The sequence below is a fragment of the Sorangium sp. So ce176 genome (assembly GCF_051519835.1).
GTDB lineage: Bacteria > Myxococcota_A > Polyangia > Polyangiales > Polyangiaceae > Sorangium > Sorangium cellulosum_G.
The window spans coordinates 4,952,648-5,008,049 of sequence record NZ_CP150371.1; the positions used below are offsets into that span (position 1 = coordinate 4,952,648).

A 55,402-nucleotide genomic window follows, 5' to 3' on the forward strand; every position below is an offset into this window, starting at 1 on the left:
GAACACTGTGGAGAGCGACGGCAGCGCCTCGAGGAGCCGGCCCCACTCGTCGACCCGGCGCATGCCCTCCATCAGCAGGCCCTGGGTCGACGTCTCGATCACGTCGGGGTTGTCGACCTTGCAGAACTCGACCTCGAACGTCCCCTCGTTCCACAGGAGCGCGCGGTAGACGGCCTCCTCGCCGCAGAGCCGGCCGAGCGTCGCGTCGACGACCTTGCCCTCGCGGAAGTAGACCTGCGCCTCGTTGTCCCCGTGCGAGAGGTGCACGATCCCGCTCTTCCGGCTCACCTCGAACGTCTGCAGGAGATCGACGACGTTCATGTCGAGGATCGAGCCCGAGAACCGGGTCCGCCCGGTGGTCGAGAAGTGGCGCGTCGTGATCCCCTCGCGCGTCCGCCGCGCGAGGAGCAGCGTCACCCGCGCGATGAGCTCGCGCACGAAGATCGGCTTCGTCAGGTAGTCCTCGACGCCGAGCTCGAGGCCGCGGATCTTGTCCTCGATGGACCGCTGGCTCGTGAGGAAGACGACCGGGATCGCGGCCCAGTCGGCGTGCTCCTTCATCTTGCGGACGAGCGCGTAGCCGTCCACGTGCGGCAGGCGCGTGTCGCTGAGGACCAGGTCCGGCGTGGAGACCTCCAGCTTCGCGAGGGCGTCCGCTCCGTCCTTCGCGGTGGTCACGCTGTAACCGGCCTTCTTCAGGCTGACCTCGAGGACCCGAACGCTGCGTGGATCCGCGTCGACCAGGAGGAGCTGTTGCTTGGCCACTAGAGGTTTCCGCCCTCGCGAAGGATGGCGAGCCCGAGCGGACGCTGTCAAGCGTCAGCCCCGAGCGTCGCCGCTGCCGTCGATCGCATTGTCCCGCGGCCGTGGGCCCGGTGATCGGCGGCGCCCATCGTGAGCACATCACGCCTGGGAAGGCCAGGTTTCGTCGAGCGCCGCGCCCGCGATCAGCGCTTCCAGGGATCGATGATATCGCCGGCCGAAGGCGACCTCACGGTCGGCGCGCTGGGCGCCCCGGTCGCCGCCGGACGGGCCGTCGCCACGGGCGGCCTCGCCGGGCTCACGCCCGGTGTCCCGTGCAGGCGGGGCGGGTCCTGCGCGAGCGGCGCGGCCGCGGCGCTCCCGGGCGGAGGCGCGTCGCGCGGGGGCTCGCCGCGCGCGTCGCGTGGGGGCTCGCCGCGCACGTCGCGCGCGCCGCGTGGGAGCTCGTCGGGCGCCCGCTCGAGCGCCGCCGGCGCCTGGAGCGCGCCGGGGGCGGCGGCCTCGGGCGTCGCCTCGCGCGCCGAGGCGCGCAGGGCGCGGAAGCCGAGGGCGATGGCGATGGGCACGAGGACCGCCGCGAGCGCGATGGCGACGCGCGCGCCCATCGAGAGCGCGTCGGCCGGCTCTCGGGGCACCTGGACCGGGCCGAGCATCTCGTCGCGCTCGCGCAGCTTCAGCGGATCGCGGCGCGGGTGCTCGTCCTGGAGCATGGAGGCGGCCGAGCGGCCCGGCGCGTCGAGGGCGAGCTCGATGGCGGCCGCGAGATCGGCCATCGAGGCGAAGCGCTCCTCGGGGCTCTTCGCGAGGCAGCGCATCACGATCGGGCCGAACGCGCCGAGCGCGGAGGCGTCGGGCATCACCTGCTCGAGCGGCTCGGGCGACATGTACATGTGCTTGGTCAGCACGCCCATGTACGTGTCGGCCTCGAAGGGGACGCGCCCCGCGAAGCACTCGTACATGAGGACGCCGAGCGCGTAGAGGTCGGCGCGGCCGTCGATGCGCTTCCCCTCGGCCTGCTCCGGGCTCATGTAATGCGGCGTCCCGAACACCATGCCGATGCGGGTGAGCCGCTTGCCGCCGGCGACCTTCGCGACGCCGAAATCGAGCAGCTTGACGAACTCCTGGTCGCCGTTGCGGACGAGGTACACGTTGTCGGGCTTGAGGTCGCGGTGGATGACGCCCGCGGCGTGCGCGGCCCCGAGCGCCGCCGCGCACTGGAGCATGATCTGCCCGACCCGGTCGGACGGCAGCGTCTTCTCGGTGCGCAGGAGCGCCGCGAGCGAGGTCCCGGTGAGGAACTCCATGACGAAGAACGGCAGCTCCGGCTGCCCCGGCTCGACCTCGATCGCACCGAAGTCGCTCACCGCGACGATGTTGGGGTGGCCGATCGCCGCGGCCGCCTTGGCCTCCTGGATGAAGCGGGCGACGAGCTCGGCGTCCTGCGCGATGTCGCGCCGCAGCACCTTCAGGGCGAAGAGGCGGCCGAGGGATTTGTGGCGCACCTCGTACACCGTCCCCATGCCCCCCTCGCCGACGACCGCCTGGACCTCGTAGCGGCCGTCGATGGTGCGCCCGAGCAGCGGATCGGCGGCCGGGTTCCAGTCGGGCGCGTCGATGAGCGGATCGCCGTCGAACGGGCAGAACCTGGAGTCGCCCGAGAAGGTCAGCTTGCAGGTCGGGCAGCGCCGCGCGCGCGGGATCTGCTTCACCTTCCCCCGGCGCGCCTGGAACATGTCGCCGCGCGTCGGGAGCGCCTGCATCACCGGCAGCCCGTGGCCGCTCATCGGCGGCGCGTCCTCGTGATCGCCCGGCGCGTCGCCGCGCGGGGGCGCGTCGCTGCGGGCCGGCGGCGGCGTGGTCCCGAGGTCCCCGTGCGGCCGCGGGATGTCGTCCCGACGGAACAGCTCGGCAGTCTCGGAGTCGCCGGCGGTCATCTCGGGCTGAGCATCCCCGGCCATGCGGAGCGTTACTGGCACCCCGGCGAGTCTAGCCGAAAGCGCGCGCTGTGTTTCGGATCAGATGGCGGCGTGGGGCAACGGAGGGCGAGCGCCCGCCTCGACGGAGCGCCCGGCGCGGCGGGCAGGGCCATCAGATCTCCTCCAGGATCTTCGCCTTGCGGGCCTGGAACTCCTCGTCCGTGATGAGGCCCTTGTTCTTGAGGTCCGCGAGGCGCTCGAGGCGCTGCTCGATCGACGGCCCCGCGGCCGGGGCGGCCTGCGGCGCGCCCGGGTAGCCCTGCTGCGGCGCGCCCGGGTAGCCCTGCTGCGGCGCGCCCGGGTAGCCCTGCTGCGGCGCGCCAGGATGCTGCATGTGCGGCGGCACGAACTGGGGCTGGCCCTGCGCCGCCATGGCGGGGTTCATCGCCTGCGCCAGGCCGGCGCCGATCGCCACCTGCGCGCCGAGGCCCGCGACGCCGCCGCCGTCGCCGCCCTGCGCCATGCCCTGGCCGGCCCCCATCATCGCCTGGCCGGCGGCGTAGTTCTGCCAGTTGCCCGCGAGCTGCTGGACGTACCGCGCGTCCTGCTGGAACCGCTGATCGAGCTCGAACTGCTTCGCGCGGGCGGAGTCCTGCGCGACGCCGATGCCGCGGCGCGCCTCGCCGCGCGCCTTGTTCGCCTCGCGGAGGAGCCTCTGGTCCTCGGCCGAGAAGTTGATGTTGAAGTTGCCGATCTCGAGGATCTTGCAGCCGATCTCCTCGAGGTTCGGCGCGGACTGCACGATGCGGGCGCCGAGCTCCATGCTCATGCCGCCGAGGTTGAGGAGGCTCTTCTGCTGCTGCGCGCAGACCTGGCCGATCACGGTCTTCACGCTCATGAAGAACTTGCCCTTGATCCAGCTCAGGACGACGTCGTTGTCGCCGCTGCCGCCGCACTGCCCGTGGTAGCCGACGACGAACCGCACCGGGTCGACCACGACAAGCGAGAACTCGCCGAAGATGCGCGGCGTCACGAACTCGTAGAGGATCGGGTCCTCCATCGACTCGAGCGGCCCGCCGAAGGGCACGCCGCGGACCGGCTGCGTCTTGACGAAGAAGATCTCGGCGATGAAGACGTCCCCGCCCGTGAACTTGTTGACCAGGTTGTTCAGGAACGGGATGTTCTGGGTCTGCAGGGTGTGGCGCCCCGTCGGCAGGTAACCGACGTACCTGCCGTCCTTGAAGAAGAGGGCACACTCATCGCTGTCGACCGTGAGCTGGGACCAGAAGGGGACGTTCTGGTCCGGGTGCTTGTAGACGATGAGATGCTTCGCCGCGTCCGGGCGCGCGATCATCATCTCGCGGACGCCGCTCTTCACGAAATCGAAAATCCCCATGTCGCGCTCCTCTGCCTGTGCTGGATTGACGAGCGTGCCCGCGCCGTGCCCCCACCTCGAGCTCCTCTCGGCACGCGGCGCGCTCCACCTGCGCTGTCGGTTATCCGTTGACGATCGCCGCGCGCTTCAGGCACACAGCGAGCTCAAGATAATCCGCAGATCGCGGGGCAGCAATGCCCCCGCCGGGGAGGATCGCATGCCCGTCGCCTCGCTCGCGCCACCTCTGCCACCCTCGCAGGCTCCGCGTCGACCGCCCGCGGGCTCCGTCGCTCGGCGAGCGACGCGCTTGTCTTCCCGGGATTCCTGGCGCGGGGCCGCGCCGAGAGGGCGCCGATGATCGCGCCGATCGACGTCGGCGCCCTCTCGGCGCCCGCGCAGAAGCTGGCGCAGCCGGGAGCGCCGCAGAAGATGCGGGAGATGGCGGCGCGCGGCATCGCCCCCGGCCTCAAGCCGGGCGAGGTGGTGACGCTGCTCGTGCTGCTCGCGTCGCGCGAGGACGAACCCGCCCGCGAGACGGCGGAGAAGACGCTGTCCGCGCTCCCCGAGCCGCTGCTCCAGGGCGCGCTCGGGGGGGAGCTGCAGCCCGCGGTCGTCGATCGGCTGGCCCGCCTCCACGCGGACCGGGTCCCGGTGGTCGAGCGGCTCTGCGCGCTGCCGACGATCGCCGCGGAGACGCTCGAGGAGCTCGCGCGGACCGGGACCGAGGCGGTGACCGAGCTCATCTCCGTCAACGAGGAGCGGCTGCTCAAGAACCCGCGCATCATCGAGAAGCTCTACCTCAACAAGCACACGCGCATGTCGACGGCCGACCGGCTCGTCGACCTCGCGTCGCGCAACGGGGTCGAGCTCGCGGGCATCCCGGCGTGGCGCGAGGTCAGCCTCGCGATCAAGGACGAGCTCATCGCCGAGCCGTCGCCGGAGCCCACGCCCGACGACGTGCTGTTCAGCGAGACGCAGGCGCTCGCGGAGGCCCTCGCGGCCGACGTGCCGGTCGACACCCACGTCGAGGACGAGGAGGGCAAGGAGGAGATCAAGGAGCAGTACGTGCCGCTCTACAAGCGCCTGGCCGACATGACCATGTCGCAGCGGATCCGGCGGGCGATGCTCGGCTCGCGCGAGGAGCGCATGCTGCTCGTGCGCGACTCGAACCGCCTCGTGGCCAGCGCCGCCGTGCGCAGCCCGCAGATGCAGGAGGAGGAGGTCGTCCTCATCACCCGCAACCGGAACATCACCGACGAGGTGCTGCGGATCATCGCGACCACGCCGGAGTGGCTGAAGAGCTACACGGTGAAGCGGAACCTCGTGGAGAACCCGAGGACGCCGGTGCTCGTCGCGACGCGGCTGGTCCAGCACCTGCGCGAGTCGGATCTCCGGGGCATCGCGAAGAGCAAGAACGTCACGTCGCCGGTGAAGGACGCCGCGAGGCGTCACCTCGAGCGGCGCAAGAGCTGACGGCGCGGGCCGCGAGCGGCCGGCGCGAGCGCCGAGCAGGCGGGCGAGCGGCTCGCCTGCGCCGACGCACGCGCGGCGCGCCCGGGGGTGACGCCGGCGAAGCGCGCGCCGGGCGGCGAGCCCCCTTCCCGCCTGGACCCGTGCGCCGCTAGCCTGCGCCCACGATGAGCGACCTGGTCCGCTTCGGTGTGGCGATGGATCGAGCGCTGCTGGCCGAGTTCGATCGGCGCATCGCCGCGCAGGGCTACGAGAACCGCTCCGAGGCGCTGCGGGATCTGGTCCGCGCGGATCTGACGCGCGCCGCCTGGGACGAGGGGGCCGAGGTGGCGGCGACGCTGACCGTCGTCTACGCGCCCGAGGTGCGGGAGCTCGTGCAGCGGATCTCCGCGCTGGAGGAGCAGCACGCGCGCGCGGTCGTCTCCAGCCTGCTGGTCCGCCTCGACGAGGGCCGGCTGCTCCAGGTCATGGCGCTCAAGGGCCGCGGCGCGGCGCTGTCCGAGCTCGCGGGGCAGCTCGCCGGGGCCAAGGGCGTGCTGTCCTGCGCGCTCACGCCGGCCGCGGCGCTCCCGGGCGCGGCGCCCGAGGAGCCGCGCCGGCAGCGGGGCTGACGCGGCCCGTCACCCGGGCGGCTTCAGGATCGTGCCGCTGCCCTCGTTCGCCCAGTAGACACGGGTCTCGTCCACGGCGATCCCGGTCGGCGCGTCCACCGCGATGCCGAGCTGCCTGGTCAGCCCGACGGCCATCCCCACGGGACCGCAGACGCCCTCCGGACAGCCGCCGCCAGCGCCACCCGAGCCGCCCGCGCCGCCCAGGCCACCGGAGCCACCGGCTCCCCCGGAGCCGCCCGAGCCCCCTCGAACCGGAGCTCGCTCAGACCCGAGAGCGCGGTGCACCCGGGCAGCGACACGAGGCTCACGATGAGGAGCGTGACAGTTCGCCGCGACACGAGGTGCCGCACCGTTCGCACATGCATCAGATCGCAGCTCTCCTGAGCTCCTGATCTACGCGTCGTCGCCGGGAATTTCAGCGACTTTCACGGTCGTCTTGGGCGGATCGACGATGAATGTGACAAGGCGCTCCTTGGCCTCGAACTCCTGCCGGTAGATGACGGCCGAGCGCTTGTACTTGAAGGGGCCGATCCGCACGCGGTGCCAGAGGCCGCGGCCCTTGACGTAGGCCGGCTCGACGTACGCCTTGTGACCACGGCGGCGCAGGGCCGCCGCGAAGCCCTCGGCGTCGGCGGGCTCCTTGAACGAGCTCACCTGGAGCTGGTAGCTACCGGGACCGCCCCGCTCGGTCTCGGGCCCCTCCTCGCGCGACACGTGGCGGGCCATCGCCGTGAGCGTGTCGTTCGGAGCCGCCTCGCCCGCCGCAGGCCCGAGGACGTGCTGCGCCGGCAGCGGCACCACGGGGAGCCGGTCCGCGGGGAACGGCGGCCCGGCGTCGGCGACGGGGGGCTGGGCGGAGGCCGCCACCTTCGCGGCCCGCGGATCGCGCACGGCCTCGAGAGCGGTCGTCGGGTGCTCCGCGTCGGAGAGGACCGCCGGGAAGGTCACGTCTTCGCCGATCGTGGCCGGGCGCGGCGCCGGCTTCACGCCGGCCGGGTGGGTGCGCGCGACAAGATCGCCGAGCGGATCGGCGCTGACCGGCCGCTCGCGCTGCGGAGCGCGCAGGAGCGCCACGGCCGCGAAGACGATGCACGCCCCGCCGAGCGAGGCCAGCACCAGCGCGCCTGCGCGCGACGGGCGAGCCCCGGGATCCTCCTCCTGGATCTCCTCGAGGTTACGCACCGCCCCGGTGTCCATGCTCTCGCCTTTGCTGCGCCTCATGCTTCCTCCTCGGCCCGTCTACCCTGCCCGTCCGAGACGCGACAACTTTCGTGTCTCACTTTATCCTACATCCACCGGAGGGGCCTCGACGGAGAGCGCTCGGCGGTGAGCCCGCGCTTCCGCTGGGCCGGGTAGCCTCGCATGCGGGGCGCGCGCGGGGAAAGTTCTCGGCTGCGGGCGCCGGGGCGTGCTGGCGTGCCGGTGATGGCCGCGCACGAGGCGCTCCGCCGAGCGCCTCGCGTCCGCTCACCTCGACCTTGATGGGGCCGAGCAGGTACTGCGTGGCCCCGCCGCCGGCCGCTCCGCGCGTTCGCTGGGCTTTCGCGCGCGCGAGGCGCTATGACTCCGCCCCCATGAAGACCCAGTCTCCGGGGCGCGCCCTCCCTGCGCTCGGCCTGCTGCTGCTCGGTTGCGTCGGTTGCGCCTCCGAACCGCGGACCATCACGGTCGAGGTCGTGCCGGGGCACGAGACGGGCGCCTTCCAGGAAGACCCGCCCGTCGCCCGGGTCGAGGTGACCGCCGCGGCGATCGAGGGCGACGTCACCGTGTCCGCGTCGGCCGCGCCGGGCGGCGCGCTCGACTTCGGCGAGATCCCGGCGGACCGCGCGTACACGTTCGAGGTGCGCGGCCTCGACGCGGGCGGCGCGACCGTGGCGCGCGGGCGCTCCGCGTCGGGCATCCACCTCGCCGCGCTGTCGGGCGAGGTGCTGTCGCTCTTCGCCCAGCGGACCGGCCGGTGGTCGCGGCCGCCGGGCGGGCTCGCGGCGTCCCGCGTCGGCGCGCCCGGCGCGGCGCTCGCGGAGCGCTACCTGATCCTCACCGGCGGCGGCGCCGCCGCCGTCAGCGCCGCGGCGGGCGAGGTGGATCCGGCGCGGATCGACGCGTACGACATCGCCGGGTGGGGCGGGAGCGCCTCCAGCGGCGCGCTCCCGCGGGCGGCGCTGTCGCTCGTCGTCCGTGGGGACCTGCTGCTCGCGATCGACGACGAGGGCGCGACCTGGACCGACCTGGTGGCCGGGCAGAGCGCCGAGGCGGCGCTGCCGATGGGGCTCGGCTCGTTCGCGGAGGTGGCGGGCGGCCGGACGATCGAGGCCACGGACGGGCGCTCGTTCGTTGTCGGCGCCGCGCGCGCGGGCGAGCCCGCGGAGGCGCCCGGCCAGCCGTCGGACGCGGTGCTCGTCGTCGGCGTGGACCTGACGCTCTCGGTGGCGCGGCTCCGGCACGCGCGGGCCGGCGCCGCGGCCGTGTGGGTGGAGGGCGTGGGCCTCGTCGTCGCCGGCGGGAGCGCGGAGGGCGCGGGGGTGGAGGTGCTCGGCGACGGCGCGACCGCGTTCCTGCCGCGGGCGTTCCCGCCGGACGCCGCGCGCGGGGCGGGCGCCGCGGTGACCGGGCCCGGGGAGATCGCGCTCGTCGGCGGGGTCCAGGGCGGCGCGCCGGCGCCGACGCGGCGGCTCGCGCCGGGGTGCGCGGCGAGCTGCGCCGCCGTGGAGGTCGCGGGCGCCGCGCTGCCCGCGGCTGTCGTGGACGTCGCCGCGTTCGCGCTGCCGGGCGGGCGCGTCCTCGCTGTGGGCTCCGAGGCGGGCGACGGGGGGCTGACGAGGAGCTTCGCTGTCGACGTCGCCGCGGCGCAGATCGAGGAGCTGCCGCTGCGGGAGCCGCGGCGCGGCGCGACAGCCGTGCCCGCGCCGAACGGGACCCTCGCGCTGCTCGGCGGGGTCCACCCGGACGGGGCGCCGGCGCTCGCGATCGAGACGTTCTTCCCGGAGTGACCGGCCGACAGGCAGGCTCGTGAAGCGCGCGCCGCGGGCCGCGAGACGTGATAGGCGACCGGCATGTCCACAGATGTCGAGCTCCAGTGTCGTTGCGGAGAGATTCATGGATGGCTGCGCGATGCGTCGCCGAGCACGTCGAACCGCGTCGTCTGCTATTGCGACGACTGTCAGGCTTTCCTGCACCACCTCGGCCGCGCGGAGCTGCTCGACGAGCGCGGCGGCTCGGACATCGTGCAGGTCGCTCCTTCGATGATCTCGTTCGACCGCGGCAGCGAGCTCGTCGCCGCATTGCGCCTCACGCCGAAGGGCCTCTATCGCTGGTACGCGAGCTGCTGCAAGACGCCGCTCGGCAACTCGTTGACGCCGAGCGTGCCGTTCATCGGCATCGTCACCGAGCTGCTCCAGCAGGCGCCGAGCGCGCGCCCGTGCGATGAGGTCTTCGGCGCGCCGCGCGGGCGCATCCTGGGCAAGTTCGCCATCGGCGAGCCGCCGCCCGGGTCGTTGAAGCCGAACGTGCGTCTCCTCGCGCACACGATCCGTAAGTTGATCCGCTGGAAGCTGCGCGGCAACGCGTGGCCACATCCGTTCTTCGATCGCGCGAGCGGCAATCCAAAGTATGCTGTCACGGTGCTGTCCACGGCCGAGCGCGACGCGCTACGCCCGCTGTGCGGCCCGCGCCCCGCGCGCGCATGACGGCGGTCGTCGTACCGCGATCGTCGCTGGCCGACGATCGCGGTACGCTGCGCGGAGAAGAGGGCCATTCCAGCGGATCTCGGCCGAGGAGCGGCCGAGTGGTCCGCTGTGTGGCCCGACGACTCGCCCTACTGGCGAGCGACGCGCTTCAGCGGGTAGGGCGGAGCCTCGCTCTCGGTCATCGTGAAATACCCGGAGCCGTCCGTGTCGTACTCGATGGACTCGCCCTGCCCCTCCACCGTGTTCGTGAGCGCGACGGGCGACGCCGCGAAGGCTGACTCGAAGCTCCCTCCGGCAGGCGCTCGGTACTCGTAGACGGCCCGGTAGGTGCGCAGCAGGAAGCGGTTGGCGCACGGATGGATGGTCCCGGCGGTGACCGACCGGGCGTTCTCGTCCGCGCCCAGGGGGATCTGGAGGTCTGCCACGTGAATCAGCGTGGACATGGTGTTGGGCGCCGGAAGCGGCTTGGGGAACTTGTACACCTTGCTGAGCCCCGTGACGCCGTTCTTCGTGACGACGTAGATGTCCCCCGTCGTCGGGTGCACCATGAGCGCCTCCGCGTTCTGCGGCGTGTCCGGATACTGGAAGGGGAACTTGTCGCCAGACACCGTGCCGCTCGTCTCCCCCGCGGCGATGTTCGGCTCCCGCATGCGGTACACGGCGAAGGTCGTCGGCTCGGGCGGCGGATGCCCGCTCTTCTTGCCGATGTCTCCCATGAAGATGCAGCTCCCCGCGGGGCACGGGCCGGTCGCGATGTCCTCCCAGTCCCACGGGAACACGCCGGCGACGTAGTTCCCGACGACCAAAGCGGCGTTCGTCTTGTTGATCGCGACGAAGTTCGCGTTGTTCTCGCTGTGCGCGTACAGGATGCCCGGGTTGACGCGGCTCGCGGCGAGCCCGGACATCTCGACGATGTCGGTCGACTCCAGCTTCCCGAGCGTTGTGTAGGTGCTGGCGAACGTATCGCCCGCGGAGCAGCTCGGGGCGCCGGCCGGCCTCAGCGTGACGACCTGCGCTGTGTTCGTGTTGGGGAACGGAGAGCTGCCGCTCCACGCCGGCTGCGCGCCCGCAGCGCCGAGCTGCGCGTACGCCGCGTCGAACAGGAGACCCGTGGACGACGAGACGAGGCACGTGTCCAGGGGCTCCGTGAAGCCCGAGGGCGGCTGGATCGGGCTCGCCGGGCAGGCCGAGCCCGCCCAGACCTGCGTGCCGAACCAGACAGCGACGCCGCTCGCCGCCGTCGTGGTGACCGAGGGCGCGGCCAGGGTCGCGGAGTTGCCGTTCTTCTGGCCGCTCACCGCGTCGATCGGGTTCGCGGGATCGGCGCCGCTGAACGCCACGATGCTCCCCGCCACGTAGGCAGAGACGTCGAAGCCGAAGGAGTAGCTCGCGGGCTCCGCGCTGGTCGCCACCTTCCAGAGGACCCAGGACTTGATGGCTGACGCGCTCTGATCCGAGCGGAGCAGCGTCCATCCCGCCGGCGGCGCGATCACCGCCTCCACGTGGTTGCGGTTGGCGATGCGCGCGATCAGGACATCGCCTTGCACGACGCCCGCCGGCTTCGTGACGGCCAACGAGGTCACGTTCTTCGCCGTCGCTGTCGAGCTGGAGCGGAAGGTTACAGTCGAGAGGGGTTGAACGGCCTCGCCCATCTCACCGGCGCTGTCGCCCTCGAGGTCCGTGCCCTGGGGTTCTGGGGAGACGCAGCCGGCCCATCCAAGCAGCGAGAACGCGCCAACGACGCAGGCTCTGGCGCCGAGATTCGTCAAGTTCAACGTCCGTTTCCTTTCGGTTATTGTCAAGCAGCTCTTCAGTCAAGCGGCTCGATAAGGGAGAGGAAGCTAATCACAAAAGACACATGGCGCAACCCGGGTGACGCCGATCGCGGACCATCCTGGGGTGGGTGAGCTCATGAGAGCGTCATTTGCCCTGGATTCGAACGGTCACACTGGCACCTACACAGGCCACATATCGTTCGACGCCGGGATCGACATGGGATGGTCAGCTCATGCGGACATGACACCGACATACACCTTTTGTTTCAGGAGAGAGGCAAATTAAACCACAAGCAAATCAACGAGCTCTCAGCCTGAAGCAGGCTCCGCGGCACAGGCTTGACAACGCTGGGTAATACCGTATTTCATCTCCTCGAGAGCTTTGATCTTGCTTGGTGGCACCATCGCACACGCTCCCTCGCTGATGCGGGTGAAATGATCCCCCGAAAGGAGAACACCTTGAGCTTACGCACTACCGTTCCCACACTGTGTGTCGCCCTGACGGCCGTCCTCGCGGGCTGCGTCGTGGGCGCCGATACGGGCGCTGACGAGGGCGTCGCGACAGACAGCGATCACGTAGGTGACCAGCAGCAATCGCCGCTCGCGGCGGGCTGCACGGTTCGTCTCACGCCGACGAGCCTCGTCGCCAGCGTCGAGCAAGCCGAGAACCCGGCGGCGAAGGTCGCCGATGGCAGCCTGGCCACCCGCTGGTCGGGCCGCGGCAAGGGCGCCTACGTGACGGCGGACCTGGGCGCGAAGCAGCGCATCTGCGGCATCTCTCTCGGCTGGTACAACGGCGGGGTCGATGGGCGCATCTACGACTACGCGCTCTCGACGTCCACGGACGGCCAGAGTTTCTCGCCCCTCTTCGCGGGGAAGAGCCTGCCCAACACCTCGCTCCAGCCTGTCGAGTTCCAGGCCGTCGACGCGCGGTACGTCCGCCTCACGGTCAACGGGAATACAGTGAACGACTACGCCAGCGTGACGGAGCTCCAGATCTCCGGCAGCGCGGCCCCCGCCAGCGCCTTCGTCCATCCGGGCATCCTGGTCGGCAAGGAGCAGCTGGATTTCGTCAAGACGAAGATCGGCGGCGGTGCGCAGCCCTGGACCAAGGAGTACCAGCTCGCCAGGGGCTCGAGGCACGCGAAGCGGGACTACGTCGCCACCCCGGTGCCGGTCCTCAAATGCTCCACGCCCGGCTCGAAGCAGAAAGCCATCGATATGGGCTACGAGCAAGCGGGGTGCAGCGAGATCGTCAACGACGCGAACGCCGCCTATACGCAGGCGCTGCTCGCGTACTACAGCGGCGACGCGCAGTATGCCGAGAACGCGAGGCGCATCCTCAACGCCTGGGCGCGCACGTTGACCGCCGTCCTGTTCGATCAGCCCCGCTTCCCGGACAACAACGGTCAGGTCTACGCCAACGGCAACTTCGCCGCTGGCTGGGCAGGCACCAACTTCCTGCGGGCCGCCGAGATCTTGCGCTACACGTACAGCGGCTGGACGGCCGAGGACACGGCGCTGCAAGAGAACCACTTCAGGACCGTCTACTGGGACCTGATGAAAGACGGCTGGACGGGCGGCGCGAACCGGACCTCCGTGATGAACGAGACGGCGCTCGGCATCGCGATCTTCACGAACGATCGCGAGAAGTACGAGTACGTCGTGAGCCAGGTAGAGCACTCCAGCAAGGCCATGATCTACATGCCGAGCGACGGCCGCCAGCCGCTCTATCCGATGTACCAGGGCAAGCCGCGCTACACCAACGACGCGAAGGGCGATCTCGCGGGGATCTGGAGCAACCCGACGCGCTACATCGCCGGCCTGGAGCAGGAGACCTGCCGCGACCTCGGGCACATGCAGATGGGCACGAGCTCGCTGGCCAACATGGCAGAGACCTTACGCATCCAAGGCGATGCTCGCAGCGCCTACGGCGACGACCCGGTTCATCACGAGAACCGCCTGCGGGAGGCGCTCGAGCTGAACGCCGACTACGTGCTGCAATACCTCGACAATACGGGCAATCGGGTCAACGTCGAGGTGACGCCCGCGGGCTGGATGCCGGCGCGGAACTGGCCATGCAGCAGCTTCTCGAAGAACGCCGGCGGCGGCTCGGCGGTCATGGGCTGGGAGATCGGGTACAACGAATTCCACAACCGGCGCGGGATCAGCATGCCGAAGACCCAGGAGCTCATCACGCGCGTCAGGGCGATGAGCAGCGCTTCCACCCGGGTCGGCAACCACATCGGCTGGGAGACGCTGACCCACGCGGGCGCGCCCTAGCCGCCCCGTCTCATCCGCCCCACGGCGTGCTCGAGCACCCGATCGACCTCGCGCGTCTGCAGCTGGCCGAGCTCGACTGGCTGGCCCGCGGCGAGGCGCGCGCGGCGCGGTAGCCCGGCACGCCAGTGGGCCTTCTCGGCGGACCATCAGCCAGCCTGAGCGCCAACAGCGTCCTGACCGTGACCGAAGCGCGGCGCGAGGACGTGGTTCTCGAGGTGGACGTGCTGAAAGACGTCCCGCTCGATCGCGTGGAGCTCGCCGAACAGCGCGCGATAGCTTCCGCAGGCCCGGTCGGGGAGCGCGAAATCGTCGCTCGCATCACGGAGGGTCCCGAGGAGCTTCGCCACCGCGAGGTGCTCGTCGCGCATCGCCGCGAGGGCCCGTCTTGTTTCCGGGTCGACGCTGGCGCCCGCCGAGCGGAGCGCCGGAAACAGGTTCTCCTCCTCGTCGTCGAGGTGCGCGAGCAGGGTCTCCGAGAGCTCGCCCACGGCGCCGTCGAGGGCGCGCAACTTCGGGTTGTGCTCCCCGTGAACCCGCGCGACCTTCGCCGCGAGCGGTCGCACGAACGGCAGCGCCTTTCGCAGATACGCGTGGTGCTTGCCCACGATGTGATCGATGAGCGCGGGCGTCGAGACATCGCGCATCGCGACCGGCGTGTCGCCTCGCCGTTCCGCGATGGCTCGCTCGAGCTGCCTCACCGCGCGCGTCCGGCCCCTTCGTTCCGGTCAACGTCGCGGCCTTGCCGGCCGAGCTCCTCGAGTCCGAGCTCTTCGGGCACGGCAAGGGAGCCTTCACCGGCGCCACGCAAATTCGGCGCGGGCTGTTCGAGGCGGCGAGCAAGGGAACGCTCTTCCTCGACGAGGTGGCCGAGCTGCCTCTGCCGCTGCAGGCCAAGCTGCTGCGCGCCCTGCAGGACGGCGAGATCCGGCGCGTCGGCGAGAACCAGGCCTTCGAGAGCGACGTCCGCATCGTCTGCGCGACGCACCGAGATCTCCTGCAGCGCGTGCGAGGGGGTGCCTTCAGGGAAGATCTCTACTACCGCCTCAAGGTTCTCTCCGTGCAGGTTCCGCCCCTCCGTGAGCGGCGAGACGACATCCTCCCGCTCGCGTGCCGCATGCTGGGCGAGGAGCGCACCAGGGCACATGGCTTCACCGACGCCGCGATGGCCGTGCTCCTTCGCCACCCCTGGCCGGGCAACGTGCGCGAGCTGCAGAACGCCGTGAAGCGCGGCGCTCGCGACCGGCGCGTCGATCGACGCCGAGGACCTCCCGGAGGAGCTGCTCACGGCGCCGCCCTCACCTCGCGCGCCCGTCGCGCTTCGGTCGCTCGCGGAGGTCGAGCGAGAGCACATCCTCCGCGTTCTCGATGCTTGTGGCGGCTCTCAAGCGGAAGCCGCGCGCGTGCTGGGGGTCGGGCGCAACACGCTCTGGCGCAAGCTGCGCGAGTACAGCGCGAGCTGATGGCACGTCTCCTGCCTCAGCATCTCGTGAAAGCGTCCCGTGAAAGGAGTCGCCCGTGCTCTCGACCCAGCTTGTCCACCACCTGTCGCTCGAGGTGTCGTGCCCCGCGTGCCCGGAGACCTACGCGGTCCGGCTCGACGTCGTCGAGCAGAGCCAGGGCCTCCTCGACGGCGGCGCGCTGCAGGGACCGGAGCCGTCATGAAGCGCGATCGGCGGCTCCGTGGTCTGTCCTCCGAGCATCACCACGCCCTCGTCCTGGCCCGCGTCATCGAGCGGCAGATCGACTCCTGGTCGACGTCGGACGGCGCACGCCTCCGCGAGCAGTTCGATCGGCAGCTCGAGCCTCACTTTCTCGCGGAGGAGCAGATCCTCCTGCCCGCGTTGCGCGCCGCGGGCCGGCTCGACCTCTGCGAACGCGTTGAGCGCGACCACGCCCGCCTGCGACGCGCGGCCATGTCGGCGTCGGCGGGCGACGCGAGCGCCGCTCGGGCGTTCGGAGCAGAGCTCGCCGAGCATGTGCGCTTCGAGGAGCGGGACCTGTTCCCCGCGTGCGAGTCGCTCCTCGCCGACGAGATCCTCGACGAGGTCGCGCGCCGAGGGCCCAGGGAGGATTCATCGTGCTCGTGATCCTCGGCTCGCCGTCACGGGGACGCGCTCGGACTCCCACGCGAAGAACCCGCGAGCGCGGACGCACGCGTCGGCGATCGCGTGCGCGGCGGTGATCCGGCTCTCCAGGGAGGCCGCCTCGAAGAACCGGCGCGCCGAGCCGGCGACCTCGGGGTCGCGCTTCTCGAGCTCGGCGAAGAGCTCCTTGGTGCGCGGCAGGACGCCGTTTCGGGCCCGGAGGTGGTAGCGGACCATCGCGAGCACGGCCTCGGCCAGCAGGGCGCTGGCCATCGCGGGGTCGCGCTCGACGATGTCGAGGGCGTCCTCGAGGAGCGTCGCGGCGCTGTACCGCTCCCACGTGTCCTGGTCCGGCGTGAGCGCGGCGCGCCTCGCGAGCCACGCGGCTGACTCCGCCCTGAGCTCGTCGAGGAGCGGAGATCCCAGGACCGGAAAGCCGGTGGCGAGCATGTGCGCGGTGCACGGCCGACCGCTCTGGTGCTCGGCGGCCCAGTACTCGCGGACGGCGGCCGGAGGGTTCACGAAGATCTCCGCGGGGACGTCGCCGAACCAGCGCTGCAAGCGCTGCTTGTACGGGGCGCTGTGGATCACGAAGATGTCGAGATCGCTCGACGCGTCGCCGCAGCCGCGGACGATGGATCCGGCCGCGACGATCGCGAGCGGCTCGAACCGCTCGAGCACGAAGTCGACCGCGGCGCGGAGCGCGCTCGCGTACCTCGGCGAGAGGTCTGGCCAGCGGCATCGCGCGAGCGCGTCGTCGGCCGCGGCCGCGCCGGGCCCGGCGCGCGCCCGCGCCTCACCGCGCGCCCGGTACACCGCGCGCAGGTCCTCCGCGATCGCCCCGAGCCGCGCCCGCAGCGCCGCCGGCTCCAGCACCTCGACGCCCCTGCCCAGACCGATGAGCTGCGAGACGGCGATCGACTCCCGCTCGAAGTCGACCGTCACGGTCCTCGTCCCGTCGCGCCCGCGGCTCCCCTGCCCCCACCGCGCGTGCTCGCCGCTGGGCCGGACCCGCCGGAGCGCCGCTTCGCCCTCCTCGCTCGCGCGGAGCGTCGCCACGTAGCTCGCCCGGCGCTCCGCGAACCGCTGACACCATTCCTTCCAGCAGCTCGCGAGGTCGAACCCCTCGGGCCGCGCAAACCCCTCGTCGAGGAGCCGCGCCCCCTCCACACGCGCGCCCCGGAACATGCTCGGCCCGCGCGCCGTCCCGGCCACCAGGTACCAGCGGTCCGCCTTGATCACGAGCCCGTACGGGTCCACCACCCGCTCGCTCGCCTCGCCGTCGAAGTCCCGGTACGCGAGCCACACCTTGCGGTCCTGCCAGACCCCCTCCCGCAGCACGTCGAGGTGCGGCACCGCCTCCCTGCCCTGGAACCACCCCGACGAGTCCACGTGGAGCCGCTGCCGCGCGTGCTCCGCGGCGGACCGCTGCACCACCGGGAGCGCCGCCGACAGCTTGATCAGGCCGCTCTCCAGCGCCGCCGACAGGCCGATGTCGGCCAGCGCGCCCGGCGCGGCCACCGCGGAGAGCGCCTGGACCTCGGGCTGCGTCAGCCCCGTCAGGCTCGTCTGCCACCCCTCCAGGAGCGCGATCCCGCCGTTCGGGCCGCGGTTCGCATAGACAGGCACGCCCGCCGACGAGAGCGCGTCGAGATCCCGGTAGATCGTCCGCGCGGAGACATGGAGGCGCCGCGCGAGATCCTCGGCCGTGAGCTGCCGGCCTTTCGCCTGCTGGAGGAGCAACATCAAGCTGAGCAGCCGATCCGCGCGCACGACGTCCGTCCTTGATCCTGACCTCGATCCGACCCCGATTCGACCGGCTCCCACCCTACGCGTAATTCATGACAGAAGGTGTCATGAATCGTCCCGTAGCCTCCCGGATGATGATCGGAAGCGGCGGCGCCGCAGCACGCGCGACGCGCGATGCGCGATGCGCGACGCGCGACGCCAGCCACGCGCCGGTCCCCATGAAGGAGAGGAGACACCGAATGAAACCGCTGGAAGGACAGGTCGCCCTCGTCACCGGAGCCACGCGCGGCGCGGGGCGCGCCATCGCCTGCTCGCTCGGCGAGGCCGGCGCGACGGTCTACTGCACCGGACGCAGCGTCCGCGGCCGGCCCGCCACCGGCCAGCGCCCCGAGACCATCGAGGAGACAGCGGAGCGGGTCACCGCGGCCGGCGGACACGGCATCGCCGTGCAGGTCGACCACACAGTCGAGGAGCAGGTCGAGGCGCTCTGCGCGCGGATCCGGCGCGAGCACGGGAAGCTCGACGTCCTGGTCAACGACGTCTGGGGCGGCGACGAGCTCACCGAGTTCGGCCAGCCGTTCTGGAAGCTCTCCATGCCGAAGGGGAAGCTCCTGCTCGAGCGCGCGGTCACCTCGCACATCGTCACGAGCCGCCACGCGGTGCCGCTCCTGATCGAGCGCGACCGGGGGCTCATCGTCGAGGTCACCGACGGCGACAGCTTCGGCTACCGCGGCAACCTCTTCTACGACCTGGCCAAGATGTCGGTCATCCGCCTCGCCTTCGCCATGGCCTGGGAGCTGCGCCGCCACCCCGGCATCACGGCGCTCGCGATCACGCCCGGCTTCCTGCGCTCGGAGGCCATGCTCGACGGCTTCGGCGTCACCGAGGAGAACTGGCGCGACGCGATCGCCAAGGACCCGCACTTCATCGCGTCGGAGACCCCGTTCTACGTGGGCCGCGCCGTCGCGGCGCTCGCCGCCGACCCGAACGTCGCGGCCAAGGCCGGCCGCGTCTTCAGCTCGTGGGACCTCGCCCGCGAGTACGGCTTCACCGACGTCGACGGCCGGCAACCCCACTGGGGAGAGTACTTCGAGAAGACGTTCGGCCCGTACCGGAAGGCCGACGAGGCGGCCTACGCGACATGGCGCGACGGTCCGATGGACCTGGCGGCCCCGGACTGGCCCAGGGAGTGACCGCGCGCGGGCTCAGTGCGCGTACGGCTCGCCCCGCAGCAGCGTCATCGCGCGGTAGAGCTGCTCGATCAGCACGAGCCGCGCGAGGCGGTGCGGGAACGTGAGCGGCGACAGGCTCCACCTGTCGTCCGCGGCGGCGGAGACGTCCGGCGGCAGCCCGTCTGCCCCGCCGATCAGGAACGTGACCACCCCCTTGCCGCGCGAGCCCCACCGCTCGACGCCGGCCGCGAACGCCTCGCTGCCGAGCGCCTTGCCGTTCACCTCCATCGCGATGACGCTCGCCCCCGCCGACGCGCGCGCGATCAGCGGCCCGACCTTCGCCGGCGGGCCGTCCGGGATCTCGATCTCGTCGCACGCCACGTAGCGGCGGATCCGACCGAGGTACTCGTCGATCGCCGCGCGCAGCGGCTTGTCCTTCACGCGCCCGACGGCCGCGACGACGAGACGCACGGCCGCGCTCAGCTCGGGTCGAACCGCGGGGCGGGCTGCGCCCCCGGCGGCGGGCTGTCCTGCGGGACGGGCACGCGGCCCGCGTCGATCCAGAGCCCCTCGATGTCGTACAGGCGGCGCGTCTCCTCCTGGAACACGTGCACCACGACGTCGCCGAAGTCGATCAGCACCCACGTCGCCGCGGCGAGGCCCTCCATGGAGAGCGGCGCGACGTTGTGCTTGCGCGTCGCCTCCTCCAGGCCCGTCGCGATCGCGTGGACGTGCCGGTCGGAGCGGCCCGTCATGATCACCAGGTAGTCGGCGTAGTCGACGCGCCCCACCACCTCCAGGATCTCGACGCCGATCGCCTTCTTGTCGAGCCCCGACGCCGCCAGCGTCAGCGCGAGCTCGCGCGCCGGGGCCGACGCCTCGGGGACCGGCGGCGGCGTGCTGCGGCGCCCGGCCGCGCGCTTCGGGCCGGCGAGCGGCGACTTGGCCCGCGCGGGCGACCGCCCCGCGAGCGGCAGCGCCGCCTTCGCCCCGCCCTCTCCGCCGCCCCGCGCGGGCCGCGGCCCGTCGCCGTCGCCGCGCGCCGGGCGGCGCGCCCTGGTCGCCGGCCGATCCGCCGGGATCGGCCGCGCCGGGCGCTCGATCGGCTCCTCCTCGTCGCCCCCGCCGGCCGCGCGGCGCGCGCGCGCCGCCTTCGTCGCCGCGGGATCGCCCACGCCGGTGTGGGAGGCGCGGATCCGGGGCGACGCCGGCCGCTTCGTCTTCGGCGCGGACGACGCCCGCCCCGCCGCGCCCGCCTTGGCCGTGGCCGCCTTCTTGCGCGCCGGGACGCGGGGCTCCGCGCTCTCGCCCGCCTTCGACCCCGACTTCGATCCCGACTTCGCCCGCGGCTTGCTGCTCCCTGCGCCTGCGTCCTTCTTCGTCGCCAACGTTCTCTCGCTTTCTTGTGCCCGGCCCCTGTCGCCAGGGGCCGCTCGTCTCGCCCGCGTCAGCGGGTCTGGCCCTCGCCGTACGCGATCCACTTGAGCGCGGTCAGGCTCGCGAGCCCCATCGGGCCATAGGCATGGAGCTTCGTCGTGGAGATGCCTATCTCCGCCCCGAGGCCTAGCTCGCCGCCGTCGTTGAACCGGGACGACGCGTTCACGAGCACGCAGCTCGCGTCGACCTCGCGGAGGAAGCGCTGCGCGTGATCGTAGCGCGGCGTGCAGATGACCTCGGTGTGCATCGATCCGTAACGGCCGATGTGCTCGAGCGCCTCGTCGAGCGAGCGCACCACGCGCGCCGCGAGGATCGGCGCGAGGAACTCCCGGCCGTAGTCGTCCTCGGAGGCCCTGCGCGCCGACGGCACGAGCGCGCAGGTGGCCTCGTCGCCGCGCAGCTCGAGGCCGCGCTCCGCGAGGGCGGCGACGCGCCCGAGCAGCGGCGCGGCGACGCTCTCGTGGACGAGCAGGCACTCGAGCGCGTTGCACACGCCGGGGCGCTGGAGCTTGCCGTTCTCGACGAGGCGGAGGGCCATGTCGACGTCGCACCCGGCGTCGGCGTAGAGGTGGTTCACGCCCTTGTAGTGCTGGATCACGGGGACGCGCGCGTTCTCGGCCACAAAGCGGATGAGCCCCTCGCCGCCGCGCGGGATCGCGAGATCGATCATGCCGGTCAGGCCGAGCAGGACGCGCGTGGCCTCGCGATCGAGCGACGGGACCATCTGCACCGCCTCGGGCGGCAGCCCGACCGAGCGCAGGGCGTCCGAGAGCAGCGCGCCGAGCGCCGCGTTCGAGCGCGCCGCCTCCTTGCCGCCCCGGAGGATCGCGGCGTTGCCGCTCTTCAGGCAGAGCACCGCGGCGTCGACCGTCACGTTGGGGCGCGACTCGTAGATCATCGCGATCACGCCGAGCGGGACGCGCACCTGCCCGACGAGCAGCCCGTTCGGCCGCCGCTCCATCCCGATGACCTCGCCGACCGGATCGCCCGCGGCGGCGACGTCGAGCACCGCGCCGGCGATCGCCGTGAGCCGCGCCTCGTCGAGCACGAGCCGGTCGACGAGCGACTCGGAGACGCCCGCGGCGCGCGCCGCGGCCACGTCCTCGGCGTTCGCGGCCAGCACGGCGGAGCGCTTGCCCTCGCCGGCCTCGGCGCGCAGCCGCTCGGCGATGGCGCGCAGCGCGCGGTCCTTCTGAGCCCGGTCCAGGGGTGCGAGGGCCCGGGCAGCCTTCCGGGCGCGCTGACAGAGCGCTCGCAGCGTGCCCTCGAGATCGACGTTGCTCTCTTCCACAGCGGGAACCTAGCTCGCCTCCCTGCGCGGGCCAACCGTTCTCCTGCGCGTCCGTGCTAGCGTACCGGCCGTGTCCGGCGATCTCCGAAGGTCGATCCAGGCGTTCCTCGCCTGCCGCTCCCGCCCGGCCTGCCGCGCGCCGCGCGCCGCGACGGCGCTCGTCGCGGGGGCGATCCTCGCGGCGCTCGCGCCCGCGGCGTGCGGCGGCCTGGACGCGGCCGAGGACGCGCCCGCCCCGCCGAGCACGGGCATCCCGCTCGCGGCGCCGAACGCGCGCGGCGCGCCGCTCGAGACGGCGCCGACGGCACCTTCCATCCCCTCCGCGCCGTTCGGCGATCCGGAGCGGCTCCAGTTCCCGCCCGATCCGTTCGGCCCTCCCGACCTGCCGCCGGCTCCAGATCCTTCCGGGAGCGCCGCGGGGAGCGGGGTCCAGCTATGACACGAGCCCACCACGCCCCGCAGATCGCCGCGATCGCCGCGATCGCCGCCGCGCTCCTCGCCGCGGCGTGCTCGTCCGCCCCGAAGCCGCTCCCGGGCGGCCCTCCGCCCGAGTACGAGCCCCCGCGCGCTTTCGACGGCGGCGCGGCGGGTGAGGGCGCGCCGGCCGCAACGCCGGAGGATCCGGCGGCGGCGCCGGGCGCGCCGCTCCTCGCCCCGTCGCCGGCCACGCCGCCCACGGGCGCGCCGCCGGCGCCCACGCCGCCGCCGCCTCCCATGCAGCCGTGACCCCGGCCAGGCGGGCGGGCGCTCAGGCGCCGCGCCACGCGGACACCGGCGCGCGGGACCTCTTCCTCGTGCCGGATCGGGGCGCCGCTCGCGCCCGCCGCGCCCAGGCCGCACGCGCTCTGCCGCCCCTGGCGGATCCCGCCCCGCCGTGCTAGCGGCAGCCATGCTCTCACCCCGGCGGGACTTCGTCGTCATCCTCGATTTCGGCTCCCAGTACACGCAGCTCATCGCCCGGCGCGTGCGCGAGTCTGGCGTCTACTGCGAGATTCACCGCTTCGACGTGCCCGTCGCCGAGCTGCGCCGGCTCGCCCCGCGGGCGCTCATCCTCTCCGGCGGCCCCGCCAGCGTGTACGGGGAAGGCGCGCCCCACTGCTCGCCCGAGGTGCTGGAGCTCGGCGTCCCGACGCTGGGCATCTGCTACGGCCTCCAGCTCATGGCGCACCACCTCGGCGGCAAGGTCGAGCGCGCGCACACGGGGGGCGAGTACGGCCCCGCCACGGTGCGCATCGAGCGCCCGACCGGCATCTTCTCCCGCCTCGCCGAGGGCGACGCCATCGACGTCTGGATGAGCCACGGCGACCGCCTCGCCGCGCTGCCGGAGGGGTTCGTCGCGCTCGGCACCACGCCCGGCAGCCCGCTCTGCGCCGTCGCCCGCGAGCGCGACAAGCTCTACGGCCTCCAGTTCCACCCCGAGGTCGTCCATACCCCGCGCGGCAAGGAGATCCTCCAGGCGTTCCTCTTCGACGTCGCCGGCCTCTCCCCGACCTGGACGCCCGCGTCGTTCGTGGAGGAGGCGATCGCCGCGGTCCGCGAGAAGGCGGGGCCGCACGACCGCGTCATCCTCGGCCTCTCGGGCGGCGTCGACTCCTCGGTCGCCGCCGTCCTGTGCCAGCGCGCGCTCGGCGACCGCCTGACGTGCATCTTCGTCGACAACGGCCTCCTGCGCGAGGGCGAGGCCGAGGCGGTCGAGCGCACGTTCCGCGACCACTTCCACATGAACCTCGACGCCGTCGACGCGTCGGCGCGGTTCCTCGAGGGGCTGCGCGGCGTCGTGGATCCCGAGCAGAAGCGCAAGGTGATCGGCCGCCTGTTCATCGAGGTGTTCGAGGAGGAGGCGAAGCGGGTCCAGGGCGCGAAGTGGCTCGTCCAGGGCACGCTCTACCCCGACGTCATCGAGAGCGTCTCGTTCAAGGGGCCGAGCGCCGTCATCAAGAGCCACCACAACGTCGGCGGCCTGCCCGAGCGGATGAACCTCGGCCTGATCGAGCCCCTGCGGGAGCTCTTCAAGGACGAGGTGCGGGCCGCCGGCGAGGCGCTCGGCATGCCGCGGGAGATCCTCTACCGCCAGCCGTTCCCCGGCCCCGGGCTCGCGGTGCGGTGCCTCGGTGAGGTGACGCCGGAGAAGCTCCGCGTGCTCCGGGCGGCCGACACGATCTTCGACCAGGAGATCCGCGCCGCCGGGCTGTACGAGTCGCTCTGGCAGAGCTTCTGCGTGCTCCTCCCGGTGCGCTCCGTCGGCGTGATGGGCGACGAGCGCACCTACGACGAGGCGATCGCGCTCCGCGCCGTGCACTCGACCGACGGCATGACCGCCGACTGGGCGCGGCTGCCCTACGACCTCATCGCCCGGGTGAGCTCGCGGATCATCAACGAGGTGCGCGGCGTGAACCGCGTGGTGCTCGACGTGTCCTCGAAGCCGCCCTCGACGATCGAGTGGGAGTGACGATGACCGGCGCGAGCGCGATGAGGACGCGCGCCGCTGCGGCGCTCCTGATGCTCGGGCTCTCGGCGTGCGTCCCGCGCACGCCGGCGACGGTCTCGCTGCGGATGAAGGGGAACGTGCCCGACGCGTCGGTCACCATCGACGACCAGTACATCGGCGCGCTCGCCTTCGTCGCCGCCCGCGGCGTCGCGCTGCCGCCCGGCACGCACCGCATCACGGTCGAGAAGGTCGGCTATTTCGCGTGGGACCGCCTGGTCGAGGCCAGGAGCGGCGACGCGCCGATCCACCTGCAGGTGCAGATGACGCGCGTGCCGGAGTGATGTTCGCGCCGGACGAGCTCCTCCGGTCCTCACGCATCGGCGCCGCCGCTCCGCTGCTCCGCCATCACGCGACCGCAGAAGTCGAAATCATCCTCGATCGCTCTCCGTAATCCATGGTGATGGCGGCCCGCAGCAGCCATCGCGACCTCACCCCTCACCATGGACGGGAGTATGCCGAACCGGAGCAGTCCGAAGGCGCTGACCTGCGCGCCTTCCACCAAGAAAGCAGCCCGGCGCGCCCGCCGGCGCGCCACGCTCGACGTGTGCGGCCCCGGGGGTCGTCGCCCGGGGGGCCGCCTGTTTCACGACCTGTGCGACCTCGCCGATCGCTTCCTGCAACGCCGCGGCGACCCGCGCGCGGCCCAGCTCGGCACCGTGCTGTTCTATGTCGCCTTCCACAGCGCCCGAGCCGCCGAAGACGACGACTTCCGCCTCTCCCTCCGGGCGTCGCTCGACATGCTCGTCGAGCTCGAGCCGATCGAGCGCTGGCTCCCGCCGCCCCCGGCGCTCGATCTGCCCGCGAGCCAGCCCGCGCCGCGCCCCTACCCCATCTACGCCGGCGCCGATCTCCCGGCGGCGCGGGGCGCCGGATGACGCTGTCCCCGCCGCCCTTCTCTCCGGCGCGCCCGTCGTTCGAGACGGTCTACGCGGTCGGCCTGCCGTTCCTCCATCACGCGCTCCGCTGGCTCGGCGTCGCGGCGGACGATCTGGACGACGTGCTCCAGGAGATCTTCCTCGCGGCCTACAGGGGCCTCGGCACCTACGAGCCGTGGCGCTACCACGCGGCCCCTCGGGCCGACCCGTCCGCGGCGGGGCCCCCGCCCCTGCGGATCAAGCCCGAGGCGGCGCTGCACCGGTGGCTCTTCGGCATCGCGTGGCGGAAGACGAGCCACTACCACGCGCGCGCCCACCGGCGCCGCGAGATCCCGTCCGGGGCTGGCGGGGCCTGGCCGTTCGAGGGGCGCGACCCGGCGCCTACGCCGGAGCAATCGCTCGCGAGCGCGGACCGCGCCGAGATCGTGACGGAGCTGCTCCTGAAGGTCGCGCCCGAGCGGCGCGTGATCCTCGTGATGTACGACGTCCTCGGCGTCCCGGTGGCCGACATCGCCAGCGAGCTCCAGCTCAAGGAGAACACGGTCCGCTCCCGCCTGCGCCTCGCCCGCGAGGACTTCCGCGCCGCGGTCGCGCGCCAGTCCCGCGAGCGCCGCAGCGCCCTGCGCGCCCTCCCCGCGCTGGAGCGCTCCCTCGACGCCGCCGCTGCGTCCCTGCTGCGCGCCGCGCGCGCTCTCCCGCCCCTGCCCGCGTCCGACGCATCCCGCGCGCTCTGGCTCCGCCTCCAGGAGCGGATGCTCGACGACGACAACGACAAAAGCAAAGCGGACGGCCCCACTGGTAGCTTGACGCCCCCGTACGTTTGTGTAGTCTCCGCCGCCCCCGCAGAGAAAGTCCTACGATCATGGCCAATACCCCGAAGTGGAATGTCCGTCTGCGTCACGAATGGCTCGCCACCCCGCTCAAGAAGAAGCGCCTGAAGCGCTGCCAGAAGGCGCGGATCGGCCTGCTCGATGCGGAGCAGCGCAAGGCGGCGAAGCAGAAGCCCGCCCAGGCTGAGCAGCCCACGGGCTGACCCGCCGACCGCCGTGCGGCGATGGCCGGACCGGCCGCGCGAAGACCTCGACGTCGCGTGCCGATCCAGGTCCGGCAAGGTCGGCGTCCTCGCGCGGCGCGATCCGTGGTAGCGTCGCCTCGCGGTGTTCGCCTGCGGTTCGGCGACGGATCGTCGGTCCCCGCCTCCAGCGCGGGCCGACCATGAATTCATGGGAGCGAGGCCCTGAGCGTGTCGGATTCGAGCTTTTCGCCCGGTCGCTCGGGCAGCCCTGCCGTACCCTCGTCCGGTCCTACGAGCGGCACGCCCTCCAACGTGCCTGAGGAGGGCGACGGACCGACCCGCGTCATGAGCGACACGGAGCGGCAGGCCGCTCTGGCCGCCGTGCGTGGAGCGCTGGCCCAGGCCACGGCCACGCCCATCGCGCCCGCCGCGTCCACGACGGCGGAGACGGTCCGCCCGCCTCCTCCCCCCGGCGCCGGGAGCACGGCGGCGCCCGACATGGCGCCCGAGACGGTCCGCCCGCCCGCGGTCCCCACCGGGCTCCGGGCGTCAGCGCATTACGCGACGGCCGACACGGTCCGTCCACCCGCGCCTCCCCCGGGGAGCGCGCCGGGCGAGCGGCCCTCCGAGGCGGACCCGCTCGTCGGCACCACGGTGGCGGGCGCGTACCTCATCACCCGCCTCCTCGGAGAGGGCGGCATGGGCCGCGTCTACGAGACGCACCACACCCGCATCCCGGGCAAGCGGTTCGCGCTGAAGACGCTCCACCCCGAGCTCTCCCAGCAGCCCACCGTGCTCGCGCGGTTCCAGCGCGAGGCGGAGGCGGCGGCGTCGATCAAGAGCCCGCACGTCGTCGAGATCTACGACGTGAGCCGCCTGAACGACGGCCGCCCGTGCATCATCGCCGAGTACCTGGACGGCCAGGGGCTCGGCGAGCTCCTCGCGGCGTCCGGAGGACGGCTGCCGGTCGGCACGGCGGTGCGGATCGTGCGCGAGGTCTGCGACGGCATCGCGGCCGCGCACGCCGCCGGGATCGTGCACCGGGACATCAAGCCGGAGAACATCTTCCTCGCGGGCGACCCGGCGTGCCCGACAGTGAAGATCCTCGATTTCGGCATCTCGAAGACCTCGGAGCCGTCGGCGCTCACGAGGACCGGCATGGTCCTCGGAACGCCGGCCTACATGGCCCCGGAGCAGGCGAAGGGCGAGGACATCGATCTCCGGGCCGACGTCTACGCCGTCGGCGCCGTCCTCTACCACGCGCTCACCGGGCAGCGCCCCTTCGAGCGCAGCGACCCGACGGCGATGCTCCTCGCTGTCATGACGGAGGAGCCGCCGGCGCCGCGCTCGCTGAACCCGGAGATCCCGCCGGCGCTGGAGCTCGTCGTCCAGCGCGCCATGGCGAAGGACAGGGAGGGCCGCCACGCCTCGATGAGCGAGCTCGCCAGCGATCTCGCGCCGTACGAGGAGGCCGTCGCGCCCGGGCAGATGCCGTTGAGCACGCGCTCGTCCGTCGTGATCGGGCGGCCCTATGCGCTCTCGCAGGCCTTCGGCCTGCCCGCCTCGCACGCGTCCGAGGCGTACCTGACGCGGCAGATGGTGTTCCTCTCGGCGAGCCTCGGCCTGGGATGGCTCGGCGCCGGCCTCGTCAGCAGCCTCGCCGGCCTCGCGCGCGCGGTGCGCGGCGACGCCGCGGCGCTGTCGGGCCAGGGCGCCGCGCTGCTCACGTTCGGGATCCTGTGCGCCGTTTTCGGCGTCGGGTTGCTCGGCGGCTTCTACGTCTTCCGCCACATCTGGCGGGACGACGTCCGGCTGAACACGCTCGCGCCGCGGCTCACGACGCCCGTCGTGCTCGCCCTCGTCGCCTACGGCGCCGCGTCGCTGCTCGTGCGGCTGCTCGAGGCGGTGTTCCTGCAGCGGGCGGTCGGCGTCGCCTGGCCGGTCTGGGACGCGCTGCTCTTCCTGATCAGCGTGGGCGCCGCGCTCGCGGCCGCCGTGTTCCAGTGGCGGGAACAGCGTCGATGAGCCCGCTGTGGCCGGGTCGCGCGACGCCGGCCATGGGCCGCGGCGCGCGCCCGTGTTAGGGGAGCAGACCATGCCAGCGCAGGCATCTGGAACGGGCGCCAGCCGGGCCAGCTCCCCCGACAGACAGGGCTCGCTCCCCGGGACAGGCAGCGTGCTCGCCACGAGCGTGACCGCCGCGGCCCCGCGCGCGTCCATGCTGACGCAGGCGCCGGTCGCGGCGCGGTGGATGGTCATCGGCGCGGCCGCCGCCGGGGTCCTCGTGGGCGCCGCCGCCCTGCTGCGCGACGAGGCCGCGCTCGACCGGATCGAGGCGGCCGCGAGCGCCGAACGCGCGCCGCCGGAGGGCTCCGCGCCGCGGCGCCCGGTCGTGCCGCGCCCGAGCAACGCCGTCCCGGCCGACGAGCTCGCCGCGGCGAACGCGGGCGGCGTGCTCGCGCTGGAGGCGCTCGCCGCGCGTTACCCCAAGGACCCGGCGATCTTCCGGGCCGTCATGCTGCGGCACGCGCTCCCGCCGCCCTACCACGCCGCCTCGCTCGCCGCGGCGAAGCGGCTCCTCGAGCTCGATCCGGGGGCGGCCGCCGACGACGACGTGAAGCGCGTCGTCTCGAGCGCCGCCGCAGGGCCTCCCGAGGCAGCGGCGGCCGCCCTCGACCTCATGGCGGGCGCCATGGGGAGCCAGGGGGCCGACCTCCTCTACGACGTCTCGGTGGGCAGCTCCGCCATGAAGGATCGCGCCGCCCGGCGGCTCGCGGAGGCCGCGGTCCTGGAGCGGGCGACGCCCGCGCTGCGCATCGCGCACGAGCTGCGCGCCGCCCCTTCCTGCAAGGCGCGGCAGCCGCTGCTCGCGCGCGCGACGGCCGACGGCGATCGCCGCGCGATCGACGTCCTCGCGCCGCTCATCGCCAGCAAGAGCAAGGGATGCGGCTTCCTCGGGATGAGCCGCTGCGCGGCGCCGTGCGCCTCGATCGCGGGCGAGATCAAGGCGGCAATCCAGGCGATCGAGGCGCGCATCGGGCCATCGCCCGGGGCGGCCCCGGCGCCCGGGGGTCGGTGATCGCGCCCGCGAGCCGACGCCGTTGACCGAGGGTTGCGCGGGTGGGAGCCTTGCCATATCAGGGCTCAACTCATGTCCGTTCCTGCTCAATCCTGGTCGCCTGATTCATGGCGTGAACGTCCCAACGCGGCGCCGCCTCCCTACGACGACGCCGCGGCCGTCGTCGCGGCCGTCGAGAAGCTCCGCGCGCTGCCGCCGCTCGTGACCTCGTGGGAGGTCGAGCGGCTCAAAGGCCATCTGGCCCAGGCGCAGATCGGCCGGAGGTTCGTGCTGCAGGGGGGCGACTGCGCGGAGACGCTCGACGACTGCCGCCCGAACATCGTCACGAACAAGCTCAAGATTCTCCTGCAGATGTCGCTCGTGCTGGTGCACGGCGCCCGGCAGCCGGTGGTGCGCCTCGGGCGCTTTGCGGGCCAGTACGCCAAGCCGCGCTCGAGCCCTGTCGAGACGCGCGACGGCGTGAGCCTGCCGAGCTATTTCGGGGATCTCATCAACCGGGCTCCCTTCGAGGCCGCCGCCCGCCGCCCCGATCCGAACCTGATGGTGACGGGCTACCAGCACGCGGCGCTCACCTTGAACTTCATCCGTTCGCTGTCGGAGGGCGGCTTCGCCGATCTGCACCACCCGGAATACTGGGACCTGAGCTTCCTCGAGCGGGCGGATCTGCCCGGCGAGCTGCGCGAGCGGTACCAGCGGATGACCGACCAGGTCGGGGAGGCCCTCCGGTTCATGGAGGCGCTCGCCGAGGTCCCTGTCGGGGAGCTGTCGCGGGTCGAGTTCTTCACGAGCCACGAGGGGCTCAACCTGCATTACGAGTCCGCGCAGACCCGGAAGGTCGCGCGCCGCCCCGGCTACTACGACCTGACGACCCACCTTCCCTGGATCGGCGAGCGCACGCGGCAGCCCGACGGCGCGCACGTCGAGTTCTTCAGCGGGGTGCAGAACCCGCTCGGCATCAAGCTCGGCCCGAAGACGCTCCCCGGCGAGGTGATCCGCCTCCTCGACCGGCTGAACCCGGCGGACGAGCCGGGCAAGATCGTGCTCATCGTGCGCATGGGCGCCGCCCGCGTGCGCGACGGGCTCCCGCCGCTCATCGAGGCGGTGCGGGCGGCGGGGCGCAAGGTGCTCTGGATGTGCGACCCGATGCACGGCAACACCCAGACGACGTCCGGCGGGATCAAGACACGGAATTTCGAGGACATCCTCACCGAGATCGAGGCCAGCTTCGAGGCGCACGAGTCGCTCGGATCCCACCTCGGCGGCGTCCATTTCGAGCTCACCGGCGAGGATGTCACCGAGTGCATCGGGGCCGGTCTCACCGAGTCCGATCTCGACCGCCGCTACGCGAGCCTGTGCGATCCGAGGCTCAACTACCGCCAGTCGCTCGAGATGGCCTTCCGCATCGCCCACCGCATGGCGGAGTCCTCCCGACGCCTCAGGGGCTGACCACCCGGGCGCCCATGGCGGCGGCCCCTCGAAGCCCCGAGACCCCCCCGGTGAGCGCAGACAGCAGAGAGCTCTCTCCCTGATGTCCTCTGTGCCCTCCGTGCCTCTGTGGCTCCCGTTCTTTTTCTCTCATCGTCATCGCGAGTTTCCACGAAGTCATCGCGTCGTTCTCGCGTCCTTTCAGCTCACCTGACATTCCAGGCGCTCTCCCGCCCTCGCGATCCAGAAGCAGGAGACGCCCGGTGGCGATCCGTCGCGCCTGTCCCAAGGAATCTCCGCGGGGGGTAGTTCGCCATGCAGAACATCTCGACACAACAGGGTGAGAGCCGGCAGGGAGAGGGACAGGCCACGACGGAGGTCTCGTCCGAGGGACAGCAGCGCACAGCGGCTGGCCCCACGCTGCTCGAGTCGTTCCTGCCGGAGGCCGACATCGTCGTGAACCAGGAGATCGTGGTGATGGCGCCTCCGGAGGTGACCTACGCCGCGCTGCGGAGGGTGGATTTCGCGAAGAGCCGCTCTCTGGTGCTCCGCGCGTTCCTCGCGCTCCGGGTGGCCGACGTGCGGCGCGCCCGGCGCCGGCTCGGCCTCGCGCCGCTGCCCGCGCCCGCGCGGGTCTCGCTCCAGAACGTCCAGGACTACGGCCAGGTCAAGCTGGCCGAGAAGGAGGGCTCCGAGATCGCCGTCGGCGCGATCGCGCGGCCGATGCGCACGGAGAGCCTGTTCTCGGGGCGGACCGCCGCCGAGTTCAAGGCGTTCGACTGCCCCGGGCACATCAAGGCGGCCGCGGGCTTCGTCGTGACGCCTTACGGGCAGCGCCGCACGCTGCTCTCGTACGAGGCGCGGATCCGCGCGACCGACACGCGGACGCGGCGGCAGCTCTTCTTCTGGGACGCGCTGACGGCGCCCCTGATGCAGCTCGTCACGAGCCGGATGCTCCGCTACGTGGCGACCGTCGCCGAGCGCCAGTGCGCCGCGCACGCGCATTCCTGCCGCCAGGCGACGTGACGCCGCGCTCACCGGCCGGAGCCGGCGCCCGACGCGCACGTGGGGCCTGCAAGGACCTCGGCGCGGTCACGCGGGCGCGACGCGAGCTCGTGCGCGTCGTCCCGCCGGCTCCGACCGGTGCTCGTCTACAAGGCGCCCTGAGCGCGCCCATCACGGCCGGTCGAGGGTGACGACGGGCGACGTCCAGGTGTCCCAGTGCGCCTCGTTGCCCGGGTCGCCGAGCGCCCTGAGCGCGCGCAGCTTGATCAGGTAATCGCCGTCCGGCACGACGACGGACCGACCGTCGAGCCTCGTCGTGCCCTTCCACGCGTACCGCGTGACCGCCGTCGCCGACGAGCTCTGGCCGACGTGGGAGAGCGACAGCGCGCGCCCCCACGGCTTGCCCGTGGCGGCCTCGACGACGTCCAGGGTCAGGCGCTCCGCGCCGTGGTCGAGGTGCACCATCACCAGCGGGACGTCGCCCGACGCCAGCGTGTAGGTCGCGCCGCCCGGCTGGGGGGTCACGCGCGTCCCGTTCACCTTGCCGAGCCACGGCGCCCCGTGCCCCGACGGCTTCAGGACGGGCACGCGCTGGTAGTCGCCCTTGAAGCCCGCGTACGGCACCCGCAGCGCGCCGCCGGCCGCGCCGCCGCGCGGCGTGAACACGAGGTAGCCGCCGAACAGGCCGCCGTCCGCGAGCGCGTCGTTCGCCCGGATGGTGACCGAGACTGTCGCGCTCCCGAGCGAGGGCACGGTGACGCTCGGGGCGCTGAAGTCGACCCGCGCGGCGCCGGTCGCTCCGCTCGTCGGGGCCCAGTGGTCGTCGCCCGTCGCGCACGCCGCGGGCGCGTGCGACAGGTCGTAGGTGACGTCGTGCGCGCCCACGTTCTCGATCGTCAGCGTGCGCGCGACAGGGCCTCCCTCGCTCTCGCCGAGCGCGAGCTTGCCGGGGCTGATCAGCGTGGTCGCGCGGATCGACCGGTCGACGCGGATCATCCCGGCCCCCTGCCGGTGCGCGCTCTCCGGCACCCCGGCGCCCGGATCGCCGCTCCACGGCGCCGGGATCGCGCTGTTCTGCAGCACGTCGCGCACGCGCTCCGGGGAGAGCTCCGGGCGCGCGCCGAGCAGGAGCGCGACGGCGCCGGCCACGTGGGGCGCCGCCATCGACGTGCCGCTCAGCGAGTCGTAGGCGCCTTGCTCGACCGGGATCGTCGAGTAGATCGAGCCGCCGGGCGCGGCGAGGTCCGGCTTGAACGAGAGCGCCGCGCTCAGGCCGTACGAGCTGAAGCCCGAGATCTGGCCCGCGGTGCCGTTCTGCGCGGCCACGGCCCGGTCGGTCCAGGTGTGGGCCACGGGCCCCGCGTCGAGGCGCGCGTTGAGGAGCTCGCCGTCCGCCTGCGCGATCCCCACGACCGGGATGGTGATCCGGTCGCGCCCCACGACCGAAGGGTTCATCGCCCCGGCCCGATCGTTGTAGATCACCACGCCGACCGCGCCCGCTGCCTGCGCGTGCGCGGCCTTCTCGGGGAACGGGCAGCCGCCGCGCCGGACGAGCGCGATCTTGCCCGCGAGGCTGCCCGCCGGGAGCTGCGCGCAGCCGTCGCGCGCGCTGGTCAGCGTCCCGGTGCGCGCCAGGGGGGCGCTCCCCGAGAGCGGCGCGGGCGGGCTGCCGACCGCGCGGGTATAGCCGATCGCGACGTCGCCCGGCGCCGCGGTGAACGACAGGCGGGTGACGCGCGCGCTGTCGATCGACGCGGCGCCGATGACCGCCTCGCCCACGCCGGGCGCGCCCGCGGCCCAGAGGCCCTTCTCGCCGCTGTTGCCGATCGAGGCGACGACGACGACGCCCCGCGCGACGAGCGCGCTCGCGGCGGCCGCGGTCGGGTAGTCCGGCCACTGGAACGGCGTGCCGATGCTGATGTTGACGACGTCCATGCCGTCGTCGGCGGCGCGCTCCATGGCCTTGAGGATGATGTCCGCGCGCGAGCCGCCGCGGCAGCCGAACACGCGGTAGGCGCCGAAGGTCACGTCCGGCGCCACGCCCTGCACGATCCCGTTCGCCCCGATGATGCCGGCGACGTGCGTGCCGTGGCCCAGGCAATCGTCGGGGTCGTCGTCGGGGGCGGGCTGCCGGTTCGCGTCGCCGGAGGCGAAGTCGTCGCCGACGAAGTCGTGGCCGAACGCCACGCGGCATCCCGGGCCGAAGCAGCCGCCGAGATCGGGGTGATGGTAGTCGACGCCGCTGTCGATCACGCCGACGCGGATGTCGTCGCCGCTCACGCCGAGGTCCCGGCGCACGACGTCCGCGCCCGACATCTCGCCTGCGACGGCGAGGTCCGGCTCGACGGTCGGCGCGGCGCGGACGACGTCGAGGTCGACCTGCACGACCGGATAGACCGCCTTGACCCCGGGCATGTCGGCGAGCACCTCGGCGCCCTCGCGCGCGACGCGGACGGAGAGTCCATTCCATAGACGCTCGAACGAGAACCGTTGTTTGTACCGGAGCCCGCGCTCCTCGGCCGTCCGCCGGAACCGCTCGCGGTCCTCTTCGGAGAGGCCTTTGACGCGCGCGCGCCCGCCGCCGCTCACGGCCGGCGCGCGCTCGAACTCCACGAACCAGAGCTCCGTCGGCTCATCCGGCGCGAACGTCGCTTCGCCGGGCGCCGGGACGCCCGCAGGCGCAGCGTCCTGGCCCGCTTCTTTGTCTCCAGGCTCTCCGCTGCACCCCGGAACAGCGATGTAGAGAGAGGCCAGGCAAAACCAGCGCACACGATGTCTCATGAGGCCCTTCCCGCGCGTGCCGACCATCGAATCAGCTATGTTCGATGTCGCGAATCGGTCAAGCGTGAGCCGGCGACTACAGCGCGAGCGGCGAGCCCGGACGGTCATCGCCGTAGATCCTGGAAGACTGCCTGTCCATCGGCGTCCCTCCGTTCGGGTCGACAGCCATGGATTCCGCGCTTCAGACCTCATGTCAGGAGCGCGGGGGCGCGCCGACTTCACGCCGACTCCGCGGTCCAGAGCACCTTGATGGCAGTCCCGGAGATGGGTTGTTCTTCGCGACGTCGTCGCAGTCCTGTCAGGCCGCTGTCAGGCCGCGCCGCCTGGCGCGCGAGGCTGCCCGCGGGCTACCGGCGCTCGGCGCTCGGCATCCGATGACCGGTGGCCCCGGGTCGTTGCCGGTCCCCGTGCGCTCGATTAGCGTGGCGCGGCTCTCCGGCGCGGGCGGCGCCGGGGCTCGGATGTGGGATGTGAGATGACGGTCCTGGAACACGCCTTGTTCTCGCTGCACCATCGCCTGGTCCACGTGCCCCGCGTGGCCCGCGTCGCGCGGGCGCTGGCCGCGCAGGTGGGCCGCGCGGCGTCGCTGCTCGACGTGGGCGCGGGCGACGGCACGGTCGCGCTCGAGGTCGCGCGCCGCGTCGGCGCGCGGCGCGTCGTCGGCGTGGACGTGAAGGCGCGGCCCGGGGCGGCGCTGCCGGTCGTCGCGTACGACGGCGAGCGCCTCCCCTTCCCCGACGCGGAGTTCGAGGCCGTGCTCCTCTCCGACGTGCTGCACCACTGCGCGCGCCCCGGCGCGCTGCTCGCGGAGGCCCTCCGGGTCGCGTCGCGCGTCGTCGCGCTCAAGGATCACTTCCGCTTCGGCCCGCTCTCGGAGAAGGTCCTGCTCTGGATGGATCTCGTCGGGAACGCCGCCCCGGGCGTCGAGGTGCGGGGGACGTACTTCACCCCGGGCGAGCTCGTCGACCTCGTCCGCGGCGCGGGCGGGCGCATCACCGGCCTCGAGTGGCCGCTGCGCATCCACGATCTGCCGTTCCGCCTCGTCACCCAGGATCGCCTGCAGTTCGCGGCGCGGATCGAGCGCGCGGCCGCGCAGGCCGCGGGGGGCGCGCGATGACGGCGCTCCGATCGTTCGTCGTCGGCGGCGCCGGGTTCATCGGCAGCCACCTCACGGATCGGCTGGTCGAGCGCGGACCCGTGACGCTGTACGACAACCTCTCGGTCGGCCGCCGCGCGTTCGTGGCGCCGCACCTCGCCTCCGGGCGCGCGACGCTCATCGAGGCGGACGCCCTCGATCTGGAGCGGCTCACCGACGCCATGGCGGGCCACGACCTCGTCGTGCACCTCGCGGCGAACCCCGAGGCGCGCTGGGGGCTCGCGCGCACGCGGCTCGACCTCGATCAGGGCACGATCGCCACGTACAATGTGCTCGAGGCGATGCGGCGCGCGGGGGTCGGCCGGCTGATCTTCTCGTCCTCCGGGACGGTCTACGGCGACACGGCGCGCACGTGCGCCGAGGGCGATCTCGGCGCCCTGCCCATCTCGCTGTACGGCGCGAGCAAGCTCGCGGGCGAGGCGCTCATCAGCGCCTATGTCGAGTGCTTCGGCCTCACGGCGTGGATCTACCGCTTCGGCAACGTCGTCGGTCCGCGCGGGACGCACGGCGCGGCGCTCGACTTCCTCAGGAAGCTGCGCGATCGGCGGACGGAGCTCGAGGTGCTCGGCGACGGGCGCCAGTCCAAGCCGTACCTCGATGTCCGGGACTGCGCGGAGGGGATCCTGTTCGGCTTCGACAGGGCCCGAGAGCGGCTGAACATCTACAACCTCGCGCCCGAGGACGCGACGAGCGTCTCCCGCATCGCGGAGCTGTGCGTGGCAGCGTCGCCCTATCCGGACGCGGTGATCCGGTATCAGGGCGGCGAGCGCGGCTGGCCCGGTGACGTGCCGCGGTCGCGGATGGATCCGAGCAAGCTGGCCGCGCTCGGCTTTCGCGTGCGCCACGCGAGCGACGAGGCGGTGCGCATGGCGGTCGAGGCGCTGGCGAGCGAGGTGTTCGGGGGCGAGCCGGCGGCGTGAGGCGCTCTGCGCGCCGTCGCGGGTCGCCGGCGATGGTAGGCTCCCCCGCATGGCAGAGCTCACTCTTTACATCGGAAACAGGTCCTACTCGTCGTGGTCGCTCCGGCCCTGGCTTCTCCTGAAGCACGCCGGTGTCGCGTTCGACGAGGTGATGATCCCGCTCCGGGGGCCGGGCCAGCGCACGACGGAGATCCAGCGCCACTCCCCCTCTGGCAAGGTGCCTGCCCTGAAGCACGGGGCGCTCATCCTATGGGAGTCGCTCGCGATCGCCGAGTACGTGGCGGAGCTCTTCCCCGAGGCGAAGCTCTGGCCGGACGCGCGCGACGCGCGCGCCGTCGCGCGGGCGGTGAGCGCCGAGATGGCGAGCAGCTTCGCGGCGCTCCGCACCGCGCTGCCGATGAACGTGCGGCGGAAGATCCAGGGCGTGGCGATCACGGAGGCGGCGTCGCAGGACATCGCGCGCGTCCAGTCGATCTGGGGCGATTGCCGCGCGCGCTTCGGCCAGGAAGGCGAGTTCCTGTTCGGGCGCTTCAGCGCGGCGGACGCGATGTACGCGCCTGTCGCGACGCGGTTCGACACGTACGGGGTCGAGCTCGACGCCGTGTCACGGCGCTACGTGGCGTCGATCCTGAGGCTCCCCGCGATGCAGGAGTGGATCGCGAAGGCCAGGGAGGAGCCGCACTTCATCGAGGAGTACGAGGCGATCGGCGTCGTGGGCAAGTAGGGAAGCTCGGCCGTCCGGCTACGCCCGACGCGCCGCGCTCCCGCCCGGGGCCGCGCGGTCCCCGCGCGGGCCGCCAACCTCGTCGCACCGCGCGGGCCGCCAACCTCGTCGCACCGCGCGGGCCGCCAACCTCGTCGCACCGCGAAGCAGCGGCTGCGGCCGGCGACGAGAAGCGCTACTGGTGCCGTACATGCCGCACGACCTCGACCTCATCTTCACGCTCACGGGCGGGCTCACGGCGGCCCTCGCGCTCGGCTTCATCACCCAGCGCCTAAGGCTGTCCCCGATCATCGGGTACCTGCTGGCCGGCATCCTCGTTGGCCCCTTCACCCCTGGCTTCGTCGCCCACAAGGCGATCGCGGACCAGTTTGCGGAGATCGGGGTCATCCTGCTGATGTTCGGGGTCGGCCTGCAGTTTCACGTCCGCGAGCTCCTCGCCGTGCGGAAGGTCGCGGTGCCCGGCGCGCTCCTGCAGATCAGCGTCGCGACGGCGCTCGGGGCCCTGGTCGGCCACGCCGCGGGCTGGTCGTGGGCCGCGTCGGTCGTCTTCGGCATCGCGATCTCGGTGGCGAGCACCGTCGTGCTCACCCGGGTCCTGAGCGACAGCCACGTCCTGCACACCCCCGCCGGCCACCTCGCCGTGGGCTGGCTCGTGCTCGAGGACGTCTTCACCGTGCTCGTGCTGGTGCTGCTCCCCGGCCTGGTCGGCGGCGCCTCCGGCGGCGGCGCGGGCATCGCGATGTCGGTGGGGCTCGCGGTCCTGAAGCTCGCCGGGCTCGTCGCCTTCACCTTCATCGTCGGCCAGCGCGTCATCCCCGTCCTGCTCGGCTACGTGGCGAGGACGGGCTCGCGGGAGCTCTTCACGCTGACGGTGCTCGTCGTCGCGCTCGGCGTCGCGGTGGGCTCGGCGATGCTCTTCGGCTCGTCGATGGCGCTCGGCGCGTTCCTCGGCGGCCTCGTCGTCGGCCAGTCCGACTTCAGCTCGCGCGCCGCCTCGGAGGCGCTCCCGATGCGCGACGCGTTCGCGGTGCTGTTCTTCGTCTCGGTGGGCATGCTCCTCGACCCCTCGCAGCTCGCCGCGAGCTGGCCCGTGGCCGCGGCGACGCTCGCCGTCGTGCTGCTCGGCAAGCCGCTCGCCGCGCTCGTCGTGGTGGTGCTGCTCCGCCGCCCGATGAAGACCGCCTTCGCCGTGGCCCTCTCGCTCGCGCAGATCGGCGAGTTCTCGTTCATCCTCGCGACGCTCGGCCGGCAGCTCGGCGTCATGCCGGACGAGGCCACGCAGGTGCTCGTCGTCGCCTCGATCGTGTCGATCACGTTGAACCCGCTGCTCTTCAGCGCCCGCGACCGCCTCGCGCGGTGGACGTCGGCCTTCTTCCTGCGCCGCAGCTCCGCCGCGGCCGCCGCCGGGGGCGCCCGCGGCGAGGAGGCGGCGCCGGTGGACGAGCTCGCGCACCGCACCATCGTCGTGGGCTACGGCCCCGTCGGCAGGACGCTGACGCGGCTGCTCCGGGAGAACGGCATCGAGCCCACGGTGGTCGAGCTGAACCTCGACACGGTGAAGACGCTGCAGGCCCAGGGCATCCGCGCGATCTACGGCGACGCGACGCAGCGGGAGATCCTCGATCGCGCGGGGATCAGCAAGGCGGACAGCCTGCTGTTCACGTCGGCAGGCGCGCCCGGCGACGGGGTGATCGAGCAGGCGAAGGGCATCAACCCCGGCCTGTTCGTCCTCGCGCGCGCCTTCTACCTGCGCGAGGTGGCGTCGCTGAAGAAGGCCGGCGCCGACGTCGTGGTGACGGGCGAGGCGGAGGTCGCGTTCTCGATGACCGAGCGCCTGCTCGTGCGGCTCGGCGCGACGGCCGAGCAGGTCGAACGCGAGCGCGAGCGCGTCCGCAGCGAGCTCTTCGACAGGCCAGCGGAAGCCCGCTGAGCCGGGTCAGCGCGCCTTGCCGAGCCAGCTCACGCCGCCCACGACCAGCGCGAGCCCGAAGACCTGCTGCCACGTGAACGGCTCGCCCAGGATGACCCAGGAGAACGCGATCGTGAGCACCGGGCCGAGCGTCGAGAACGTCGCGGCGCGGCCCGCGCCGAGCCGCCGGATCGCCGCCGCGAGCAGGACGATCGGCAGCACGGTGCTGATCGTCGCCATCGCCGCCGCGTACCCCCACACCGAGGCCGGGAGCTCGGCGAGCCTGGCGGGGCTCCCTGTCGCCGCGTAGTGCGCGAGCACCATCAGGCACGAGGTCGCCCCGCAGTACGCCGCGAGGCGCGTCGCGCCGACCCTGGAGGCGAGCTTGCCGACGCCGATGTAATAGAGCGCGTACGTCACCGAGCTCGCGAACACCCACGCTCCCCCGATGGCGACGGCCCGCGCGTCCCCGGACTGCTCGAGATCGTGCCAGACGGCCGCCGCGAGGCCGAGATAGCAGACGGCGAGCGCTCCCCAGGCCTTCCCGCGCACCGGCTGCTTCAGCCACACCGCGCCGATCAGGAGGACGAGCGTCGGATAAACGAACAGGATCAGGCGCTCGAGGCCGGTGCTGATGTACGTCAGCCCGATGAAGTCGAAGAGGCTGGACAGGTAGTATCCGAGGAACCCGACGACGAGCACACCCCCCCAGAGCCGGGGCGTCATCGGCTCGGCGGTCGCGTCGCGCTCGCGGCGGGCGAGCCACAGGAAGAACGGCAGCGCGATGCCCATCCGCAGCGCGAGCAGCGACACAGCGTCGATGGGGTGCGCGGCGTACGCGAGCTTCACGAAGATGGCCTTCAGCGCGAACGTCGCCGCGGAGAGGACGGCGAACGTCCGGCCATCGTCGAGGAGGCCAGTCCGGTGCTCGTCGCTGAAGGCGTGTACGCGCTCGCCGATCGACATGGATCCCGCTTCTCTCTCTTTCACGAGCTTCAAAGGTTCACGCGGCTCCCGAGGGTCGAGCGATGCAGACCGGCCATCGCCCTCGCCACCGTCCTTGCCGGCCGGAGCGCGCGCCCGGCGTGTGGCACGACGGCATTGCGCGTGGAACCACGCATTTGCCACCGCACAGCGGTCGAGCGTGGGGGGCCGCATCTCAGGTAGAGGGCGATCACCCGCTTGACCAGACGTCCAGGCGTCCGCGCTGGTCGGATCGCGTCGGATCGGGCCGCGCTCCGTGGGGTCGTTGGGCTAAGCTCCCGGGTCTGATGACGTCTCCCGCTGGCCCAGGCACCGCCGCGCGCGGCCCGGGCGCGCTCGCCCCCTCCGGCGGCCCGCGCCCGGCGCGGCGGCGCGCGCCGATCGCGGCGGAGCCCTCCGGCGTGCACCAGCTCGGCGGCTCTTTCCTCCAGATCGCCGCCACGGTGGGCGGCATGGCGGTGCTGGCGGGTCAGATCGCGGCGCGCGTGGCCACGCTCCGCGTCGACGGCGCCGAGTTCATGCGCAACCTCTACAAGATGGGCGTCAAGTCGATGCCCATCGTCGTGGTGACCGCCCTCTTCACCGGCGCGATCATGGTCATCCAGGCGGCGCCGCTGGTCGAGCGGTTCGGCGCGCACGGCCTGCTCGGCTGGGGCGCCGGCTTCGGCACCCTCCGCGAGATCGCCCCGCTGCTCACGGCGCTCATGATCAACGGCCGCGTCGGCGCCAACAACACCGCCGAGCTCGGCACCATGGTCGTCACCGAGCAGATCGACGCCCTCCGCGTCCTCGCGATCGACCCGGTGAGCTTCCTCATCGCCCCGCGCTTCCTCGCGATGGTCCTCACGCTGCTCCTCTCGGTGATCTTCGCCGACGCGCTCGCGCTGATCGGCGCCGCGCTCACCGGCGACCTCCTGCTCGGCGTCGCGCCGGCGGTCTTCTACAACGGCCTCACGAGCGGCCTGCTCGGCATCGGCGACGTCATGAGCGGCCTCGTCAAGAGCGTCGTCTTCGGCGTCGTCCTCGCGCTCTCGAGCTGCCAGTACGGCCTCGGCGTGACCGGCGGCGCCCCCGGCGTCGGCCGCGCCGTCAACGCGACCGTTGTCGCCTCGGCCGCCGGCATCTTCATCCTCGACTACTTCGTCTCGTTCACGCTCGACTGAGCTCGACGGCGCCGCGCATGCACCCCTCCGACCAGAGCCTCCGGGATCGCGCGAGCGCGGGCCCCCCCTCGAGCGAGCTCCGCGACGTCGCGCCGGAGCTGTCCGGGGTCGCCGCGCTCGGCGGCGCCGGCCTGTCGCTCTTCCGGTCTGCCCACGAGCTCTACTCCGTATTTGTAAGGACGCTTTACTACTGCGTGAAGGGGCGCCGCGAGCCGGGCGCGGTGCTCCTGCAGATGTACGAGATCGGCAACAAGTCGCTCTTCTTCCTGACGGTCGTGATGGGCTTCATCGGGATGATCATGGTCTTCCAGGCCGGCCAGCAGGCGAAGCGGGTCATCCCGGATCTGACAATGCTCGGCGCGACCTACCTCGAGCTGCTCGTGCGCGATCTCGCCGCCTCGATCGGCGCGCTGATGCTGGCGACGCGGGTCGGCGCGGGCATCGCCGCCGAGATCGGCTCGATGGTCGTCACCGAGCAGGTCGACGCGCTCCGCATGTGCGCGGCCGATCCCATCGACTACCTGCTCAAGCCGCGGTTCATCGCGAGCCTGCTCATGACCACGTGCCTGCTCGTCTGGAGCGCCGCCGTCGCCTTCACCACGGGGATGATCACCGCGTACAGCATGTTCGACGTGAGCCCCGAGACGTTCATGAACGTGAGCCTCGTCGACGCCGGCGACCTCGCGACCGGCCTCGCCAAGTGCCTGGCCTACGGCGCCGCGATCCCGATCGTCTCCGGCCACTCCGGCCTGTCGACGTTCGGCGGCAGCGAGGGCGTCGGCTGGGCGACGACGCGGGCGGTCGTGAACTCCTCGCTCGCGGTCATCGTGCTGAACATGCTGATCTCGGCGGCCTCTTTCCTGATCTTCCGCTAGCCGCCGCGCCGGCGCCTCACCGCGATCGGCGCCTCACTCGATCGGCCCCTCGGCGCTCCCGGTGATGAACTGCCGCACGACCGGGTCCGGCGAGCCCTGGAACGCGCCGCGATCGCCGAGCAGCCGGACGAGCCCCTGATAGAGCATGACGATGCGGTCGGCGATCGTGAAGATGCTGACGAGGTCGTGGCTCACGACGATGCTGGTCACGCCGAGCGTGTCGCTGAGCTCGCGGATCAGCTTGTCGACGCGGCGCGCGCTCACCGGGTCGAGGCTCGTGGTCGGCTCGTCGAAGAGCACGTAGCGCGGATCGAGCGTGAGCGCGCGGGCGATGGCGACGCGCTTGCGCATGCCGTCGCCGAGCTCCGGCGGGAAGCGGTCGCCGAACTCGCGCATGTGCACCTGATCGAGCCGCCGCCGCGCCTCCGCGAGCGCCTCCTTCGGCTTGAGCCCCTTGTGCTTGCGGAGCGGGAGCGCGACGTTCTCGGCGCACGTCATCGAGTCGAACAGCGTCGAGTGCTGGAAGACCATCGCGCACTTCATCCGCACCGGGTACATCCGCGCCTCGTCGAAGCGGCTGACGTCCTCGCCGTCCAGCCAGATCTCCCCCCCGTCCGGGTAGAGCAGCCCCACGAGGTGCTTGATGAGCACGCTCTTCCCGACGCCCGACTGCCCGATGATGAAGAACACCTCACCGTCGGCGACGTCGAACGAGACGTCCTTCAGGACCTCTTTGGCGCCAAAGGATTTTCTGACATTCCGGAACGAAATCATCGCTGTTTTCGAGGCAAGAACGGTTGCGTCAGGGCAAGTCAGGGCATGGCAGCACGTGGGCAGCGGGTGGCAACGGTAAGGCAGCGCATGGCAGCGGTAAGGCAGCGCATGGCAGCGGTAAGGCAGCGCGATGCAGCGACAGGGCAGCGCGAAGCGTCACGGCGCTGGCGTGGGATACTGCGCTGCGACAGGCGGATCCTGGCCCATTTCCCTCACCTCCCCGCCGCCAGATAGGAGAAGATGACAGGCCCATGGCAAGCCCGCGGTCGATCGAGGTCAAAGTCGGGATCCTCATCCTTACGGCGATCGGGCTCCTCGCCACCTTCATCCTCGTGATGGGCGGGGTCAACTTTCAGCCGAAGTACTCCATCTACGTCGATTTCGACAACCCGGGAGGCCTCCAGACAGGGGCGCCGGTGAAGATCGCCGGCGTGGAGGTCGGCAAGCTCAGCGAGATCCAGTTCCGCGGCGGCCAGCCCGGCAAGGACGGCCGGCGCGATCCGCTCGTGCGGATCCAGGTGCGCATCGAGGAGCGGTATCAGCAGAGCATCCACGACAACGCCACCTTCTACGTCACGACGCAGGGCGTGCTCGGCGAGCAGTTCCTCGCGATCGAGCCCGGCTCGAGCGACAGGCCGGTGCTCCCCGAGAACGCCGTCGTCCGCGGGCTCGATCCGCCGCGCCTCGACATGCTCCTGGCCGAGGGATACGAGCTCTTGCACGCGACCGTCTCGGCGATGCGCGAGCACCGCGAGGGGCTCGGCGAGGCGTTCGACGGGCTCCGGAAGACGCTGAAGGGCACCGGCGACTTCATGCACCGGAACCAGGATCGGCTCGACCGCATCGCCGAGAACGTCGAGCAGATCAGCCTCGACGGCACCGATCTCGTGAAGGACGCCCGGCAGAAGTACGTGAACAACCCCCAGATCGACCGGATCCTCGCGAACGCCGATCAGGTGAGCGGCAAGGCAGCGCGCGACCTGCCCCCGCTCATGGAGGACGCGCGCGAGACGCTGGCGAACGCGCGCCGGCTCTCGGCCACCGTGGGCAGCGAGGCGGAGCAGGCCAAGATCAAGAAGACGCTCGACGACATCGCCGAGATCGCGGGCCGCGCGAGGGCGGCGACAGCCGACGCCCAGGAGGTCCTCGCCCACGTCAAGCGCGGCAAGGGGACGGTGGGCGCGCTCGTGATGGACGAGCAGCTCTTCGATGACCTCCAGGAGCTCGCGCGCGACCTCAAGCACAACCCCTGGAAGTTCTTCTGGCGCGAGTGAGCGCCGCCGCGCGCCGGCGTCGTCGATGCCGGCGCGCGCGGGCCGTGGGTGCGAAGGACGGGCGCGGCCGGCCCGGGCGGTCAGGCGAGCTTCACGAGCGGAGCGCCCTCGGTGACCGAGGCCCCCTCGGTGACGAGGATCTCCTCCACCGTGCCCTCGTCTTCCGCCTCGACGGGCATCTCCATCTTCATGGACTCGAGGATGACGACGACGGTCCCCTCTTCGACCTTGTCGCCCGGCTTGACCTCGATCTTCCAGACCGTACCGGTGATGTGCGCCTTGATGACCTTTGCCATGGGCGCGCGACGCTACCGGAGAGCCGTCGAGAATCCAACGGGACCGTACCAGGACGCGCGCGGCGGCGCCGCATCGGGCGCCCCCCGTCCCAGCGTGCCCCGGGCACCCTCCGCGACGGCACAGGTCGTCCGGCGTGTCCGCGGCGCGGTGCGCGGGTAACGAGGAGGGCAACAGGGGTAACGGACGCTCACGGACGCTCACGGACGGCAGCGGACGTGGAAGGGACGGAGCGCTGCGATTTCCGCTGGTACCTACCGTGCACCACGGCGATAATCTGCCTGCCGGCTCCGCGGCTCCTCGGCGTGACGAGGGTCGCGGTTGTCGTGAATAATTGCGTGAAAGCCGCTCTGCGGGTCACAATCTCCCTGCTTGGTGGCCCCGCCCAGGGCGACCTGCAGGGTCTCCGCAACGCCCCCCGGTAGCCAAACCGCACGCGCTCGATCGAAGGAGCCACGAGGTCATGTCGGAACAGAAGGAAAGCTCGGTCCTGTTCTCGCTCAAGGAGCTGATGAACCTCGAGGAGGATCGAATCAAGACCGAAGAGGCCCAGAAGGCCGCCGCCGCCGCCGCCGCCGAGAAGGCCCGCGTCGAGGCGGAGCGCGCCGCGCGCGAGGCCGAGGAGCTGCGCATCCGTACCGAGGAGGAGCGCCGCCGCAACGAGGAGCGCCGCGCCCGCGAGGAGGCCGCGCGGCTCGAGGCGATCCGCCAGGCCGAGATCGAGAAGGCGCGCGTCGAGGCCGAGCAGAGGGCGCGGCTCGAGGCGATGGCCGCGCAGCAGCACCACGAGCGCTCGCTCGCGGCGCTGCAGCAGGACGAGTCGAAGAAGAAGCTGCGCAAGCTCCTCATCGGCGGCGCCGTCGCCAGCGTGCTGGTGATCGGCGGCGTCACGATCGCGGCCGTCAAGTCGTCCCAGGAGAACGAGGCGCGCATCGCGGCCGAGGCCGCGAGGGCGCGCGAGCTCGAGGAGGCGAACAAGCGCCTCGAGGCGCAGTTCAAGGAGTCCGAGTCCAAGATGTCCGGGCTGCGCGATCAGCTCGCGTCCGCCAAGGACGAGGCCACGCGCCTCTCGCTCCAGAAGCAGCTCGAGCAGGAGCAGCAAAAGCAGGAGCAGCTCCGCCGCGGCGGCGGCGGCAGCCGCCCGGCCGCCGGCGGCGCCCCGGCGAGCGGCGGTGGCACCAAGGCTCCCTGCAACTGCGCCCCTGGCGATCCGCTCTGCAGCTGCCTCTGATCGGGACAGGATCACACAGCATGGCCAACTCCGTGAGGCAGAGGACGAGCCTCGGCGGCAGCTCGCTCGACGAGGCGCGCCGCAGGCTCGTCTTCCCGCTCGACTACCCGAGCCTGGACGAGGCCAGGGCGGCCGCGACGCGCGTCGCGCCGTCGATCGGCGTGCTCAAGGTCGGCCTGGAGCTGTTCGTCCGCGAGGGGCCGCGCGCCGTCGAGATCGGCAAGGAGCTCGGGCTCGACGTCTTCCTCGATCTGAAGCTGCACGACATCCCCGCGACGGTGGCCGGCGCGGTGGCGAGCGCCGCCGCGCTCGGGGTCCGCTACCTGACGGTGCACGCGGCCGGCGGCGCCGAGATGCTGAGGCGCGCGGCCCAGGAGGCGGCGCGCTCCCGGGATCTGATCCTGCTCGCCGTCACCATGCTCACGTCGCTCGACGAGGCCGATCTCGCCGCGCAGGGCATCCCGGGGAGCGCGTCGGCGCACGTGGTCCGGATGGCGCAGCTCGCGCGCGCCGCCGGCATCCACGGGTTCGTCGCCTCGCCGCAGGAGGTGCCGGCGCTGCGGGAGGCGCTCGGGCCGGGCGAGCTCCTCGTGACGCCGGGCATCCGCCTCGGTTCGGGGTCGGAGGGCGCCCGCGTCGACGATCAGAAGCGCATCGCCACGCCGTCGGCCGCGATCTCGGCCGGCGCCGATCTCCTGGTTGTCGGCCGGCCGATCCGCGACGCGGCGGACCCGCTCGCCGCGGCCCGGTCGATCGTGCAGGAAATCGCCCACACGCTTCACCCTCCCCGCTGACGTGAGCCGAATCGTCTACGGTCTTCAGCCTGTCCGAGAGGCGATCCGCGCGCACGGCGCGCGGGTCGGCTGGGTCCTCGTCCAGCGCGACGGCGGCCCGAAGCTGGACGCGCTCGCGCGCCTCGCCGAGGGTCAGGGCATCCCGACCGAGCGCGCGCCGCGCGGCGAGCTCGATCGCCGCAGCGCCGGCGGCCGTCACCAGGGGGCGGTCGCGTCGGCGCCGGAGCTCCAGATCGTCGGGGTCGACGCGATCCCTGTCGTCGAGGAGGGGCAGCCCGGCGGCACGATCACGGTGGCGCTCGACGGCGTGATGGACCCGCAGAACTTCGGCGCGGTGATCCGCAGCGCCGTCGCGCTCGGCGCCCGGGCGATCCTGTGGCCCGAGCACAGCTCGGCGCCGCTCACCCCGGCGACGTTCCGGGCCTCGGCGGGCGCCATCGAGCACGCGCGGCTCTGCCGGGTGCGCTCCCTGCCCGACGCCCTCGAGGCGCTCGCCGCGCGCGGCGTCGCCTCGATCGCGCTCGACGCGCAGGGCCCGGTGGAGCTCGGCGAGCTGACCCTGACCGGCCCGGTCGCGATCGTGATCGGCGCCGAGGACAAGGGCACGCGGCGCTCGGTCCGCCGCGTCTGCCAGCACGTGGCCCGGCTCCCCATGACCGGCCCCATCGCCTCGCTGAACGCCTCGGTCGCCGGGGCGATCGCGCTCTACGAGGTCGTCCGCCAGCGCCGCGCGGCGGGCGCGTAGCCCGGCAGAAGACCCGCGAAGGCCCGCGCCGAGCGCGCGCGGCGCCCCGGTGAGCGCAGCGAACGCCGGTGAGCGCAGCGAACGCGCGCTGCGGGATCGTCGGCCGAGGTGCCGCGGCGAGCCGGACAGGCGCGCGCTGCGAGGCCCTGCGGCCGAGGTGCCGCGGCGAGCCGGGCAGGCGCGCGGTGCACGACCATGCGCCGGAGCCACATGGTGAGCAGGGCAAGCGCGCTGGATAACAACCCGGCCGCGCCGCGGGTGGACCCGTGGTCCACGGAAAAACCGCCTGCATTCGTCGAGCAATGCGCCCGCGGCCGGGGCCCATCGAGCACTGCGGGGGTCCCCTGAAGTGCCGTAGGTCAATCCCGTATCACGTAGTTTTAACCAACAATTTCATATAGATACGATCGGTACCTAACGAAGATTCGAGCGCTCGATCGATTGCTGAACAGGCTCCCAGGAAGACGACCGATTCGATCCATTCAATGGATCGATAAAAAGAATCCACACCCCCCCTGAAAACACAAGTTCTTGCCAGGAGTTACCCCTGTGGACTCATCCTTCTCTGCGCGGTTATCCGGAATGGCTCGAGGGATGGATCAAGGACCAATGACCTCGCGGTAAGCCGCCGGATCCGCTCAGGTTCCGGCTCGAAGCGGCCGCAGGCGGGTGAGCACCCGGGCCACGCGGCGCACCGCCTCGGCGATGTCGCCCTCGGTCGTCTCCTCGCCGATCGAGAACCGCACGGCGGACGCCGCGCGCTCGGCCCCGAGCATCGCGGTGAGGACCGGCGACGGCTCGGCGGTCCCGGCGCTGCAGGCCGAGCCGCTCGAGACGGCGACGCCCTCCAGGTCGAGCGCGGCGCAGAGCTCGTCGCCGCGCCAGCCGGGCCAGGAGAGGTTCGCGACGTGGGGCGCACGCGCGCCCTCCCCGTTGCGGAGCGGCGCCCCGCCGGCCGCGCGCCCCGCGTCGAGGAGCTCGGCCTCGAGGCGGTCGCGGAGCGGCGCGAGCGCGGCGTACCGGGCGGGGGCGTCGAGCGCGCGCCGGGCGGCCACGGCGAAGCCGGCCGCGGCGATCGGGTCCTGCGTCCCGGGCCGGAGCCCGCGCTCCTGGGCGCCGCCGAGAAGGACGGGCCGGAGCCGGATGCCCGGCCGCGCCGCGAGGGCGCCGATCCCCTTGGGGCCCCGGATCTTGTGCGCCGCGACCGACACGAGATCGGCCCCGGCCCACGCCTCCGGCGGGAGGCGCCCCACGGCCTGCACCGCGTCCACATGGAGGCGCGCCCCGCGGGCGTGGGCGAGCGCCGCGGCCTCGGCGACCGGCTGCACGACCCCCGTCTCGTGGTTGACCGCCTGGAGGCTCACCAGCCGCACGGGCGCGACCGCCGCCGCGCGATCGATGGCGGCCGCGAGCGCCTCGGGCGCGACCCGGCCGGACGGCTCCGGATCGACCCAGGCGACCTCGACGCCGCGGCCGGCGAGCGCCTCCGCGGCGCGGGTGACCGAGGGGTGCTCGATCCGCGAGACAACGAGCGCGCCCTGGAGCCGCCCCCAGGCCGGCGCGCCGGCCGCGCCCGCCCCGGAGGCCTCGCCGCCGAACGCGTGCCACAGCGCGAGGTTGTTGGCCTCGGTGCCGCCCGAGGTGAGCGTCACGTCGCGCGCGTCGAAGCCCGTCAGCCGGGCCGCCGCCTCGCGCGCCTGCTCGATGAACGCGCGCGCCCGCCGCCCCGGGCCGTGCACGCTGGCCGGGTTGGCCCAGGCCACCTCGGCGGCGGCCTGCATCGCCGCCAGGACCTCGGGGTGCGGCGGCGTCGTGGCGTTCCAGTCGAGGTAGATGAGGCCGGCGGCCGAGCGCATCAGGTCGGATCGGCGGGCGGCGACGAGGGCGGGCCCAGCCGGCCCGGCGAGCTGCCGTCGTCCTGGAGGGGCGCCCGCCGGGCGACAGTCAGGTAGAACGCCGAGCCGGTGAGCGTCTCGCCCTCGATGACCTCGTTGCTGGGCGACACGACGCGCATGTCGCCGCCGAGCCCCCGGGCGGTGCGCCGCGCGATCGCGAGCCCGACGCCGACGCCGCCGTAGGCGCGCGTGGCCGAGCCGTCGATCTGGTAGAACGGCTCGAAGATGCGCAGCTGGCGGTCGCCCTTCACCCCGGGCCCCGTGTCGGCGACGCAGAGCTCGTAGTGCCCCGACTGGAGCACGCTGACGCGCACGCCCGCCGTGCCGCCGGCGGGCGTGAACTTCGCCGCGTTCTCGAAGAGCTGGATCATGGCGCGCTGCAGCCGCCCTGCGTCGCCCCACGCCGGCAGCGGGCCGCGGGGCAGGTCCTCGACGAGCTGGACCTTCCCCTCGGCGAAGCGGTCGGCCACCTGGGCGAGGGCGCGCCGCGTCGTGTCGAGGAAGTCGTACTCGGAGTGCATGAACCGCATCCGGCCCGTCTCGATGCCGGTCACGTCGAGCAGGTTGTCGATGAGCGACCGGAGCCTGCGGACGCAGTCCTCCATCGCGAGCAGCGCCTTCTTCTGGGCCTTGTTGAGCGGGCCGAGCTCCTCGTCGGCGAGCAGCTTCACGTACCCGACGATCGGCGTCATCGGGGTCGCGAGCTCGTGCGAGATGTTGCGGTAGAACTCGGTGCGCGCGGCGTCGAGCTCGCGGAGCCGGGCGTTGGCCCGCGAGAGCTCGGCCACCTTCTGCTCGAGGTGGGCGACGATGCGCTGGCTCTGCTCGCGCAGCCGGAGCGGCCCCTGCGACGCGGGGAGCTCCTCGCGCGCGCCGCTGAGGTAGCGGGCGATGACAGCGGAGAAGGAGCGCGCGTCGATCGGCTTCTGGAGGAAGCCGTCGCAGCCCACCGCGAGGCTCGTGTCCCGGTCGCCCTCGGCGGTGATCGCCACGATGGGGACGCCGGCGAGCGACGCCTCGCCGCGCAGGCGCAGGGTGACCTCGAACCCGTCGAGGCCCGGGATGTTCAGGTCGACGAGGACGAGGTCCGGGCGTTGCGCGCAGGCGAGGCGCACCCCTTCGAGCCCGTCGGCGGCCTCGAGGACCTCGTAGCCGGCGTTCTGAAGCAGCTTGCGGACGAGCAGGCGGTTCGCGGGATCGTCCTCGATGTGAAGGATCTTCGACATGGGCTCTACGTGCGCATAGTAGTCATGAACGACGGGGATCAGGCACGTTCTGCGCGACTTTCCGTCGCCATCACCAGCGTGCGCCGATGCGGCAATGCCCGGATCGTCCGCTCGAGGCATACGCGCGCCGCGCGTCATCAGGCTCGCGCCGAGCGCGTCATCGGGCTCGCGCCGAGCAGGTCTCCAGGCTTCGCGCCGAGCGGAGCGCCGCGCCTGCGTCGAGGCCTGGGTCGAGCAGCTCACGACGGCGCGCCGAGCGGGTTGACGTAGCGGCGGCGCCCCTTCAATACGGGGGCCGCCATGCCCGGCCCCCTCAGGTTCCACCGCGCCGCCACGGCGGCGCGCTGCTTCTCCTTCTTCTTCTTCCGGCGCTCCCGATGACGACCGCGCACCAGCACGAGAGCGAGGCTCCCGGCGCAGACCCGGCAGGCGGCGAGGCCGCGGGCCTCCCTCGGCCCGACGTGAGCGCCGCGAGCGCCGCGCGCCCGCTGCCCGCGCGCCTCGCCTACGGGCTCGCGGCGCTCTCCGGGTTCTTCTACTTCCTCGGGTTCCCGGGGATGGATCTCTGGCCGATCGCGTTCTTCGGCCTCGTCCCGCTGATCGTGGCGCTGCGCGGGCAGTCGCCGGGGCGCGCCGCGCTGCTCGGCTGGATCGCCGGCTTCGTCATGACGATGACCGGCTTCTACTGGCTGCTCGAGATGCTGCGGGTGTTCAGCGGCTTCCCGACGATCCTCTGCGCGCTCTTCATGGCGATCCTGTGCGCCTACCAGGCCGGGCGCATCGCCCTGTGCGGCTGGCTCTACGGGCGGGCCGAGGCGCGCGGCTGGCCGGGCCCCGTGGCCTTCGCCCTCGCGTTCGTGACCAGCGAGCTCGTCTTTCCGCTGCTCTTCCCCTGGTACTACGGCGCCTCGGTGCACAACGCGCCGGTGCTGGCTCAGGTCGCGGATCTCGGGGGCCCTTACCTCGTCGGTCTGGTGCTCATCGCCGCGAACCTCGCCCTCGCCGAGCTCGTGATGTTCCGGCTGGATCGCGCGCTGCCCCGCGCCGCGTCCCCGGACGCGCAGCGCGGTCCGCACGCCCATCGCAGCGCCTCCCCCCTGCCGGGGCGCGGTCGCCCGCTGAACCGCGCGGTCCTCGCGGTGGGCGTCGCGGCCCCTGCGCTCGCCGCCGTGTACGGCATCCTCCGGATGCGCGCCGTGGACGCGGCCGCCGCCGCGGCCGAGCCGATCACGATCGGGATCGTCCAGCCGAACCTGGCGCTCTTCGACCGCCGGAACGCGGTCAAGATCCACGTGAACCGGACCCGAGAGCTCGCGAAGCAGGGCGCCGGGCTCGTCGTGTGGAGCGAGGCCGGCGTGCCGCAGGCCTTCCGCGAGTCGGCCTACAAGACCGAGGTCCAGCGCTCGCTCACCAGCCGGCTCGGCGTGCCGACGGTGGTCGGCACGGTCATCCACCGGCTACCCCCCAACACGCACGAGCGCGGCGTGAGCTTCAACACTGCGCTCATGGCCGGCGACGACGGCGAGATCCTCGGGCGGTACGACAAGCAGTACCTGCTCGCGTTCGGCGAGTACCTCCCGCTCGGCGACACGATCCCGTACCTCTACACGCTGTCGCCGAACTCGGGCCGCTTCAGCCCGGGCACGTCGCTCGCGCCGCTGGAGTGGAACGGGCACAGGCTCGCGACGATGATCTGTTACGAGGACATCCTGCCGCACTTCGTGAACAAGCTGGTCGCGCAGGGCGACCCCGATCTGCTCGTCAACCTCACGAACGACGCCTGGTTCGGCGACACGACAGAGCCGTGGATCCACCTCGCGCTCGCGAAGATGCGCGCGATCGAGCACCGCCGCTACCTCGTGCGCGCCACGAACAGCGGCGTCTCGGCCATCGTGGACCCTGTCGGCCGCGTCGTGGTGCACAGCGAGACCTTCAAGGAGCAGTCGCTCCTCGGCGAGGCGCGGTTCATGCGCGCGCGGACCGTCTACGGGACCGTGCAGGACATCCCGTGGTACGCCGCCGCTGTCGTGAGCGCCGCGATGGCGCTGTTCACGCGCCCCGAGCGCTGGCGCCGCCAGCGCGGCCAGGGCTGATCGCGGCCGCGGCGCGAACCACGGCGTCGCGGCCCTATAGCTTCATCGCCTTCTTGAAGCGCTTCGCGTCCGCGAACATGTCGACGTTCGTGAAGACGTACGTCGCGTCGTCGTGCTTCGCGCCGCGCGCGATCTCGGCGAGCCGCTCGATCGCCGGGTCCTCGTAGCGCGACTTGTGGCCCGCCGGGCCGTGGAGGCGGTAGTAGGCCACCTTCAGCCGCGAGAGCCCCGCGATCAGCGGATCGCGCGCGGCGAGGGCGCCGACCTCCTGCGTGAGCTCGTCGCTCTCGTCGGGATCCCACCCGGGCGGGGGCTCGAAGACGACGCGGTCGAAGCGCTTCTTCACGTTGAAGAGGAAGTCGCGCAGGATCGCCTTGTTCGCGCGCGTGGGCGTGAACTCCGGGGGGCCCACGAAGACAGCGCTCTTCGCTTCGAGCTCGTCCGCGACGGCCTCGATGCTCTTCAGCGCCGTCTCGATGACCTTGCCGTCCCGGAAACCCTCCTGACCTATCTCGCGCGGACCCAGCAAGGCGAAGCGAAATCCGACCGGAGCTTCGCGCCGCCAGCGCCGGATCGTTCCAGGCCCCGGGAGGGACACATGGGTCTCCTGCACCTCCACGAACATGAACTCGCGGAAATAGCGCGTCGCTGGGACGGGGAAACCGGCGCAGCCGACGGTAATCATCGCCCCCACCCTAGCCCACGCACGCCCCCGCGAGAAGCCAGAGCGACGGATTTCTCGATGGGCTCGCCCAGCGCCCCCGGCGACCCCTCGGCCGCCCGCTGTCCCGCAGGTCCCGGCCAGCGCGTCGCCCGCCGGGGCCCCGGCGCGCAGCGCTGTCGCGAGGCGCACGTCGGGCGCGGCAAGATCGTCGAGCGCGGCGCGGGGCGCGCAGGCCGCGCGCGGTACGCTGGATGCCCGCTCACCCCTCGCCCTCGCGGCGCGGCGCGGCGGCGCGGCCCTCGCGAGGGCACGCCTCGGCGCCCTCGGCCTGCTCGAACGGCAGCGCGAGCGCGGCGCCGCCGGATCGGCGGTCGATCTTGCGCTGCAACCGGGCTCGGCGCCGCGCCTGCGCTGGCTCGGGCTCGGCGGTGCCCTTGTCGGCCAGCTCGAGGGCGCGGGCGAAGGCGCGGACGTGGTGCTCGTAGAGCTTCGCGAGCTCGAGGCGCACCGCGGGGTCGTCGATCTCGGCGGCGAGCGCCTCGTAGTCCGAGAGCGCCCGCGCCTTGTCGCCCCGCGCCTTCGCGATGTCGCCCCGCGCGCGCCGCGCGGCCGCGCCGCCCCCGCGCTCGACGGCCGCGTCCGCGAGCTCCGCCGCGCGCTCCAGCGCGCCCGCCCTCCGCAGCGTCGCGGCGACGCCCGCGAGATCGCCGGCGGCCAGGCTGCCGAGCGGCTCGCCGTAGAGGCCGACCAGCGCGACCATCGCGAGCACGTCGGCGGCGTTGTGCTCGACGACGCCGAGCAGCGCCTCCTCGTCGCCCGTGCGCAGGAAGTGGGCGTAGCAGGCGACGATCTCGCCGCCGGGCACGTCGCCGACGCGGACGCGGCCGAGCACGTCGTGCTCGAGGGCGATCAGCGTGCGCGTCTTGAGGCGCGCCTTGTGGATGCGGCGCGCGACGTGGACGAGATCGAGGTGCGGCAGCTCCGGCGGCGGCGGCAGGCGGTTCATCACGTAGCGTGTGCGCAGGAGCGGCATGTCGAACGCCTTGCCGTTGTACGTGATGATCATCGAGGCGCCGGCGAGGCGCTCGGCGAGGCGGCGCAGGATGGGCTCCTCCTCGCCGAGGCGGCGCAGCAGGAGCTGCTCCATGATGAAGCCGTCGGACGACGGCTCGCCGAGCGGCCCCGCGCTGGCCCCCCCGGGGTCGAACCAGGCGAGGCCGACGAGGAACGGCACGGTGCCCGTGCCCCCGGCGAGGCCGGTGGTCTCCGTGTCGAGGAACAGCGCCCTCCGCACGTCGCAGCCGGCGAGCGCCGGGTCGAGCGCCAGCAGCGCGAGCATCGCCGGGTCGGCGTCGCGCGCGGCGACGAGCGGCGCGCGGCCGACGCGGGCCGCCGCGAGCGAGCGGGTGCGGCTCACATAGAGCGGCCCGCCAGGCATCTGCTCGACATGGAAGGGGAGCTCGCCGCGCGCCGGGTCGGCCCTGGGGGCGGGCGGCGCGCCCCGGGCGACGATGCGGGAGATGCGCTCGCGCAGCTCGTCCAGCGACGGCCGCGCGCCGCCCACCGCCGGGGACACCTCCGCCGCGACCCCGCGGGCGAGCGGCGACGGCGCGGGCGCGGGCGGCGCGCCGCTGCACCGCTCCGTCGGGAGCGGCCCGAGCCGCGCGAGCTTCGACTTGAACGACGTCATCGGCCGGCCACGAGACTTCCACGCCGGGCACTGCGCATCAAGTCAGTGGTCCGGCGAAGCGACGTCAGGCGCCCTGGCCGGATCCGGGGCGGGCGGCGCCGGCGGGACGCCGAACCTCGCCCGGATCGCGGCGAGCACCTCGTCGGCCTGGCGCTCGGTCGCGGCGCGATCGCCGGAGTTCTCGATGACGTGATCGGCGACAGCGACCTTGCTGGAGAGCGGGAGCTGCGCGGCGAGCCGGGCGCGCACCTCGTCCTCGGTGGCGCCGTCCCGCTCCATCGCGCGGGCGATCTGCACCGCCTCGGGCACCGCGACCACCACGAGCGGGCGGAACGCGTCGGCGACGCGGTTCTCGACGAGGAGCGCCGCCTCGTAGCAAGCCAGGGGCTCGCCCTGCGCCTCGAGAGCGGCGGCGCGCTCGAGCGTGAGCGCCGTGATGCGCGGGTGCACGATCGCGTTGAGCTGCCGGCGCCTGTCCGGATCCGCGAACACGATCGCGGCGACGCGCGCGCGATCGAGCGATCCGTCCGGAGACAGCACCTCCGGACCGAAGGCGCGGACCACCTCCTCGAGCCCCTCGGTCCCCTTCGCCACCACCTCGCGCGCGAGCGCGTCGGCGTCGATCACCGGAAGCCCCTGCGCGCGAAAGCGAGCGGCCACCGTGCTCTTGCCGGAGCCAAGGCCGCCCGTGAGCCCGAACAGGACGAGCCCC

General features: G+C 72.7%; 51 protein-coding genes and 1 pseudogene (2 of these 52 cut by a window edge). 31 read left to right on the top strand and 21 right to left on the bottom strand.

Features of this window, described 5'->3' with window-relative positions; genetic code table 11:
• The 3 genes from WMF42_RS18380 to WMF42_RS18390 all read right to left on the bottom strand — a co-directional run.
• Nucleotides 1-765, bottom strand: partial view of a response regulator gene (locus tag WMF42_RS18380; RefSeq protein WP_437693366.1) — the 5' portion only. It extends 2,337 nt beyond the left edge of the window; only the first 765 of its 3,102 coding nucleotides appear in the window; it begins with the start codon at nt 763-765; its stop codon lies beyond the left edge, outside the window.
• Nucleotides 766-947: 182 nt separating this feature from the next.
• Nucleotides 948-2,720: a protein kinase domain-containing protein gene (locus WMF42_RS18385; RefSeq protein ID WP_437693367.1), complete on the bottom strand. Its 1,773-nt coding sequence runs from the start codon at nt 2,718-2,720 to the stop codon at nt 948-950.
• Between the two features lie 130 nt (nt 2,721-2,850).
• Nucleotides 2,851-4,074, bottom strand: a complete 1,224-nt coding sequence (locus WMF42_RS18390; protein WP_061608273.1) for an SPFH domain-containing protein — start codon at nt 4,072-4,074, stop codon at nt 2,851-2,853.
• Nucleotides 4,075-4,407: 333 nt separating this feature from the next.
• Between WMF42_RS18390 and WMF42_RS18395 the strand changes: the two genes are divergently transcribed.
• Entirely contained in the window at nt 4,408-5,526 is a 1,119-nt protein-coding gene (locus tag WMF42_RS18395; RefSeq protein WP_061608272.1) for a hypothetical protein, read from the top strand.
• 164 nt (nt 5,527-5,690) lie between these two features.
• Nucleotides 5,691-6,134: a nickel-responsive transcriptional regulator NikR gene (nikR, locus tag WMF42_RS18400; protein WP_061608271.1), complete on the top strand. Its 444-nt coding sequence runs from the start codon at nt 5,691-5,693 to the stop codon at nt 6,132-6,134.
• Nucleotides 6,135-6,143: 9 nt separating this feature from the next.
• Here the strand turns inward: nikR and WMF42_RS18405 are convergent, their stop codons facing one another.
• Both WMF42_RS18405 and WMF42_RS18410 read right to left on the bottom strand, forming a co-directional pair.
• Nucleotides 6,144-6,269: a hypothetical protein gene (locus WMF42_RS18405; RefSeq protein ID WP_437693368.1), complete on the bottom strand. Its 126-nt coding sequence runs from the start codon at nt 6,267-6,269 to the stop codon at nt 6,144-6,146.
• A 258-nt stretch (nt 6,270-6,527) separates the two neighbouring features.
• Nucleotides 6,528-7,355: an SPOR domain-containing protein gene (locus tag WMF42_RS18410; protein WP_437693369.1), complete on the bottom strand. Its 828-nt coding sequence runs from the start codon at nt 7,353-7,355 to the stop codon at nt 6,528-6,530.
• Between the two features lie 353 nt (nt 7,356-7,708).
• Between WMF42_RS18410 and WMF42_RS18415 the strand changes: the two genes are divergently transcribed.
• Both WMF42_RS18415 and WMF42_RS18420 read left to right on the top strand, forming a co-directional pair.
• Nucleotides 7,709-9,124: a hypothetical protein gene (locus WMF42_RS18415; RefSeq protein WP_437693370.1), complete on the top strand. Its 1,416-nt coding sequence runs from the start codon at nt 7,709-7,711 to the stop codon at nt 9,122-9,124.
• A 63-nt stretch (nt 9,125-9,187) separates the two neighbouring features.
• Nucleotides 9,188-9,820 (top strand): DUF6151 family protein, encoded by a 633-nt coding sequence (locus tag WMF42_RS18420; RefSeq protein ID WP_437693371.1) that lies wholly within the window; start codon nt 9,188-9,190, stop codon nt 9,818-9,820.
• A gap of 128 nt (nt 9,821-9,948) precedes the next feature.
• On the opposite strand, the gene WMF42_RS18425 is transcribed toward WMF42_RS18420, so the two are convergent.
• Nucleotides 9,949-11,595, bottom strand: a complete 1,647-nt coding sequence (locus WMF42_RS18425) for a cell wall anchor protein (protein WP_437693372.1) — start codon at nt 11,593-11,595, stop codon at nt 9,949-9,951.
• 459 nt (nt 11,596-12,054) lie between these two features.
• Between WMF42_RS18425 and WMF42_RS18430 the strand changes: the two genes are divergently transcribed.
• Nucleotides 12,055-13,878: a discoidin domain-containing protein gene (locus WMF42_RS18430; RefSeq protein ID WP_233562481.1), complete on the top strand. Its 1,824-nt coding sequence runs from the start codon at nt 12,055-12,057 to the stop codon at nt 13,876-13,878.
• Nucleotides 13,879-14,024: 146 nt separating this feature from the next.
• Here WMF42_RS18430 and WMF42_RS18435 read toward each other — a convergent pair whose 3' ends face one another.
• Nucleotides 14,025-14,522, bottom strand: coding sequence for a hemerythrin domain-containing protein (locus WMF42_RS18435; protein ID WP_437693373.1), 498 nt, complete (start codon nt 14,520-14,522; stop codon nt 14,025-14,027).
• A 95-nt stretch (nt 14,523-14,617) separates the two neighbouring features.
• Here WMF42_RS18435 and WMF42_RS18440 point away from each other — a divergent pair.
• The 4 genes and pseudogenes from WMF42_RS18440 to WMF42_RS18455 all read left to right on the top strand — a co-directional run.
• Nucleotides 14,618-14,893, top strand: a pseudogene (locus WMF42_RS18440) (sigma 54-interacting transcriptional regulator); the annotation flags it as partial.
• 334 nt (nt 14,894-15,227) lie between these two features.
• The gene (locus WMF42_RS18445) at nt 15,228-15,338 is read left to right on the top strand and encodes a helix-turn-helix domain-containing protein (RefSeq protein WP_437694305.1); all 111 of its coding nucleotides are present in this window, start codon (nt 15,228-15,230) and stop codon (nt 15,336-15,338) included.
• A gap of 55 nt (nt 15,339-15,393) precedes the next feature.
• A complete protein-coding gene (locus tag WMF42_RS18450; RefSeq protein WP_434048092.1) occupies nt 15,394-15,540 on the top strand; it encodes a hypothetical protein in 147 nt (48 codons plus the stop codon).
• Nucleotides 15,537-15,965, top strand: coding sequence for a hemerythrin domain-containing protein (locus WMF42_RS18455; protein WP_437693374.1), 429 nt, complete (start codon nt 15,537-15,539; stop codon nt 15,963-15,965). Before WMF42_RS18450 ends, WMF42_RS18455 begins: the two co-directional genes overlap by 4 nt.
• Here WMF42_RS18455 and WMF42_RS18460 read toward each other — a convergent pair.
• On the bottom strand, nt 15,951-17,735 hold the full coding sequence (locus tag WMF42_RS18460) for a WYL domain-containing protein (protein ID WP_437693375.1): 1,785 nt from the start codon (nt 17,733-17,735) through the stop codon (nt 15,951-15,953). The two genes, WMF42_RS18455 and WMF42_RS18460, sit on opposite strands and share 15 nt — an antisense overlap.
• A gap of 215 nt (nt 17,736-17,950) precedes the next feature.
• Between WMF42_RS18460 and WMF42_RS18465 the strand changes: the two genes are divergently transcribed.
• Nucleotides 17,951-18,904: an SDR family oxidoreductase gene (locus WMF42_RS18465; RefSeq protein ID WP_061612169.1), complete on the top strand. Its 954-nt coding sequence runs from the start codon at nt 17,951-17,953 to the stop codon at nt 18,902-18,904.
• A 12-nt stretch (nt 18,905-18,916) separates the two neighbouring features.
• On the opposite strand, the gene WMF42_RS18470 is transcribed toward WMF42_RS18465, so the two are convergent.
• From WMF42_RS18470 to WMF42_RS18480, 3 genes are read right to left on the bottom strand one after another with little or no spacing between them, the layout of a single operon-like run.
• Entirely contained in the window at nt 18,917-19,354 is a 438-nt protein-coding gene (locus WMF42_RS18470; protein WP_061612168.1) for a 23S rRNA (pseudouridine(1915)-N(3))-methyltransferase RlmH, read from the bottom strand.
• A gap of 8 nt (nt 19,355-19,362) precedes the next feature.
• Nucleotides 19,363-20,271: a ribosome silencing factor gene (gene rsfS / locus WMF42_RS18475; protein WP_437693376.1), complete on the bottom strand. Its 909-nt coding sequence runs from the start codon at nt 20,269-20,271 to the stop codon at nt 19,363-19,365.
• Nucleotides 20,272-20,330: 59 nt separating this feature from the next.
• Nucleotides 20,331-21,611 carry a glutamate-5-semialdehyde dehydrogenase gene (locus WMF42_RS18480; protein ID WP_061607820.1) on the bottom strand — a complete coding sequence of 427 codons (1,281 nt, stop codon included), beginning with the start codon at nt 21,609-21,611 and terminating at the stop codon, nt 20,331-20,333.
• A gap of 70 nt (nt 21,612-21,681) precedes the next feature.
• Between WMF42_RS18480 and WMF42_RS18485 the strand changes: the two genes are divergently transcribed.
• From WMF42_RS18485 to WMF42_RS18530, 10 genes are all read left to right on the top strand, one after another.
• Entirely contained in the window at nt 21,682-22,050 is a 369-nt protein-coding gene (locus WMF42_RS18485) for a hypothetical protein (protein ID WP_437693377.1), read from the top strand.
• Nucleotides 22,047-22,337 carry a hypothetical protein gene (locus WMF42_RS18490; protein WP_437693378.1) on the top strand — a complete coding sequence of 97 codons (291 nt, stop codon included), beginning with the start codon at nt 22,047-22,049 and terminating at the stop codon, nt 22,335-22,337. Before WMF42_RS18485 ends, WMF42_RS18490 begins: the two co-directional genes overlap by 4 nt.
• Nucleotides 22,338-22,500: 163 nt before the next feature.
• Entirely contained in the window at nt 22,501-24,060 is a 1,560-nt protein-coding gene (gene guaA / locus WMF42_RS18495) for a glutamine-hydrolyzing GMP synthase (RefSeq protein WP_061611774.1), read from the top strand.
• A 2-nt stretch (nt 24,061-24,062) separates the two neighbouring features.
• Nucleotides 24,063-24,380: a PEGA domain-containing protein gene (locus WMF42_RS18500; protein WP_081426918.1), complete on the top strand. Its 318-nt coding sequence runs from the start codon at nt 24,063-24,065 to the stop codon at nt 24,378-24,380.
• Between the two features lie 159 nt (nt 24,381-24,539).
• Nucleotides 24,540-24,974: a hypothetical protein gene (locus tag WMF42_RS18505; protein WP_437693379.1), complete on the top strand. Its 435-nt coding sequence runs from the start codon at nt 24,540-24,542 to the stop codon at nt 24,972-24,974.
• Nucleotides 24,971-25,912, top strand: coding sequence for an RNA polymerase sigma factor (locus tag WMF42_RS18510; protein ID WP_437693380.1), 942 nt, complete (start codon nt 24,971-24,973; stop codon nt 25,910-25,912). Before WMF42_RS18505 ends, WMF42_RS18510 begins: the two co-directional genes overlap by 4 nt.
• A 422-nt stretch (nt 25,913-26,334) precedes the next feature.
• A complete protein-coding gene (locus WMF42_RS18515; RefSeq protein ID WP_437693381.1) occupies nt 26,335-28,014 on the top strand; it encodes a serine/threonine-protein kinase in 1,680 nt (559 codons plus the stop codon).
• Nucleotides 28,015-28,084: 70 nt separating this feature from the next.
• A complete protein-coding gene (locus WMF42_RS18520) occupies nt 28,085-29,068 on the top strand; it encodes a hypothetical protein (RefSeq protein ID WP_437693382.1) in 984 nt (327 codons plus the stop codon).
• Nucleotides 29,069-29,140: 72 nt separating this feature from the next.
• On the top strand, nt 29,141-30,514 hold the full coding sequence (locus WMF42_RS18525) for a 3-deoxy-7-phosphoheptulonate synthase class II (protein WP_437693383.1): 1,374 nt from the start codon (nt 29,141-29,143) through the stop codon (nt 30,512-30,514).
• A gap of 294 nt (nt 30,515-30,808) precedes the next feature.
• Entirely contained in the window at nt 30,809-31,519 is a 711-nt protein-coding gene (locus tag WMF42_RS18530; RefSeq protein WP_061610031.1) for a hypothetical protein, read from the top strand.
• Nucleotides 31,520-31,669: 150 nt separating this feature from the next.
• On the opposite strand, the gene WMF42_RS18535 is transcribed toward WMF42_RS18530, so the two are convergent.
• Nucleotides 31,670-34,279: a S8 family serine peptidase gene (locus WMF42_RS18535; RefSeq protein WP_437693384.1), complete on the bottom strand. Its 2,610-nt coding sequence runs from the start codon at nt 34,277-34,279 to the stop codon at nt 31,670-31,672.
• Between the two features lie 475 nt (nt 34,280-34,754).
• Between WMF42_RS18535 and WMF42_RS18540 the strand changes: the two genes are divergently transcribed.
• From WMF42_RS18540 to WMF42_RS18555, 4 genes are all read left to right on the top strand, one after another.
• The gene (locus tag WMF42_RS18540) at nt 34,755-35,396 is read left to right on the top strand and encodes a class I SAM-dependent methyltransferase (RefSeq protein WP_437693385.1); all 642 of its coding nucleotides are present in this window, start codon (nt 34,755-34,757) and stop codon (nt 35,394-35,396) included.
• The gene (locus tag WMF42_RS18545; protein WP_061610034.1) at nt 35,393-36,355 is read left to right on the top strand and encodes an NAD-dependent epimerase/dehydratase family protein; all 963 of its coding nucleotides are present in this window, start codon (nt 35,393-35,395) and stop codon (nt 36,353-36,355) included. The genes WMF42_RS18540 and WMF42_RS18545 overlap by 4 nt, the downstream gene beginning before the upstream one ends.
• 49 nt (nt 36,356-36,404) lie before the next feature.
• Nucleotides 36,405-37,079, top strand: a complete 675-nt coding sequence (locus WMF42_RS18550) for a glutathione S-transferase family protein (protein ID WP_061610035.1) — start codon at nt 36,405-36,407, stop codon at nt 37,077-37,079.
• A gap of 190 nt (nt 37,080-37,269) precedes the next feature.
• The gene (locus tag WMF42_RS18555) at nt 37,270-39,009 is read left to right on the top strand and encodes a cation:proton antiporter (RefSeq protein WP_437693386.1); all 1,740 of its coding nucleotides are present in this window, start codon (nt 37,270-37,272) and stop codon (nt 39,007-39,009) included.
• A 6-nt stretch (nt 39,010-39,015) separates the two neighbouring features.
• Here the strand turns inward: WMF42_RS18555 and WMF42_RS18560 are convergent, their stop codons facing one another.
• Complete coding sequence (locus WMF42_RS18560; RefSeq protein ID WP_061610036.1) at nt 39,016-39,954, bottom strand: DMT family transporter; 939 nt, start codon at nt 39,952-39,954, stop codon at nt 39,016-39,018.
• 305 nt (nt 39,955-40,259) lie between these two features.
• Between WMF42_RS18560 and WMF42_RS18565 the strand changes: the two genes are divergently transcribed.
• Both WMF42_RS18565 and WMF42_RS18570 read left to right on the top strand, forming a co-directional pair.
• The gene (locus WMF42_RS18565; protein WP_437693387.1) at nt 40,260-41,135 is read left to right on the top strand and encodes an MlaE family ABC transporter permease; all 876 of its coding nucleotides are present in this window, start codon (nt 40,260-40,262) and stop codon (nt 41,133-41,135) included.
• 17 nt (nt 41,136-41,152) lie between these two features.
• A complete protein-coding gene (locus WMF42_RS18570; RefSeq protein ID WP_437693388.1) occupies nt 41,153-42,010 on the top strand; it encodes an MlaE family ABC transporter permease in 858 nt (285 codons plus the stop codon).
• 33 nt (nt 42,011-42,043) lie between these two features.
• Here WMF42_RS18570 and WMF42_RS18575 read toward each other — a convergent pair whose 3' ends face one another.
• Nucleotides 42,044-42,784: an ABC transporter ATP-binding protein gene (locus WMF42_RS18575; RefSeq protein WP_061612422.1), complete on the bottom strand. Its 741-nt coding sequence runs from the start codon at nt 42,782-42,784 to the stop codon at nt 42,044-42,046.
• Between the two features lie 251 nt (nt 42,785-43,035).
• On the opposite strand from WMF42_RS18575, the gene WMF42_RS18580 reads away from it, so the two are divergent.
• On the top strand, nt 43,036-44,058 hold the full coding sequence (locus tag WMF42_RS18580) for an MlaD family protein (RefSeq protein ID WP_061612421.1): 1,023 nt from the start codon (nt 43,036-43,038) through the stop codon (nt 44,056-44,058).
• Nucleotides 44,059-44,138: 80 nt separating this feature from the next.
• On the opposite strand, the gene WMF42_RS18585 is transcribed toward WMF42_RS18580, so the two are convergent.
• Entirely contained in the window at nt 44,139-44,354 is a 216-nt protein-coding gene (locus WMF42_RS18585; protein ID WP_061612420.1) for an acetyl-CoA carboxylase biotin carboxyl carrier protein subunit, read from the bottom strand.
• 461 nt (nt 44,355-44,815) lie between these two features.
• Here WMF42_RS18585 and WMF42_RS18590 point away from each other — a divergent pair, with 461 nt between their 5' ends.
• Genes WMF42_RS18590 through WMF42_RS18600 form a run of 3 tightly spaced genes read left to right on the top strand, consistent with a single transcriptional unit; the run spans nt 44,816 to nt 47,122 of the window.
• Nucleotides 44,816-45,583 carry a hypothetical protein gene (locus WMF42_RS18590; protein ID WP_061612419.1) on the top strand — a complete coding sequence of 256 codons (768 nt, stop codon included), beginning with the start codon at nt 44,816-44,818 and terminating at the stop codon, nt 45,581-45,583.
• 20 nt (nt 45,584-45,603) lie between these two features.
• Nucleotides 45,604-46,377 (top strand): orotidine-5'-phosphate decarboxylase, encoded by a 774-nt coding sequence (pyrF, locus tag WMF42_RS18595; RefSeq protein ID WP_081427009.1) that lies wholly within the window; start codon nt 45,604-45,606, stop codon nt 46,375-46,377.
• A gap of 1 nt (nt 46,378) precedes the next feature.
• Nucleotides 46,379-47,122, top strand: a complete 744-nt coding sequence (locus tag WMF42_RS18600; RefSeq protein WP_061612418.1) for a TrmH family RNA methyltransferase — start codon at nt 46,379-46,381, stop codon at nt 47,120-47,122.
• A 638-nt stretch (nt 47,123-47,760) separates the two neighbouring features.
• Here the strand turns inward: WMF42_RS18600 and WMF42_RS18605 are convergent.
• From WMF42_RS18605 to WMF42_RS18615, 3 genes are all read right to left on the bottom strand, one after another.
• A complete protein-coding gene (locus WMF42_RS18605) occupies nt 47,761-48,978 on the bottom strand; it encodes a cysteine desulfurase family protein (protein ID WP_437693389.1) in 1,218 nt (405 codons plus the stop codon).
• Nucleotides 48,978-50,243, bottom strand: coding sequence for a hybrid sensor histidine kinase/response regulator (locus WMF42_RS18610; RefSeq protein ID WP_061612416.1), 1,266 nt, complete (start codon nt 50,241-50,243; stop codon nt 48,978-48,980). The genes WMF42_RS18605 and WMF42_RS18610 overlap by 1 nt, the downstream gene beginning before the upstream one ends.
• Before the next feature lie 239 nt (nt 50,244-50,482).
• Nucleotides 50,483-50,635 carry a hypothetical protein gene (locus tag WMF42_RS18615; RefSeq protein ID WP_437693390.1) on the bottom strand — a complete coding sequence of 51 codons (153 nt, stop codon included), beginning with the start codon at nt 50,633-50,635 and terminating at the stop codon, nt 50,483-50,485.
• Here WMF42_RS18615 and lnt point away from each other — a divergent pair.
• Nucleotides 50,621-52,336, top strand: coding sequence for an apolipoprotein N-acyltransferase (lnt, locus tag WMF42_RS18620; protein ID WP_437693391.1), 1,716 nt, complete (start codon nt 50,621-50,623; stop codon nt 52,334-52,336). The two genes, WMF42_RS18615 and lnt, sit on opposite strands and share 15 nt — an antisense overlap.
• Nucleotides 52,337-52,370: 34 nt before the next feature.
• On the opposite strand, the gene WMF42_RS18625 is transcribed toward lnt, so the two are convergent.
• From WMF42_RS18625 to coaE, 3 genes are all read right to left on the bottom strand, one after another.
• Entirely contained in the window at nt 52,371-53,021 is a 651-nt protein-coding gene (locus tag WMF42_RS18625) for a DUF72 domain-containing protein (protein WP_061612414.1), read from the bottom strand.
• A gap of 238 nt (nt 53,022-53,259) precedes the next feature.
• Nucleotides 53,260-54,690: a ribonuclease H-like domain-containing protein gene (locus WMF42_RS18630; protein ID WP_437693392.1), complete on the bottom strand. Its 1,431-nt coding sequence runs from the start codon at nt 54,688-54,690 to the stop codon at nt 53,260-53,262.
• A 42-nt stretch (nt 54,691-54,732) separates the two neighbouring features.
• Nucleotides 54,733-55,402, bottom strand: partial view of a dephospho-CoA kinase gene (coaE, locus tag WMF42_RS18635; RefSeq protein ID WP_061613338.1) — the 3' portion only. It continues 2 nt past the right edge of the window; the window shows 670 of its 672 coding nt (coding positions 3-672); the start codon is cut by the window's right edge — 1 of its three bases falls inside, at nt 55,402; it ends in the stop codon at nt 54,733-54,735.

Excerpts from the sequence above, each read along its gene's own strand:
- WMF42_RS18385 (WP_437693367.1), bottom strand. The coding sequence starts at position 2,720 with ATGGCCGGGGATGCTCAGCCCGAGATGACCGCCGGCGACTCCGAGACT.
- WMF42_RS18390 (WP_061608273.1), bottom strand. The coding sequence starts at position 4,074 with ATGGGGATTTTCGATTTCGTGAAGAGCGGCGTCCGCGAGATGATGATC.
- WMF42_RS18395 (WP_061608272.1), top strand. The coding sequence starts at position 4,408 with ATGATCGCGCCGATCGACGTCGGCGCCCTCTCGGCGCCCGCGCAGAAG.
- nikR (WP_061608271.1), top strand. The coding sequence starts at position 5,691 with ATGAGCGACCTGGTCCGCTTCGGTGTGGCGATGGATCGAGCGCTGCTG.
- WMF42_RS18405 (WP_437693368.1), bottom strand. The coding sequence starts at position 6,269 with ATGGCCGTCGGGCTGACCAGGCAGCTCGGCATCGCGGTGGACGCGCCG.
- WMF42_RS18410 (WP_437693369.1), bottom strand. The coding sequence starts at position 7,355 with ATGAGGCGCAGCAAAGGCGAGAGCATGGACACCGGGGCGGTGCGTAAC.
- WMF42_RS18415 (WP_437693370.1), top strand. The coding sequence starts at position 7,709 with ATGAAGACCCAGTCTCCGGGGCGCGCCCTCCCTGCGCTCGGCCTGCTG.
- WMF42_RS18420 (WP_437693371.1), top strand. The coding sequence starts at position 9,188 with ATGTCCACAGATGTCGAGCTCCAGTGTCGTTGCGGAGAGATTCATGGA.
- WMF42_RS18435 (WP_437693373.1), bottom strand. The coding sequence starts at position 14,522 with ATGCGCGATGTCTCGACGCCCGCGCTCATCGATCACATCGTGGGCAAG.
- WMF42_RS18455 (WP_437693374.1), top strand. The coding sequence starts at position 15,537 with ATGAAGCGCGATCGGCGGCTCCGTGGTCTGTCCTCCGAGCATCACCAC.
- WMF42_RS18465 (WP_061612169.1), top strand. The coding sequence starts at position 17,951 with ATGAAACCGCTGGAAGGACAGGTCGCCCTCGTCACCGGAGCCACGCGC.
- WMF42_RS18490 (WP_437693378.1), top strand. The coding sequence starts at position 22,047 with ATGACACGAGCCCACCACGCCCCGCAGATCGCCGCGATCGCCGCGATC.
- guaA (WP_061611774.1), top strand. The coding sequence starts at position 22,501 with ATGCTCTCACCCCGGCGGGACTTCGTCGTCATCCTCGATTTCGGCTCC.
- WMF42_RS18500 (WP_081426918.1), top strand. The coding sequence starts at position 24,063 with ATGACCGGCGCGAGCGCGATGAGGACGCGCGCCGCTGCGGCGCTCCTG.
- WMF42_RS18505 (WP_437693379.1), top strand. The coding sequence starts at position 24,540 with ATGGACGGGAGTATGCCGAACCGGAGCAGTCCGAAGGCGCTGACCTGC.
- WMF42_RS18510 (WP_437693380.1), top strand. The coding sequence starts at position 24,971 with ATGACGCTGTCCCCGCCGCCCTTCTCTCCGGCGCGCCCGTCGTTCGAG.
- WMF42_RS18515 (WP_437693381.1), top strand. The coding sequence starts at position 26,335 with ATGAGCGACACGGAGCGGCAGGCCGCTCTGGCCGCCGTGCGTGGAGCG.
- WMF42_RS18520 (WP_437693382.1), top strand. The coding sequence starts at position 28,085 with ATGCCAGCGCAGGCATCTGGAACGGGCGCCAGCCGGGCCAGCTCCCCC.
- WMF42_RS18525 (WP_437693383.1), top strand. The coding sequence starts at position 29,141 with ATGTCCGTTCCTGCTCAATCCTGGTCGCCTGATTCATGGCGTGAACGT.
- WMF42_RS18530 (WP_061610031.1), top strand. The coding sequence starts at position 30,809 with ATGCAGAACATCTCGACACAACAGGGTGAGAGCCGGCAGGGAGAGGGA.
- WMF42_RS18535 (WP_437693384.1), bottom strand. The coding sequence starts at position 34,279 with ATGAGACATCGTGTGCGCTGGTTTTGCCTGGCCTCTCTCTACATCGCT.
- WMF42_RS18540 (WP_437693385.1), top strand. The coding sequence starts at position 34,755 with ATGACGGTCCTGGAACACGCCTTGTTCTCGCTGCACCATCGCCTGGTC.
- WMF42_RS18545 (WP_061610034.1), top strand. The coding sequence starts at position 35,393 with ATGACGGCGCTCCGATCGTTCGTCGTCGGCGGCGCCGGGTTCATCGGC.
- WMF42_RS18550 (WP_061610035.1), top strand. The coding sequence starts at position 36,405 with ATGGCAGAGCTCACTCTTTACATCGGAAACAGGTCCTACTCGTCGTGG.
- WMF42_RS18555 (WP_437693386.1), top strand. The coding sequence starts at position 37,270 with ATGCCGCACGACCTCGACCTCATCTTCACGCTCACGGGCGGGCTCACG.
- WMF42_RS18560 (WP_061610036.1), bottom strand. The coding sequence starts at position 39,954 with ATGTCGATCGGCGAGCGCGTACACGCCTTCAGCGACGAGCACCGGACT.
- WMF42_RS18565 (WP_437693387.1), top strand. The coding sequence starts at position 40,260 with ATGACGTCTCCCGCTGGCCCAGGCACCGCCGCGCGCGGCCCGGGCGCG.
- WMF42_RS18570 (WP_437693388.1), top strand. The coding sequence starts at position 41,153 with ATGCACCCCTCCGACCAGAGCCTCCGGGATCGCGCGAGCGCGGGCCCC.
- WMF42_RS18575 (WP_061612422.1), bottom strand. The coding sequence starts at position 42,784 with ATGATTTCGTTCCGGAATGTCAGAAAATCCTTTGGCGCCAAAGAGGTC.
- WMF42_RS18580 (WP_061612421.1), top strand. The coding sequence starts at position 43,036 with ATGGCAAGCCCGCGGTCGATCGAGGTCAAAGTCGGGATCCTCATCCTT.
- WMF42_RS18585 (WP_061612420.1), bottom strand. The coding sequence starts at position 44,354 with ATGGCAAAGGTCATCAAGGCGCACATCACCGGTACGGTCTGGAAGATC.
- WMF42_RS18590 (WP_061612419.1), top strand. The coding sequence starts at position 44,816 with ATGTCGGAACAGAAGGAAAGCTCGGTCCTGTTCTCGCTCAAGGAGCTG.
- pyrF (WP_081427009.1), top strand. The coding sequence starts at position 45,604 with ATGGCCAACTCCGTGAGGCAGAGGACGAGCCTCGGCGGCAGCTCGCTC.
- WMF42_RS18605 (WP_437693389.1), bottom strand. The coding sequence starts at position 48,978 with ATGCGCTCGGCCGCCGGCCTCATCTACCTCGACTGGAACGCCACGACG.
- WMF42_RS18610 (WP_061612416.1), bottom strand. The coding sequence starts at position 50,243 with ATGTCGAAGATCCTTCACATCGAGGACGATCCCGCGAACCGCCTGCTC.
- lnt (WP_437693391.1), top strand. The coding sequence starts at position 50,621 with ATGACGACCGCGCACCAGCACGAGAGCGAGGCTCCCGGCGCAGACCCG.
- WMF42_RS18625 (WP_061612414.1), bottom strand. The coding sequence starts at position 53,021 with ATGATTACCGTCGGCTGCGCCGGTTTCCCCGTCCCAGCGACGCGCTAT.
- WMF42_RS18630 (WP_437693392.1), bottom strand. The coding sequence starts at position 54,690 with ATGACGTCGTTCAAGTCGAAGCTCGCGCGGCTCGGGCCGCTCCCGACG.